This window comes from Actinomycetota bacterium, assembly GCA_040754375.1.
GTDB lineage: Bacteria > Actinomycetota > Acidimicrobiia > Acidimicrobiales > AC-14 > JBFMCT01.
Window position 1 is genome coordinate 1 of the sequence record JBFMCT010000021.1, and the last position, 54,201, is coordinate 54,201.

51 protein-coding genes and 1 pseudogene are annotated in these 54,201 nt (G+C 73.2%); 21 read left to right on the top strand and 31 right to left on the bottom strand.

The window, feature by feature from the left end:
* From AB1673_10250 to AB1673_10270, 5 genes are all read right to left on the bottom strand, one after another.
* Positions 1–1,425, bottom strand: a 1,425-nt coding sequence (locus AB1673_10250) for a hypothetical protein (protein MEW6154352.1), incomplete at its 3' end; no start/stop codon positions are given.
* Complete coding sequence (locus tag AB1673_10255) at positions 1,422–2,699, bottom strand: tetratricopeptide repeat protein (protein ID MEW6154353.1); 1,278 nt, start codon at positions 2,697–2,699, stop codon at positions 1,422–1,424. The genes AB1673_10255 and AB1673_10250, both read right to left, overlap by 4 nt.
* Before the next feature lie 96 nt (positions 2,700–2,795).
* Positions 2,796–4,184 carry a DUF4331 domain-containing protein gene (locus AB1673_10260; GenBank protein MEW6154354.1) on the bottom strand — a complete coding sequence of 463 codons (1,389 nt, stop codon included), beginning with the start codon at positions 4,182–4,184 and terminating at the stop codon, positions 2,796–2,798.
* Positions 4,185–4,237: 53 nt separating this feature from the next.
* Positions 4,238–5,188: a hypothetical protein gene (locus tag AB1673_10265; protein MEW6154355.1), complete on the bottom strand. Its 951-nt coding sequence runs from the start codon at positions 5,186–5,188 to the stop codon at positions 4,238–4,240.
* Between the two features lie 64 nt (positions 5,189–5,252).
* Entirely contained in the window at positions 5,253–6,992 is a 1,740-nt protein-coding gene (locus AB1673_10270) for a CehA/McbA family metallohydrolase (GenBank protein MEW6154356.1), read from the bottom strand.
* Positions 6,993–7,142: 150 nt separating this feature from the next.
* Here AB1673_10270 and AB1673_10275 point away from each other — a divergent pair, with 150 nt between their 5' ends.
* Both AB1673_10275 and AB1673_10280 read left to right on the top strand, forming a co-directional pair.
* A complete protein-coding gene (locus tag AB1673_10275; protein MEW6154357.1) occupies positions 7,143–7,523 on the top strand; it encodes a ChaB family protein in 381 nt (126 codons plus the stop codon).
* A 164-nt stretch (positions 7,524–7,687) separates the two neighbouring features.
* Positions 7,688–8,686, top strand: coding sequence for an ABC transporter substrate binding protein (locus AB1673_10280; GenBank protein MEW6154358.1), 999 nt, complete (start codon positions 7,688–7,690; stop codon positions 8,684–8,686).
* An 18-nt stretch (positions 8,687–8,704) separates the two neighbouring features.
* Here AB1673_10280 and AB1673_10285 read toward each other — a convergent pair.
* Positions 8,705–10,204, bottom strand: a pseudogene (locus AB1673_10285) (SpoIIE family protein phosphatase).
* A gap of 375 nt (positions 10,205–10,579) precedes the next feature.
* Between AB1673_10285 and AB1673_10290 the strand changes: the two are divergent.
* A complete protein-coding gene (locus AB1673_10290) occupies positions 10,580–11,221 on the top strand; it encodes an ATP-binding protein (protein MEW6154359.1) in 642 nt (213 codons plus the stop codon).
* A gap of 63 nt (positions 11,222–11,284) precedes the next feature.
* On the top strand, positions 11,285–12,238 hold the full coding sequence (locus AB1673_10295) for a TIGR03557 family F420-dependent LLM class oxidoreductase (GenBank protein ID MEW6154360.1): 954 nt from the start codon (positions 11,285–11,287) through the stop codon (positions 12,236–12,238).
* 80 nt (positions 12,239–12,318) lie between these two features.
* On the opposite strand, the gene AB1673_10300 is transcribed toward AB1673_10295, so the two are convergent.
* A complete protein-coding gene (locus tag AB1673_10300) occupies positions 12,319–13,716 on the bottom strand; it encodes a hypothetical protein (protein ID MEW6154361.1) in 1,398 nt (465 codons plus the stop codon).
* Positions 13,717–13,720: 4 nt separating this feature from the next.
* Positions 13,721–14,287 (bottom strand): sigma-70 family RNA polymerase sigma factor, encoded by a 567-nt coding sequence (locus tag AB1673_10305; GenBank protein MEW6154362.1) that lies wholly within the window; start codon positions 14,285–14,287, stop codon positions 13,721–13,723.
* A gap of 94 nt (positions 14,288–14,381) precedes the next feature.
* Here AB1673_10305 and AB1673_10310 point away from each other — a divergent pair, with 94 nt between their 5' ends.
* Both AB1673_10310 and AB1673_10315 read left to right on the top strand, forming a co-directional pair.
* A complete protein-coding gene (locus AB1673_10310; protein MEW6154363.1) occupies positions 14,382–15,836 on the top strand; it encodes an NAD(P)/FAD-dependent oxidoreductase in 1,455 nt (484 codons plus the stop codon).
* Between the two features lie 147 nt (positions 15,837–15,983).
* Positions 15,984–16,142, top strand: coding sequence for a hypothetical protein (locus AB1673_10315; protein ID MEW6154364.1), 159 nt, complete (start codon positions 15,984–15,986; stop codon positions 16,140–16,142).
* 27 nt (positions 16,143–16,169) lie between these two features.
* Here the strand turns inward: AB1673_10315 and AB1673_10320 are convergent, their stop codons facing one another.
* Entirely contained in the window at positions 16,170–16,481 is a 312-nt protein-coding gene (locus tag AB1673_10320) for a hypothetical protein (GenBank protein ID MEW6154365.1), read from the bottom strand.
* A 229-nt stretch (positions 16,482–16,710) separates the two neighbouring features.
* On the opposite strand from AB1673_10320, the gene AB1673_10325 reads away from it, so the two are divergent.
* A complete protein-coding gene (locus AB1673_10325) occupies positions 16,711–17,748 on the top strand; it encodes a hypothetical protein (GenBank protein ID MEW6154366.1) in 1,038 nt (345 codons plus the stop codon).
* On the opposite strand, the gene AB1673_10330 is transcribed toward AB1673_10325, so the two are convergent.
* Complete coding sequence (locus AB1673_10330) at positions 17,676–19,373, bottom strand: hypothetical protein (protein MEW6154367.1); 1,698 nt, start codon at positions 19,371–19,373, stop codon at positions 17,676–17,678. The two genes, AB1673_10325 and AB1673_10330, sit on opposite strands and share 73 nt — an antisense overlap.
* A gap of 12 nt (positions 19,374–19,385) precedes the next feature.
* Entirely contained in the window at positions 19,386–20,267 is an 882-nt protein-coding gene (locus tag AB1673_10335) for a class I SAM-dependent methyltransferase (GenBank protein MEW6154368.1), read from the bottom strand.
* A gap of 64 nt (positions 20,268–20,331) precedes the next feature.
* On the opposite strand from AB1673_10335, the gene AB1673_10340 reads away from it, so the two are divergent.
* Positions 20,332–22,875 (top strand): glycine/betaine/sarcosine/D-proline family reductase selenoprotein B, encoded by a 2,544-nt coding sequence (locus tag AB1673_10340; GenBank protein ID MEW6154369.1) that lies wholly within the window; start codon positions 20,332–20,334, stop codon positions 22,873–22,875.
* A 24-nt stretch (positions 22,876–22,899) separates the two neighbouring features.
* Here AB1673_10340 and AB1673_10345 read toward each other — a convergent pair whose 3' ends face one another.
* The 12 genes from AB1673_10345 to AB1673_10400 form a co-directional block, all read right to left on the bottom strand.
* Positions 22,900–23,409, bottom strand: coding sequence for a hypothetical protein (locus AB1673_10345; protein ID MEW6154370.1), 510 nt, complete (start codon positions 23,407–23,409; stop codon positions 22,900–22,902).
* Positions 23,410–23,425: 16 nt separating this feature from the next.
* Entirely contained in the window at positions 23,426–23,686 is a 261-nt protein-coding gene (locus AB1673_10350) for a hypothetical protein (protein ID MEW6154371.1), read from the bottom strand.
* A complete protein-coding gene (locus tag AB1673_10355) occupies positions 23,683–24,771 on the bottom strand; it encodes a PD-(D/E)XK nuclease family protein (GenBank protein MEW6154372.1) in 1,089 nt (362 codons plus the stop codon). Before AB1673_10355 ends, AB1673_10350 begins: the two co-directional genes overlap by 4 nt.
* A 28-nt stretch (positions 24,772–24,799) precedes the next feature.
* On the bottom strand, positions 24,800–25,012 hold the full coding sequence (locus AB1673_10360; protein MEW6154373.1) for a hypothetical protein: 213 nt from the start codon (positions 25,010–25,012) through the stop codon (positions 24,800–24,802).
* Entirely contained in the window at positions 25,000–25,335 is a 336-nt protein-coding gene (locus AB1673_10365; protein MEW6154374.1) for a HypC/HybG/HupF family hydrogenase formation chaperone, read from the bottom strand. The genes AB1673_10360 and AB1673_10365 overlap by 13 nt, the downstream gene beginning before the upstream one ends.
* Before the next feature lie 239 nt (positions 25,336–25,574).
* Positions 25,575–26,060, bottom strand: coding sequence for a hydrogenase maturation protease (locus AB1673_10370; protein ID MEW6154375.1), 486 nt, complete (start codon positions 26,058–26,060; stop codon positions 25,575–25,577).
* Positions 26,057–27,496: a hypothetical protein gene (locus tag AB1673_10375; GenBank protein MEW6154376.1), complete on the bottom strand. Its 1,440-nt coding sequence runs from the start codon at positions 27,494–27,496 to the stop codon at positions 26,057–26,059. Before AB1673_10375 ends, AB1673_10370 begins: the two co-directional genes overlap by 4 nt.
* A complete protein-coding gene (locus tag AB1673_10380) occupies positions 27,493–28,128 on the bottom strand; it encodes a DUF6084 family protein (protein ID MEW6154377.1) in 636 nt (211 codons plus the stop codon). The genes AB1673_10375 and AB1673_10380 overlap by 4 nt, the downstream gene beginning before the upstream one ends.
* A complete protein-coding gene (locus AB1673_10385; protein MEW6154378.1) occupies positions 28,125–28,805 on the bottom strand; it encodes a DUF5947 family protein in 681 nt (226 codons plus the stop codon). Before AB1673_10385 ends, AB1673_10380 begins: the two co-directional genes overlap by 4 nt.
* A complete protein-coding gene (locus tag AB1673_10390; protein ID MEW6154379.1) occupies positions 28,802–29,359 on the bottom strand; it encodes a NifU family protein in 558 nt (185 codons plus the stop codon). The genes AB1673_10385 and AB1673_10390 overlap by 4 nt, the downstream gene beginning before the upstream one ends.
* Complete coding sequence (locus AB1673_10395) at positions 29,356–31,089, bottom strand: nickel-dependent hydrogenase large subunit (protein MEW6154380.1); 1,734 nt, start codon at positions 31,087–31,089, stop codon at positions 29,356–29,358. Before AB1673_10395 ends, AB1673_10390 begins: the two co-directional genes overlap by 4 nt.
* 127 nt (positions 31,090–31,216) lie before the next feature.
* The gene (locus AB1673_10400; protein MEW6154381.1) at positions 31,217–32,269 is read right to left on the bottom strand and encodes a hydrogenase expression protein HypE; all 1,053 of its coding nucleotides are present in this window, start codon (positions 32,267–32,269) and stop codon (positions 31,217–31,219) included.
* Between the two features lie 272 nt (positions 32,270–32,541).
* Here AB1673_10400 and AB1673_10405 point away from each other — a divergent pair, with 272 nt between their 5' ends.
* Genes AB1673_10405 through AB1673_10415 form a run of 3 tightly spaced genes read left to right on the top strand, consistent with a single transcriptional unit; the run spans position 32,542 to position 33,344 of the window.
* Positions 32,542–32,793, top strand: a complete 252-nt coding sequence (locus AB1673_10405) for a hypothetical protein (GenBank protein ID MEW6154382.1) — start codon at positions 32,542–32,544, stop codon at positions 32,791–32,793.
* Between the two features lie 9 nt (positions 32,794–32,802).
* Complete coding sequence (locus tag AB1673_10410; protein ID MEW6154383.1) at positions 32,803–33,093, top strand: hypothetical protein; 291 nt, start codon at positions 32,803–32,805, stop codon at positions 33,091–33,093.
* A complete protein-coding gene (locus tag AB1673_10415) occupies positions 33,090–33,344 on the top strand; it encodes a hypothetical protein (GenBank protein MEW6154384.1) in 255 nt (84 codons plus the stop codon). The genes AB1673_10410 and AB1673_10415 overlap by 4 nt, the downstream gene beginning before the upstream one ends.
* A gap of 22 nt (positions 33,345–33,366) precedes the next feature.
* On the opposite strand, the gene AB1673_10420 is transcribed toward AB1673_10415, so the two are convergent.
* Positions 33,367–35,787, bottom strand: coding sequence for an HAD-IC family P-type ATPase (locus AB1673_10420; GenBank protein ID MEW6154385.1), 2,421 nt, complete (start codon positions 35,785–35,787; stop codon positions 33,367–33,369).
* A 115-nt stretch (positions 35,788–35,902) separates the two neighbouring features.
* Between AB1673_10420 and AB1673_10425 the strand changes: the two genes are divergently transcribed.
* The gene (locus AB1673_10425) at positions 35,903–36,352 is read left to right on the top strand and encodes a hypothetical protein (GenBank protein ID MEW6154386.1); all 450 of its coding nucleotides are present in this window, start codon (positions 35,903–35,905) and stop codon (positions 36,350–36,352) included.
* The gene (locus AB1673_10430) at positions 36,349–36,549 is read left to right on the top strand and encodes a DUF6186 family protein (protein ID MEW6154387.1); all 201 of its coding nucleotides are present in this window, start codon (positions 36,349–36,351) and stop codon (positions 36,547–36,549) included. Before AB1673_10425 ends, AB1673_10430 begins: the two co-directional genes overlap by 4 nt.
* Positions 36,550–36,582: 33 nt before the next feature.
* On the opposite strand, the gene AB1673_10435 is transcribed toward AB1673_10430, so the two are convergent.
* Positions 36,583–37,053: a hypothetical protein gene (locus AB1673_10435; protein MEW6154388.1), complete on the bottom strand. Its 471-nt coding sequence runs from the start codon at positions 37,051–37,053 to the stop codon at positions 36,583–36,585.
* Between the two features lie 128 nt (positions 37,054–37,181).
* On the opposite strand from AB1673_10435, the gene grdC reads away from it, so the two are divergent.
* Genes grdC through grdA form a run of 3 tightly spaced genes read left to right on the top strand, consistent with a single transcriptional unit; the run spans position 37,182 to position 39,439 of the window.
* Positions 37,182–38,624 carry a glycine/sarcosine/betaine reductase complex component C subunit beta gene (grdC, locus tag AB1673_10440; GenBank protein ID MEW6154389.1) on the top strand — a complete coding sequence of 481 codons (1,443 nt, stop codon included), beginning with the start codon at positions 37,182–37,184 and terminating at the stop codon, positions 38,622–38,624.
* A gap of 2 nt (positions 38,625–38,626) precedes the next feature.
* On the top strand, positions 38,627–38,974 hold the full coding sequence (locus AB1673_10445) for a thioredoxin family protein (GenBank protein ID MEW6154390.1): 348 nt from the start codon (positions 38,627–38,629) through the stop codon (positions 38,972–38,974).
* 6 nt (positions 38,975–38,980) lie between these two features.
* Complete coding sequence (grdA, locus tag AB1673_10450; GenBank protein ID MEW6154391.1) at positions 38,981–39,439, top strand: glycine/sarcosine/betaine reductase complex selenoprotein A; 459 nt, start codon at positions 38,981–38,983, stop codon at positions 39,437–39,439.
* Positions 39,440–39,463: 24 nt separating this feature from the next.
* Here grdA and AB1673_10455 read toward each other — a convergent pair whose 3' ends face one another.
* Complete coding sequence (locus AB1673_10455; protein MEW6154392.1) at positions 39,464–39,967, bottom strand: hemerythrin domain-containing protein; 504 nt, start codon at positions 39,965–39,967, stop codon at positions 39,464–39,466.
* Positions 39,968–40,137: 170 nt separating this feature from the next.
* Here AB1673_10455 and AB1673_10460 point away from each other — a divergent pair, with 170 nt between their 5' ends.
* From AB1673_10460 to AB1673_10470, 3 genes are all read left to right on the top strand, one after another.
* Complete coding sequence (locus AB1673_10460) at positions 40,138–40,545, top strand: CHRD domain-containing protein (protein MEW6154393.1); 408 nt, start codon at positions 40,138–40,140, stop codon at positions 40,543–40,545.
* Between the two features lie 107 nt (positions 40,546–40,652).
* Positions 40,653–41,948, top strand: coding sequence for a trypsin-like peptidase domain-containing protein (locus tag AB1673_10465; protein MEW6154394.1), 1,296 nt, complete (start codon positions 40,653–40,655; stop codon positions 41,946–41,948).
* Between the two features lie 179 nt (positions 41,949–42,127).
* Entirely contained in the window at positions 42,128–42,373 is a 246-nt protein-coding gene (locus AB1673_10470) for a hypothetical protein (protein MEW6154395.1), read from the top strand.
* A 69-nt stretch (positions 42,374–42,442) separates the two neighbouring features.
* Here AB1673_10470 and ftsH read toward each other — a convergent pair whose 3' ends face one another.
* Complete coding sequence (ftsH, locus tag AB1673_10475) at positions 42,443–44,353, bottom strand: ATP-dependent zinc metalloprotease FtsH (GenBank protein MEW6154396.1); 1,911 nt, start codon at positions 44,351–44,353, stop codon at positions 42,443–42,445.
* Between the two features lie 146 nt (positions 44,354–44,499).
* A complete protein-coding gene (locus AB1673_10480; protein MEW6154397.1) occupies positions 44,500–45,630 on the bottom strand; it encodes a galactokinase family protein in 1,131 nt (376 codons plus the stop codon).
* A gap of 141 nt (positions 45,631–45,771) precedes the next feature.
* Between AB1673_10480 and AB1673_10485 the strand changes: the two genes are divergently transcribed.
* Complete coding sequence (locus AB1673_10485; protein MEW6154398.1) at positions 45,772–51,534, top strand: hypothetical protein; 5,763 nt, start codon at positions 45,772–45,774, stop codon at positions 51,532–51,534.
* Positions 51,535–51,556: 22 nt separating this feature from the next.
* Here AB1673_10485 and AB1673_10490 read toward each other — a convergent pair whose 3' ends face one another.
* Positions 51,557–52,282: a hypothetical protein gene (locus AB1673_10490; GenBank protein ID MEW6154399.1), complete on the bottom strand. Its 726-nt coding sequence runs from the start codon at positions 52,280–52,282 to the stop codon at positions 51,557–51,559.
* Positions 52,283–52,331: 49 nt separating this feature from the next.
* On the opposite strand from AB1673_10490, the gene AB1673_10495 reads away from it, so the two are divergent.
* The gene (locus tag AB1673_10495) at positions 52,332–53,018 is read left to right on the top strand and encodes a hypothetical protein (GenBank protein ID MEW6154400.1); all 687 of its coding nucleotides are present in this window, start codon (positions 52,332–52,334) and stop codon (positions 53,016–53,018) included.
* Positions 53,019–53,317: 299 nt separating this feature from the next.
* Here the strand turns inward: AB1673_10495 and AB1673_10500 are convergent, their stop codons facing one another.
* The gene (locus tag AB1673_10500; GenBank protein MEW6154401.1) at positions 53,318–53,812 is read right to left on the bottom strand and encodes a hypothetical protein; all 495 of its coding nucleotides are present in this window, start codon (positions 53,810–53,812) and stop codon (positions 53,318–53,320) included.
* A gap of 32 nt (positions 53,813–53,844) precedes the next feature.
* On the bottom strand, positions 53,845–54,201 hold a 357-nt coding region (locus AB1673_10505), incomplete at its 5' end, for a hypothetical protein (GenBank protein MEW6154402.1).

Below are 54,201 nucleotides of genomic sequence, written 5' to 3' on the forward strand. Positions count from 1 at the left end.
CGGGTGGTCGTGGGCCGGGTGGTCGTGGTCGTGGTCGCGGGCCGGGTAGTCGTGGGCCGGGCCGGCGTGAGCGGGGACGGGGCCGTGGCCGCCCCCGCGCTCATGCGGGCGCCGGCCGCGCTCGCCCTGCACTGGCAGGGCCCCGAGCCCATCACACTCCCGGTGGCCACCTCCCACCGGGCCGCGGGCCGGGTGGTCGTGGGCCGGGTGGTCGCGGGCCGGGTGGTCGTGGGCCGGGCCGGCGTGAGCGGGGACGAGGCCGTGGGCGGGGTGGTCGTGGGCCGGGTGGTCGTGGGCCGGCGCGAGGGCGGGGCCGTGGGCCGCGTGAGTGGCATGGGCGTGGACCGTGTGGGCAATGTCGTGGGCGTGCTCTGCGTGGTCGTGGGAGTGGGCGGGGTGGGCACGGTGGCGGGTGCGCAGCAGGTTGAGGCCGATGGCGGCCAGTAGGAGGCCGCTGGCGGCCGTGACCCAGGGGTAGACCCGTTCGGGGACGATGGAGCTCGACGCCGAAACGGCCAGGGCCAGGACCAGTACGCCGGCGGTGTGGGTGACGGTGACGCTGATCCCCATATAGGCGGCCTGGCGCCAGCTGCCCCGCCGGCCGACCACGTAGGCGGCCATCACCGTCTTGCCATGACCGGGAGCGAGGGCGTGGAGCGCACCCAGCACGACCGCCGCGCCCAGGGCCAGCAGGCCGAACCCGAGGGTGAGGTCGCGACTGCCGACGAGGCTCGTGAACGACCACAGCCCACCGGGGCCCAACCCGTTGCGCCCCTCGCCGGCACCGAGGGCACCGGCCCCCGGCCCACCCGCCTTGACCCGCAGTGCCGCACCCCGCTGGTCCAGCGGCGACTGCAGCAGGTCGTCGGGATAGTCGACCAGCGCGCCGCTGATGCTGGTCCGGCCGACATCGGAGGACACGATCGTGGCCCCGTCGCCCACGGCGGTCACCTCCCGCCACCCCACCCGGTCGGCGTGGAGCCCGTTGGTGAACACCAGTGCCTGCTCTCCCACCAGGCCCCCGGTCGGGGCCACCAGCGAGCAGACCAGGCGAAGGGTGGGCAGGCCGCCCTCACCGGGCGGGAAAGACACCGCGGTACCGGTGACCGCGACGGCGAGGTCACGGCCCTCCAGGACCAGCGCCACCCGGCCCGCGCTCTCGGCGCACGTCCGGTCGGCCCAGGCCCGGGGGTCGGCGGTCACCGTCCGCCCGAGCTGGAACGTCGGGATCTCGGCCATGTCAACGACGAGCTCCACGTCCACCCGGTCGGGGGACACCCGCAGCCCGCTGTGGACGTTCACCGTGAAGTTGCCCAGGGGGTGAGCGGCGACCGGGGCGGCGGTCCCCAGTACCAGTACCACCACCAGTGCCAGCCCCGGCCCCAGGACCAGCCCCAGCCGGCCGGTCGCCCCCCGCCGGTTCATGGCCAGCCCAGTCGCCCGGCCAAGGCGGTGGCCTCCGGCAGGTCCAAGACCGTGAGATAGGGGCTCACCTCGAAGGCGCGGGCCACGTGCTGGCGGGCGTCGTCGACCAGGCCGAGGTCGGCTTCGATGGCCGCCAGGTGGTACCAGAGGACACCGTCGACGGTCCCCAGGCGGACGGCGTCGCGGGCGTGGGCCAGGGCCTCGGCGGGACGCCCGGCCTGGCGCAGCGCCCACGCCAGCGCGTCGGAGGCGTAGACCGTGGGCCGCTTGGCCAGGGCCGACCGGGCCAGGACCACGGCCTTCTCCGCGTCCCCCCGGTCAGCTTCGAATCGGGCCAGCTCGAGGTCGACGTCCATCCCCGACAACCGGTTGAGCTCTTCGATCCGCCGCACCAGCTCGTACTGGGCGCGGGCCTCCTGGGACCGGCCGGCGGCGCCATGTAGGTCGCCCAGCAGCGCGGCCCAGGCCGAACCAGGAAGGCGGGTGACCAGGCGGTCCAGCCGGTCGACGGCGGCCGCGACATCGCCCCGGGCCGCCTCGATCCGGGCCAGGCCGACCTCGGACGGGCCGTTCCCGGGGACCAGCTCGAGAGCGCGCTGGTAGGCGGCCTCGGCCGTGACCAGGTCACCGCCCCCCAGGTGGAGGTCGCCGAGGAGAACCTCGGTCCCGGCCATGTCGGCCCCCACGCCCGAGCCCGCGGCCACCGCCTGGGCCATGGCGGCCACCGCCCCCGGGCGGTCCCCGTGCAGCTCGCGCAGATAGGAGACGCGGGCCAGGCTGGCCAGCGAGGGCCGCAGGTTGACCATGCGCTGGGCGGCGTCCACGGCCTCCTCGTAGCGTCCCAGTTCGACGAGGGCGTCGACCACCACGGCCATGGGGTCGGCCGATGCCGGGCGGGCGGCCGATGCGGCCAACCCCAACTCCAAGGCGGCGCCGAAGTCATGGCGGGTGAGGGCCAAGAGCCCGGCCACCGTTGTCGTCTCAGGTGAGGCCGGGTCGATCGCGCGGCTGCGGTCGACGGCCTCGGCCGCCTTGGCCGTCCAGGACGGTTCCCCCGTCTCGCGGCCCCGGGCCAGGTAAGCCGAAGCCAGGCGGGTGAGGGCTACGGGATCGTCGGGGAAGGTGCGCAACCACGCCTGAAGGCTGTTGACCTCGGCCTCGGTGCCCCGGGCCACCGGAGCGGGGGCCCCGGTGCCCTCGACCCCCGAGCGCCCGGTGAAGGCGAACCGGCCGAGCAAGAGCCCGACCACCGCGGCCATGACGGCCGTCGCCACCAGGGAGCGACGCCGGGACGGCCGGGCAGGTACCGGAGGAGGCCCCGGCGACGGGACCGGGGCCTCCTCCAGACCGATGGTGCTGCTACCTGCCAACTACTTCTGCTCGTAACCCTGGTGGGGCGAGGGCAGGTAGGGGAAGTTGGGCAGGAGCGGCTTGTCGTTGGCCGTCACGCCGTCGGATAGCACGTTGTTGGGCGAGACGTTGAACGACGGGGTGAACGGGGTGGCACCGGCGAGTGCCCGCAGGGAGATGTCGACGGTGTCGTCCTCCAGACGGCGCCCGTTGGGGAAGCCGGCGTTGTCGCCCGCGAGGATCCCCAGGCGGTTGCCCTGGCCCACCGGGGCGGTGGGGGCGATGTCGGTGTTGAGCCTGATCATCTCGGCCGGCTTGACGTTGGGCGGTTGGTTCAGCCCGGGGATGCCGGTGAGGAAGATGGCGGCCAGGTCGTTGCGAGGGGCCGGCGGCACCTGCACGCCCGGGTAGAGGACGGGGATCAGCCGGGCCAGCTCAGGGTCGAGCACGTACTGGCCGAACTGGGCGTCGTTGCGGGGATCGGAGTTGTTGAACCGGTCCTTCATGCCCAGCGGGATCACGACCTCGTTGACCAGCGGCATGCCCAGCCGGGACACGTTCACCCAGCGGCCCTGCTGGCGGGGAGGCGTACCCGGTAGGCCGGCCTCCAGCACCCGCACCTGGAAGCGCTTGGTCTGCGCCCAGACCCCGATGATGGGGTTGGCCCCGTTGTTGGTGAGCGACGCCTTGGGCACCTGGATGGCGATGGTGTGGGTGTTGAACCCAGCCACCCCGTCCACCCCGGCCTCAGCCGGCCTCGGGATCACGTGGGCGGCGTTGAACGGGCGCAGGCCGCCGAGGTCGAACACCGAACCCAGGTCGACGTAGAAGGCGTCGTCGCGCTGGCCCGCGAACAGCTTGGTGTCGCCCACCGTGCGGATGGCGGCGTTGGCCAGGGCGTCGTAGTTGGGCGTGGAGCGGGGGCCGATGTTCACCGGCGGGGTCGGCACCCCGGTGGCGATGACCGACCTGGCCCCGTTCTTCACCATCGACACCGTGTAGGTCTGGCGGACGTTGAAGTTGGGGTCGGTGAGCGACGAGATGGGCCCGGTGTTGTAGAGGAACGTGTCGCTGTTCTGGACCTGGGTCGTGAACCGCCACTCGTAGGTGATGTCGGGCTCGGCGTCGCCGTTGTTGTCCACGTGGACCTGGTAGAGCACGTCGTCGCCGAACTTGTGGAAGTTGGGCCCGGCGGCCGGTTGCTGGAGCGGCACCCAGTTGGCGATGAGCGTCACCTTGTCGGGAGCGTCGGGGCTCACGAAGGCATAGGTGTCGGTGTTGTCGGCTACCGGGTCCTCGCTGATCAGCGGGGCCTCCCGGTGGCTGGATGCGTTCGTCGGCAGGACGGTGGCCAGCATGATGGCCGCCCCCAGTACCGGGACGAACCTCAAGGTTCGTTTCAGCTGCAAGTACGTGCTCCCTCTGTGGTCGTGTCGGATGTCGGGTGGAGAACTGAGGTGCGTCACGGCCGCCCACCGGCGACGCCGATGACCTGCCAGCGGTCGCCCACGGGGGCCAGGACCACGAAGAAACCCGGTGCGGGCCCCGTGGCCGGCACCGCCCGCGCCCACAGGGCAGCGTCGGGACCGAAGGCGGCCACGAACGGGCCGGCGTCGGCCACCTGGTCGAGGCCCACGGGGCTACCGGCGACCCACGGCCCCGGTGCCTGGCACGGCCGGGCCGCGAGGTCGGCGGGGCCGAGGAGAAGGTCGAGGACCTCGTCGGAACGAGCCTGGTCGGGGGCGCAGGCGGCCGAGGCCACCAGCCAACGGGCCGCGGCGGGGGCCGCGCCCTCGGCCGATGGGTGGAGGGGCAAAGCCAGGGGCTCGGCCGACACCCGCCACCGGCCGCCTTCGGGCGTGGCCCGCCACGTCTGGCGGCTCCGGGCCGGGACCAGCCCGGCGAAGAAGTCGAGCGAGGGTTCGTGGAACGCGAGGACTTCCACGTCGACGGCCCCGATGGCCTCGCCCTCGGCCGGCCGGGAGCCGACGAGCTCGAAGGCCGACGGCCGTACCTGGAGGGGACGCGAAGTGGACCAGGCGGCCACGGTCGGGAAGCGGCGCCGGCTGGCCTCGTCGAGCAGGGCGTAAGCGTCGTCAGGTCGCTCGTCGACCTGGGCGGCCAGGAAGGCCGATACCGCCGCGGGCCCGTCGACCGGCTCGGCGGCCGGAACCGGTCCGCCGCCAGGCCCGGTGTCGAGGACCAGGGCTGGTGCCTCGGCGGCTCCTGCGGGCAGGAAGCCGAAGTGCTCGACCGAGGGAGTAGCGGGTACGGCCTGGTCCGGCGCCCCGGCCGGCCCGGTCAGCAGGTATGCACCACCGAACCCAGCGGCAAGGCCACAAGCAGCCAGGGCGGCGACGAGCAGGGCGCGTCTACGCCGCCGGCTCGTTGTCTCTACCCGCGCACCGCCCATCGCCCGGTCTCCGTAGCCGGCCCCTGTCCCGGATGAGCCCGACGGCCGCAGCGGGTCAAGCGGTTTACGGCGGCGGTGCCTGGAGGAAGACGGGGTTGGCGATGGTCGTCGGTCCTTGGCCGTCGAAGGTCTCGACTCGCCACCACGTGCCCAGCGGGCCCTCGGTCGGCACCCGGCCGGCCGCGAACACGTGGTCGAACGGGTCCGAGGTGACCGACACCGTGGCCGTCTCCCGCCCGTTGCGCACGATCCGCAGGCCCTGGCCCTGGCCGCCCCGGACGGTGACCCGTACCTCGGCCTGCTGGCCCCCGTCGAGGTAGAGCACCGATCCGAACGTGCCTGTGGCCTGACCGGGCGCGCCCGCCTCCAGCTCGAGGGCGGGGCTGGCGGCCACCCCCCGGGTGCGGACGTAGGCCCGGCCCTGGCCGATGGCCTCGATGAGGGCTGGCCTCGACAGCTCGGTGGCGTACACCGCGGTGGCGCACGTGCCCAGCTTCGGGCCCAGCTTGTCGTCCGAACCCGAGACGGCGCAGATGCGGTGGCCCCGGTTGAGCAGGCTCTCCCACAAGGCCACGGCCGAGCCCGAGAACGGGTTGGGCACCCGTACGCCCACGTCGGGCAACTGGTACTCGCGGGGGTCGACCAGGGCCTCACCAGTCAGGACCTCGAGGGTGTCGACCTCGTCCCAGTCGATATCGTCCCCCAGCTCGAACTCGCACCCCCGGCACAGGTTGCGGAACAGCGGCCCGGGAAAGGTGGTGGGGTGGTTGACCCCGAACAGGGCGCCGGCCGACTTCACCGCCCGCTGGATGTCGCGGATGTGGACGTCCTCGAAGCCGTGGCGGAACTCGACGAACCCGGGCGTCTCCCCCAGGGACTGGACGTGGCCCCGGTAGGTCACGATCTCCCGGCCCGGCCAGATGACCAGGTCGGGGTGTTCGCGCTGGACCTGGCCGTACTGGTCCCAGTGGTGGCCGACCACGTACTCGGTGACCGGCAGGAAGTCGAGGCCCGCGGCCCGGGCGAAAGCCACGAACTGCTCGGGGGCGGGGCCGGCCCGGTGGGAATGCCAGGCGTGCATGTGGAAGTCGCCGTGGTACCAGCCGGGCCGGGCGCGGGCCACGTGCGCCCGGTCGACCGGGCCGGTGGGGACCGGCCCGGCCGGCACGGCTGCCACCTTGGGGTGGGCCAGGGCCCGCACGGTCACCGTCCACTCGGCCCCCGTGGGCCCCACGGCCGCGATGCCCAGGTCGACGTGCCACACGCCAGGGCCCAGGGGACCGGGGCGGTAGGCCCGTTCGGCGGCCGACTCCTCGACGTAGACCTCCTTGTGGCGGCTGCCCGACCAGCCCCGGAAGCCGTCGGCCGAGCGGTAGCCGTGCTCGTCCCACAGGCCCAGGTCGAACACGGTCTGGGTCAGGGGGTTGTCGGGCACGGCCGGGGGCAGCGGGGCCCAGTCGTAGGACACCTCCAGGCGTCTCGTGCCGGGCCGTAGCTCGAAGGCGAGCATGAGGTACTGGCGCTCGTCGCCCGGGAAGGCGGTACCCGTGATCACCACCGGTGCGCCGCCGGGCTCGCACACCGGGGGTGGGCCGTGACCCGCCCGGCGCCGGAGCGCCACCAGCGCGGCCTGGGCCCACTCGCCCAACGAGACGAGGACCGAGAGCGACCAGCGCACGGGCGCGGCCACGGCCCGTTCGCGGTAGGCCTGGGGGGGCCGGGCCACGGCCTCGGCCCGGGCCCGGGCCGCCGCCGAGCTCAGCGCGCCGGCCACCCGGGAGCGGCGTTCGGGAGCGGTGCCCACCAGCCCGGCAGCGTACCCAACGCAAACCTGCGCGGGAATCGTGGGCGAAACGCCCACGATTCCCGCGCAGGTTTCGCGGGGGTTGGCGGTTAGCCGGTCGGCGGCGACGGGAACGTAGGGAGGAGCGACAACTGACCGGAGGTGGTCGTTATGCCCGCGGACAAAGAGCTCCCCTCCACGCTGAAGCGCAGCCCGGCCAAGGCCCGCCGTACGTGGTCCAAGACCCACGACAGCGCCGTCGAGTCCTATGGCGAGGGGGAGCGGGCCCACCGCACGGCCTACGCCTCGCTCAAGCACTCGTTCGAGAAGGTGGGCGACCACTGGGAGCCCAAGGACGAGAAGGGCCCCTCCGACCCCGAGCCGCGAGACGCGAGCACGGCCGCCCGGCGAAACAGAAAGACCTACGGCGGGGTCGACGTCGAAGGCAACTCCCGCGACGAGCTCTACCAACGGGCCCGCCGCCTGGGGGTCAAGGGGGCCTCGCGGATGAAGAAGACCGAGCTGGCCGAAGCCATCGCCCGTCGGCAGTAAGGCCCTTACGACGCAAACGGGGAGCCACCCACCCCGCCCCCCTCCGGCACGCCTTCGCCCGAGGAGGTTGAGGGGCCTTCAACCCGGGGCCGGGGCCCGGACAGGCACCGCGGGCCGGCTGAGCCGGACCAGCGGCCCCCGGCCCGCTGCCGTAGCGTGTCGCCATGGGACGGGGGGGTAGGCGGCAGACGGCGTGGGCCGCCGTCGCCGTTCTGGCCCTGCTCGCGCCCGTGGCCTGCGGAGGGGGTTCTTCGAGCCCCCAGTCCCAGGCCCAGGTGACGATCGGCATCCTGCGGGCCGTGCGGTCGATGGAGCCCCAGAACGTCGAGACGTTCCTGGCTGAGCTGGCGTCCGGCGGCTACGCCCAGGGCCGCAACCTCCGCGTGCATGGTGCCGACCCCGGGGAGGTCCACCCCGATCCGCAGGACGCCGAGGCCGTCGTGCGAACGTGGGCCGAGGGTGGGCTCGACCTGGTGCTGGCCCTCTCCAGTTCGGGAGCCATGGCCGCCGCCCGGGCCGCCCCGGGAGTGAAGGTCCTGTTCCTCTCCAACGACCCCATGGCCGTTGGCCTGGTGACCGACGAGCGCCGGCCCGAGGCCAACCTGACGGGGGCGACGTTTCGCGTCCCTGCCGACCGGACCGTCGACGTGGCCCGCCGGCTGCTGCCGGGTATCACCAAGGCGGGCCTGGTCTACCCGACCTCGGACCCGGCGGCTGCGCCGGTGCGCGACGCCACCGTGCGGGCCGGGGCCGCCCTCAACCTCCAGATGGCGACGGCCGGATTCGCCACCGCCGACGAGGTAGGAGCGGCCATCGAGAAGCTACGGGCCGAGGGAGCCGAGGTCCTCCTGTTGGCCAACGCCCCCACGACCGTGCGCAACTACCCGGCCATCACCGCCGCCTTGGCCGGCACCCCCATGCCCGTGATCGCCAACACCACGACGGACTTCGCCCTCGCCATCTTGGAGCCGGACACCACCGAGCTCTACCGCCAAATGGGGCGCCAGGCCGTGCGCCTGCTCCAGGGCAGCCCGGTGTCAGATGTGCCTGTCGAGGACCCCGCTCGCTTCCGCCTCACCGTCAACCTCAAGGTGGCTGCCGCCCTGGGGATCGAGGTGCCCGCCGACGTCGTCCGTACCGCCGACCACGTCGTCCGGCCTTGATCCACGCCCAACGACCACGAGGGTTATGTCGTCGCGCCGCTGACCACCGCTGAGGCCGTTCACCTCGGCGAAGCACAGGTCGGCGAGCACGTCGGGGTCGCAGCCGTCGCGGCCGTGGGGCATACCCCCCAGCAGATCCGTCAGCCGTTCGACCCCGAACTCGGAACCGTCGGGGCCCTTGGCCTCCACCAACCCGTCGCTGTAGATGGCCAGCGTGGCCGCCGGGGCCAGCTCGGCCTCGGCGTCTGACCAGTCGGCCTCCAAGGGCCCGAGCAAGGGCCCGGTGGGGCCCAAGGTGGTGACCACGCCTCGGTCGCAAACCAGCATAGGAGGGTGGCCGGCACTGGCGTAGCGGAGCCGGCCCGAGCACGGGCTGATCTCGACTACGACCCCGGTAAGGAAGCTCTCGCCCGTGTCGCCCAGCTGGCCGGACAGCCAGCGCAGGGACGCGGCCGGGCTGAGCCCGTTGCGCAGGGCGCCGATCAGCAGGTACTTCGTCTTGAGGGCGAACACGCCCGCGCCCGCCCCATGGCCGGAGATATCGATCAGGGCCACTGCGAAGCGCCCCTCGCCCAGGTCCACGACGTCGAACCAGTCCCCGGCGACCACGCCCTCGGCCGGTTGGAACCGTGACGCGATGCGCAGCCGCTGGTCGACGTCGAGGGGCCCGGGCGCCAGCTCGTCGCGAAGGGCCAGCACCACCATGCCCCGCTGGGTGAGGGCCGCCCGAGCGGCATGGGCCTCCTCGATCTCGGTTACCAGTCGCTGGCGCATGGCCTCGACGTCCCGGCCGAGCTCGGCGAAATCGGGGGGACCGGTGGCCGGGATCGGGGTGGCCAGGTGACCGCCGGCCACCTTGCGCACCGCCATCCCGAGCCCCGTCACGGGCCGGGTCACCCAACGCGACAGGAGCCACCCGGCCAGCCAGAGGAGGGCGAGGCCGGCGAAGGCGCTGGCCACCCGTACCTCGGTCAGCCGGTCGCCCAGATCGTCGAGCTGAGCCTCGTTGGCCGACAGCTCAAGGTCGACGGCCGTCTGCAGGTCGGCGATCTCTTGGCGGGCACGACCCAAGAGCTCGGTGCCCGTCCCGGTGGCCACCAGGGCGGCCGCCTCGGAGCCCCGTCCCGCCCGTTTGGCCTCGATCTCGAACTCGGCCCCCAACCTTCGCCAGGCACTGACCCTGCCCGCCACCCGCTCGACAGCCGCCATAAGGTCAGGGTCGTGCGCCAGCAGGTCCCGCAACTGAAGAACGCGGGAGTCGACCCGGGCCTCGCCGTCCCGGTAGGGCTGCAGGAACCGGTCCTCCCCGGTGATCAGGTAGCCACGGCCGCCCGTCTCCTGGTCGACCAGACCGGCCTGGAGGTCGACGAGCGCCAGGCGGGCCGGCCGGAGCCGCTCGTCGGCCTCGGCACGCACGATGTCCCGGCGGTGAGCCACGTAGCTGTCGAGGGCGACGTGCACGACGAGGAGCACGAGCAGGGGGACGAACAGGAGCTGCAACCGGCGGCGGGCACGCACCGGCTACACCCTCGGTCCGGCGTCAACCGGGCCGGAGCCTCGACGGCAAGGCGCGATCGGCCCTGCGACGGTGGCTATCCTCTGATCAGGAAGGCGGGATCGACCCACAACCAGGCGGATTACGGCCCAACCTGGGGGACCCACGGTGACCGGTGCGAAGCGGTTGAAACGGCAGCGAGAACACGAGGCGGCGTTGCCCACCGTTAGCCGTGCCCTCGGAGCCGGCGGCCCGGTAACGGCGCCGGTCAGGACGTGCCTGCGACGATGGGAGGCTCCTAACACCAGGTCCTTTACTCGCCCTCCCCTGCTCCGGTCCTTCGCCCGGGAGTCTACCTGCCGGCCCTCAGCGGCACGGGGCGCCCCGGCGAGAGCCAAGTGACCACGGCCGGCCACCCTGCTGTGTCCGTCCGGCTGACGGCCGAACCGGCCAGCGCCCGAGCGGCACGCCGGTTCGTGGCCGGGACGCTCGAAGAATGGGGCTGCGAGGGTCTGTCCGACGTGGCCACGCTGCTGGTCAGCGAGCTGGTGAGCAATGTCGTGCTCCACGCCCGCACCGAACTGGCGGTGACTGTCCGGAGGCTGCCCACAGCAGTCAGGGTCGAGGTGCACGATGGCGCCAGCGCGCCGCCCGCCCGCCGGCACTACGCGCCGGATGCGGCCACCGGCCGGGGCCTGGGGATGGTCGAGGACCTGGCCGGCCGCTGGGGAACGGTCCCCTCGGGGAGCGGCAAGACCGTCTGGTTCGAGCTCGACGAGGACTCCGCGGCGCGCTTCGACACGCCGGCCACGGTCGAGTGGGCGCCCGCCGGCGATCGCACACCGCGCGAGGGCGAGCCGGAGGCTGCGGCCGGGCAGGACGACAAACGGGGCTCGGGCCCTGGCCATGGGCTCCGGGCCTCGGCCAACCCGCCGGTGAACGCTGCTCCGGACTTCATGGCACTCCCCGCCCACCGCCCGGGGCGCCACCGGTGGTCAGGGCGCGGCGGTCGCGGGGTTACGACAGCTCCCGCCCGCTGACCGGCCGCCCTCGGGCCGCCGGCACCGGGGTTCGCGGCGGGCGCGCCCGGGAAGGAACCGGGCATGTACGAGCTCGGTTACGCACTGTCCAGTGAGGAGCACCGGCCCGCGGACCTGGTGGCCAACGCCCACCGGGCCGAGGAGGCAGGCTTCGGTTTCGCCGTCATCTCCGACCATTTCCACCCGTGGACCGACCAGCAGGGCCAGAGCCCCTTCGTATGGGGGGTCCTGGGCGCCATCGCCCACGCCACCGAGCGGATAGAGGTCGGGACGGGCGTGACGTGCCCCACGGTCCGCCTTCATCCCGCCATCGTGGCTCAGGCGGCGGCCACCACGGCCGACATGTTCGGCGGCCGCTTCTTTCTGGGGGTCGGCTCGGGGGAGAACCTCAACGAACACGTAACGGGCGCCCGGTGGCCATCGGTCGACGTGCGCCTGGAGATGCTGGAGGAAGCCGTCGAGGTCATGCGGGCGCTGTGGGAGGGCGGGCTGACCAGCCACCACGGGCGCTACTACACCGTCGAGAATGCCCGCATCTACACCCTCCCCGAGCGCCCACCGCCCGTCCACGTGGCCGCCAGCGGGCCCAAGGCGGCCCAGCTGGCGGCCCGCATCGGCGACGGGATGGTAGGCACCTCGCCCGACCGCTCGACGCTGGCCGCCTTCGAGAGCGGGGGCGGAGCGGGCAAGCCCCGCTTCGGCCAGTTGGGCGTGTGCTGGGCCGCCGACGAGGAGACGGCCCGGCGGACCGCCCTGCAGTGGTGGCCCAACATGGCCGTGCCCGGCCAGCTCAGCCAGGAGCTGCCCCTGCCCGCCCACTTCGAGCAGGCAGCCAAGCTCGTGCGCCACGAGGACATGGAGGTGATCCCCCTCGGGCCCGACCCCGAACGCCACCTGGAGGGGCTGCGCTCCTACTTCGACGCCGGTTACGACCGGGTGTACGTCCACCAGATCGGCCCCGACCAGGAGGGGTTCTTCCGGTTCTACCAGCGTGAGGTGCTACCCAAGCTCGGTTGACCGCAGGCGCGCCGCCGCCCGCCGGGCCACCCTGTGACGGATGGCCCGGCGGGCGGGCGGGCGGGAGCTGAGACCGGCTCTCAGAAGGGCAGCAAGCCCTGGAGCATGCCCAGCCCGGGGATCGAGGCCAGCGAGCCGAAGGGCACGCAGCTCGACAGGTCGAGGCTGCCGGCGGTGGGCACAGTGCCCGCGCCGAGACCGGGGATGCCACCGGTGCCGACGTTGGGAAGGTTGCCGGCCATGCCCAGCAGAGAGCCCAGGCAGGCGTCGGCGCTGAAGGGCATGCACCCGTCGAGCCCGAGGCCACCCGCTCCCAAACCGGACAGGCCCGGGAGCTGGAAGCCCCCGAACAGGCCACCCAGGAAGCCACCGCCCGAGCCCGTGGCCGGCAGACCCGTGCCCAGGCCGAGGCCGCTGCCGGGCATGAAGTTCTGGAACATGCCCATCACCGAGGACATGCAGGCGGTGACGTCCACGGGCACACACGTGTTCACGTTGAGCGAACCGATGCTCGGGACAGTGCCCGGGCCCACCGAACCCATCATGGCCAGGACCGAGTCGATGCACGTGGTCACGCTGGCCGGGATGGGGGCCCCCGAGGAGGCGATGAGCGTCTTCACGCAGTCCACGACCTGGGGCGACACCGTGCCGAGAGGCACCTTGGGCGCCCCGCTGCCGAGGTCGATCAGGTTCTTCACGCAGTCGGGCACGGGCAGGGCCCCCAGGCCGGGCAGGTTGCCGACGCCCGGGAGGTTGCCGACGCCCGGGAGGTTGCCGACGCCCGGCAGGTTGCCGAGGCCGGGGAGGTTGCCCACACCCGGGAGGGCGGCGGCGGCCGACGCCGCCGCGGTAGTGGGCGGAGCGGGGACGGTCGTGACCTGGGCCGCGGTCACCGGTGGGGCGGTGGCGGCCGGGGCACCAGCCGAGGCAGAGGCCGAGGCCGAGACGCCCCCCACGCCTGCCGTCGGGTTGGTGGAGACGGCCACCGAGGCCGCTCCTCCCCCGTCGGGCAGGTTGAGGGGCGTGACCGTGTTGACCACGTTGGCCACGGCCGTCTGGGCGGGGCCGGGGAGGGCGCCAGCGGCACCGACCGCCGTCACCCCCACGCACCCCGTGACTATGCCGGCCGCGATCTTCGAGGCCAGGCCGGAAAGCAATCCTGCAGGAATCATGCTGTGTCGTTCCCTCCACTTCGGTAGTCCGGATACCTGCGGCGCAGGCCCGCTGACGTTGCTCCCGGCCGTCGCCGGCCGGTCGCCTTTTTCGGTGGAGAAGCCCGTCGACAGCACTGTCGCGAGCGATTGATTGGGTACCGGGACAGGGCAGTCGACGAACGAGCGCAGGCCCCCCACGAGGTCGGCCACCGGTCCGAGCCCGTCACCCGCGGCCGGACGGCCCCGGAGAACGGCCTCGATGGCCTCGTCGTCGAAAGCGTCACGCTCGGGCATCTCGTCCTGTCCATCGCACCAGACGGTCATGGGGTTACGCCCCCTGCCCCGAGGACACGGCCACCTCGGGCGCCAGCATCTGGCGCAGGGCGAGCAGGCCCCGGCGCTGGAGCTGCTTGACCGCTCCTGGTGTCCGTCCCAGGGTGTCGGCCACCTGCTCGACGGTCATGTCGGCCACCACCCGCAGCAGCAGCACGTCGCGCTGGGCAGCCACCAGCCGGTCGCACAGCTCACGGGCGCGGGCCGTCCCCAGGCCGGCCAGCGCGTCGTCCTCGACATCGCCGCCCCGCCGCTCGGGCACGTCGCCCCAGGCCGAGCACCGAGGCCGGGCGCTGGCCCGGCGGCGCTCGTCGGTGATGCGCCGGTGGGCGATCGTGAACAGCCAGGCCCTGAACCGGTCCTCGTCGCCACTGAACCCGCCCAGGCCCCGGAACGCACCCAGGAAGACCTCCGACGTCAGGTCGTCGGGGTCGAAGGCCCCCTGGAGGCGGAGGTAGGAGCACACCGCGGGCGAGAAGGCCCGCCACAGGCGGTCGTAGGCCCAGGGGGCATCAGCCCGGGCCGCGGCCAGCACCGCATCGAAGCCCGGCCCCAATCTCATCTGGATCCCGACCGGGCCACGAAGCCTCCATCGGCACGGCGACCGCCCACCTTGAGGGGATGGGGCCGCAAGCGCCTCCATGTAGCCTCCGGCCATGGCCGATGCCACCGCAGGGCGCGAGTTCGACGTGATCGTTATCGGGGGCGGTCCGGCCGGCGAGAACGTGGCCGGCCGCTGTGCCGAGGGAGGACTGAAGACGGCCCTGGTCGAGCGCGACCTGGTCGGGGGCGAATGCTCCTACTGGGCGTGCATGCCGTCCAAGGCCCTGCTGCGCCCGGGGGAGGCGCGGGCCGCCGCCCGCCGCGTACCCGGGGCCCGAGAGGCGGTCACCGGCGAGGTCGACGCCCGCGCCGCCTTGGCGTGGCGTGACTCGGTGGTCACCGAGTGGGACGACCACTACCAGGTCAGGTGGCTGGACGAAGCCAAGGTCAAGCTGCTGCGGGGCCACGCCCGGCTCTTCGGCCCCCGCCAGGTCGAGGTCGAGACCGAGGAGGGCCGGGAGAGGCTCACGGCCCGCCGGGCGGTCGTGGTGGCCACCGGTTCGAGCGCCGCCCCCCCGGCCGTACGGGGCCTGGCCGAGACGCGTGTGTGGGACAACCGCGATGCCATGGAGGCCCAGTCGGTCCCCGAACGGCTGATCGTGCTCGGCGGGGGGCCCGTAGGGTGCGAGCTGGCCCAGGCCTTCGCCCGCCTGGGCACCCGCCGGATCGTTCTCGTGGAGGCAGCCCAGCGCCTGCTCCCCAAAGAGGAGCCCTTCGCCGGCGAACAGGTCCGAGCCGCTCTGGCGGCCGAGGGCGTGCTGGTCTACACCGGCGCGAGCGCCGTCCGGGTCTTCCGTGAAGGCCGCGGCACCAGCACCGGCGATGGGGGCGAGGCCGACGAGGGAGACGGGTTGGTGACAGCCGTGCTGGTCGACGGGCGCAGCGTGACGGCCGACGAGCTGCTGGTCGCCGTCGGCCGCAGCCCCAACACCTGGGACCTGGGAATGGAGACGGTCGGCCTGCGCCCGGGCACCTGGGTCGAGGTCGACGACTCCTTACGGGCCACGGGCGCCGACGGGGACTGGCTCTACGCCGTGGGCGATGTCAACGGCCGCTCGCTCCTGACCCATATGGGCAAGTACCAGGCCCGCCTGGCGGCCGACACCATCCTGGGCCGCCCGGCCGAGGCCTGGGCCGACCACCGGGCCGTGCCCCGGGTCGTGTACACCGACCCCCAGGTGGCGGCCGTGGGCCTGACCGAGCACGAGGCCGAGCAGGCCGGCATCGAGGCCGCGGTGGTGGCCTGCCCGACCGAGTCGGTCGCCGGTGCGACGGTGCGGGGAGAAGGCACGGCCGGCACCTGCCAGCTGATCGTCGACCGCCATCGCGGGGTCCTCATAGGCGCCACCTTCACAGGGCCGGAGGTAGCCGAACTGTTGCACGCAGCCACGATCGCCATCGTCGGCGAGGTGCCGCTGGAGCGGCTGCGCCACGCCGTCCCCGCCTTCCCGACGGTCAGCGAGGTGTGGCTCAAGCTCGTCGAGGGGTTCCTCTCGGCCTCACGGTGAGCGGCCCCGGCCCGCCGCCGGCCGGTGACCGCGACCTGCCCAATACCTGTGGACGACGCCTCGACGGGGCGTTAGCATGCGGTCGACCACGACGGCAAGTTCCAGCCCAGCCAAGCGACATCTGACGCCGCAGCCTGGAGGGCACCCATGAGCGTACCCACCTTCACACCTCTCCCCCGAGAAGACAGCGAAGAGCTCCGGCGCGTGCTCGGGCGGCCTATGGACCTGGTGCGGGTGGACCCCATACCCGTGCCCACCGACGAGCAGTTCTTCGTCGAGTGGGAGGTCGCCGACAACCAGCAGTAACGGGCGGCGGCCTCGTCCTCGACAGGTTCAGGACGAGCGGGGCGTGCCCCCGGCCGGGGGCCGTCGGCGGCTGGGAGCCGTCTTCTTGGCCGTCGGCCGCGAAGGAGCCGGGCCTTCGGCCGGGGGCTGAGCGCCCCGGCCCGACAGGGCCCCACCGGCGGGGGGCCGGCGGGGTGCCCGCCGGGGAGCGAAATCAGGGGCGTCGGGCATGGGCAGGACCCACGTGCGCTCGGCCTCCGAGGGCGGCTGGGCGCGCGACATGGCCGAGTCGAGCTCCTGCTGGGCCTCCCTTTCGATCTCGGCTCGGGTCGTCTTGGGACTGAACAGCGAGAATCTCATAGCGGGTTCCCTTCAGGACGAGGGTGGGCGGCACGCCCCCCTGAGCAGCGACGCAGTCACGGGTGGCGGCTACCGGCGGGCCCTCCAGCCCACCGCCTTGCTCTGTGGTCGGCATAGCCGTTGACCGCACGGGCCGTCTCTACGGCCGAGCCTCATCCTACCCGCGGGGGGTGCCCGCCGGCCGGTTTCTGACGCTTCCTGGCGCGCCGGGCGCGCGAGGATGCGCAGCGTGCACCCTGAAGAGCCCCCGCCCGCGGCCGCCGCTCCCGCGGCCCAGGTGGCCGAACCACCGGGCCCGGTCGGCACCGGGGCCACGACATGGGGCGCCGGTGACTGCACCCTGGCCGACATGGCGGCCGGGGAGGTGGGCGGCGGGGCCTACCTCTCGTCCACCGCCGGCCAGCCCGAGCTCGTGCTGGCCCCGACGGTGGCCGCCGAGCTGACCGGTGCGGCCCTGGCCAACGACTGGTTCACCGAGCCGTGGAAGGAGGGGGGGACGGTCGAGTTCGGCGAGGGCGGCGCCACCCTCGACGGGGCCACCTTGGGCAATTGGGGCCTCTACGGCTCGGAGCGCTCGCTGGAGTTCGTGGCCACCTTCGCCAAGCGGCCCCACCAGCACGTGGGCTTCGGCACCGACTTCCGCAGCGTGCCGTGGGTCACCTTCAGCACCAAGTTCGGCCACGGCCTCTACGCCCGCAGCAACTTCCTCATCCCCGAGGACGTCAGGCTGCCGACCTCGTTACTTGGCCACCCCCACCGGTTCCGCATCGACTGGAACGTGCTCGACGTCGACTTCTGGGTCGACGACCGCCTCGTGGCCCACCAGCTCGTGCCCATGGTCGGGTACATGCGGCCGCTGGCCGGCAACGGCAGCCTCGGGGGTACGCCTCTGCGAGTGGAGTGGATGCGTATGTCGCCCTACGCCCGGCTGGGCACGTTCACCTCCCGCGTGCTCGACGCCGGCCGCCCGGTCACATGGACCAGTTGTGAGATCGAGGCCGACCTGCCATCGCCGACGGCGGTCACGGCCGAGGTGCGGGCCGGGGAGTCCCCGGCGCCCGACCAGGCCTCGACGTGGTCGGCGTGGGCCCCGGTCACGGGGCCGTCGCCCGAGGGCCGTTACGCCCAGTACCGGCTGACGCTCACCACCACCAACCCGTCTCGCACACCGGTGGTGAGGTCCGTGTCGCTCCGCTATTCGTCGTCGTCGTCCTCGTCGTCGTCCTCGTCGGGCCCCAGGGTGGGCGGGGGCTCCAGCGGCACGTAGGCCGAGCGCTCGACCCGCTTCCAGTTGAAGGGCGTGAGATCGGGGCCGGCGGCCGGGCCGCCCTCGCCCGTGCCGGGCACGTGGGCTGCGTACCAGACGACGACGTCCTCCCGCTCGACGAGCTCGGAGGTCACGAACCGGTCGAGCTGGGCCCGGGCCCGGTGGGGGTCGGTGGTCGCCCCCTGGCCGTCGTCGAGCTCGTCGGCGTGGTGGGCCAGCACCCAGAAGTCCCCGGCCCCGAACTCGTCGGCCACCCCGTCGTGAGGGCCGGGCACGATCGTGTAGCCGTGGGGGGAGCGCACGGAGCGGACCCTCCATTCCCGTCCGTGGCCGGGGTCGCGCGGCCGGCTGACCTCCCACCGCACCGTGTGCCAGGGGGCCAGCTGGCCGGGCAGGGTGGGCTGGTTGTGCTCTTGGACCTGGTTCACCTCGGGCGAGATGATGTCGAAGTCGAGCCGCCAGTAGGCGTGGTGGGTGTGGGGGTCGCCGGTCTGGGGGTTGCGCATGGCGGCGAACAGCAGCCGGGGCTTGATCGTGCCGTCGGCGTGCAGGCTCCACTGCGAGACATAGCGGTGCCAACCGGCCTGGAGCTCGCTGGCGATGACCACCTCGTCGCCCTCGACCCACAGGGCCACGCCCCGGAAGGCGCCGCCCCCGTGGCCGCGGTCGAGGGCCGTGCGGGCCGGGGCCGGGCACACCCGGAAGCCGGCCACGGCGTCGCTCTCTCCCTCTCCGGCGTCGGCCTCGAAGGGGGCCTCCTCGTTCAGCCAGTTCCGCGACGCCCGGCCGTCGGCGTAGGCCACGTTCACGATCGGCACATGACCCCGCTGCAGCGCCCTGACGCCCAGGTAGTCGACCTCACGTAGCTCGACGCCCGAGCCGTTGGCCCCCGAGGAAGCCGCCGGCCGCACGACGACCAGGTCCCACAGCAGTTCCTCGTCCCGGTACACCCTGACCCGGGCTTGGCCTCCGCCCGGGCCCACCGCGTGGGCATCGGCGACCGAATCGCCCGCCGCGACCGCGGCGGGACCAGCGGGCGCCAGCCCGGCCTCCCCGGCGGCGGGGGGCGAGATCGCGATGATGTCACCGTCGACGGTGCGTACCGCGACGGTGCGGTGGGTGGCCGGGCCGCCGTCCCCAGGGACCTCTCGGATGCCGACCGTGACGGCCCGCTCAAGGGTGCCCGCCGGGTCCTGGACGTTGGCCAGGGCCGGTACCGGCCGGTACAGCTCGGCCCGTCCCTCCTCCACCCGGGCGGCCAGGTCGGCGTCGCGGAGCACGAGCTCGGCAGCCCAGGCGTGCTCCTCGTCGTTGGGCAGGCGCGACCGCGAGGTGGGCCATGCGTCCACCGCGTCCAGTTCCCACAGGCGGCCTTCGGCCTCGATCACCGCGTCCCCCGCCATGTCAGCCAGGACGGCCCGGAACGGCAGGTTCTGGTCGTCGCCCTCGGCCCGGCCCTTGTCCGGGAAGTCGAGCGACACCAGCCACAGGTCGGCCCCCGGGAAGTGCGAGCGCACGACCGGGTGCGACAGCAGGGCCGAACGCAGTTCGGGGCCCACCTCGGCAGGAAGGGGCTCGGCCTCGATCTCGACACGCAGCGGAGTGGGTTCGGGAGAAGTGGGCATCGCCGCCGTAGGTTAGGGGACGCTCAGCCGGCCGGGGGCCCAGGAGATGATGGCCGCCGGCTGGGTGCGCAACGGTGCGGCCAAGCCGCCGTCGCGCCGCTGGAGCCATGGCTCGAGGAGGGCGGCCACCGCCCGGCGGGACTCCGCTGTGGGCGCCAGCACGAGCGTGTCGAGGTAGGTCTCGACGGCGTCGGCCAGGGTCTCGTGGCGGGACCACGCCCTGACCTCGACCACGGAGACCTCCGCCTGAGCCCCCATCTCGTCGAGCACGGCCAGGGCGTCGACGTAGGTGGGGCCGGGCCGGCGGGGCGAACCGTGGAAATGGCGCCAGAACGGGTCGAGCAGAGCATCGACCGAGTAGGCCCCGACGTAGAGCAGCACCCGGTGGCGGGCGTGGGCGTCGAGCTTGGCCAGAAAGGCCGGGGCGTCGGCCACCAGCGTGAGGACGTGGGAGCACAACACGACGTCGGCCACGGCCACGTCGACCTCCTGCCAGCGCCCCGTGACCGTGCGTACGTTGGCCACCCCCAGCTCCCGGGCCCGGCGGCGCAGGATGGCCAGCATCTTCTTGGACGGGTCGACGGCCGTCACCCGCTGGGCCCGGGGGGCGATGGCCAGGCTGAACCTCCCCGGCCCCGAGCCGACGTCGAGCACGGTCGTCCCCCCGGCCCGGCCCCGGCCGCCGTCCGAGCCCCGACCAGCAGCCTTCACGGCCCGGCGCAGGTGGCCGAGCATGGGGTCTCGCTCGGCACTGGACATGGGCCCGCGTGAGAACCGCCGGGCCCGCTGGTCCCAGAACTCCCCACCCAGGGTGCCCCGGCCCGCCTGGAGGGCCTCCATCTCGGCCAGGCGGCCCTCGACCAGGTCCCGCCATCGCTCTGCCGCCCCTCCCATGGCGCCAGTCTGCCTGCCCCGGGCCCGTGCCTGCCGGAAGGGCGGATAACGTCCGGACCAGCCCATGGTTACTACGCGGCTCGTCCATCTGGTCCGTTCGGTGGGTTTCGGCGCCGAGACCCGCCTCGACGGCGACGTCCTGAGCGTCGCCGTCGACGACCTCGTCCCCCTGTTCGCCTCCCCGGCGCTCGCCGGCGTGCGCCTGAGCTGGGCCTCGCCCGGGGGCTCGGTGCGCATCGTCAAGGTGCTCGACGCCGTCGAACCCCGGTCCGGGGGCCATGTGCTGCGGCCCGTGGCGCTGGTGGCCGCCGGTCACCTGCCCAGGGCCCAGGAGGCGCTGGTCGACATGTCGGGGCCGGGCGCCCCCCTGTCGCCCCTGGGGGCCACCCACAACCTGGTCGTGGAGTTCGACCCGGCCGAAGGGGCCGACTGGGTCGAGGTCGACAAGGCGGTGCGGGCGGGCGTGCTGGCCGCCGCCTCCCGGCTCGGCCAGGCGGCCGCCGCGGCCGGGGCGGAGGCGGCCCAGGCCGAGCCGTGGCCGTCGGCTCGGGCCGGCGCCCCCGGGGGGCCGCTACCCCGGGTGGGGGCCATCACCAACCTGCAGACCCAGGGCAACTTCAAAGACGTGTTCGTCTACGGCCGCAGCTTCAGCGGGGGGCTGCCCACGGCCATCGACCCCGGCGAGGTCGACGCCGGGGCCATCGTCAGCGGCCAGTTCGGCCACCCGGCCCTCAAGAACCCGACCATCGTCCACCAGAACCACCCGGTGGTGGCCGCCCTGGGCGAGCGCGACGGCACCGACCTGACTTTCGCCGGCCTGGTGATCTCGCCCGAGCCGGTGGAGGCCGGGCACAAAGAGCAGGTCTCGGCCCACGCCGCCCGGCTGTGCGCCGCCCTGGGCTGGGACGCGGCCATCGTCACCAAGGAGGGCGGGGGCAACGCCGACGGCGACATGGCCCTCAAGATGGACGCCCTCGACGAGTTGGGCATCGCCTCGGTGGGCATCTACGCCGAGATGTCGGGCCCGGACGGCACGGGCCCGCCCGTGGTCGTCCCCCCCACCAAAGCGACAGCCATGGTCAGCTCCGGCAACTACGACGAGCGCCTCCTGCTGCCCGCCGTGGAACGGGCATTGGGGGGCGAGCGCCTGGCCCTGCTCGACGTGGAGGCCACCGCCGAGATGACCTTGCCGGTGGCGGTCATCTACGCCTCGTGCAGCCCGCTGGGCTGGGGCCGGCTCCAGGCCGTGCCCACCGAGGCCCCGGCCGCGGGCGCCGACGGGGGTACCACGGTGGCCTCAGCCGCCGCCGGCCGCCCCGTTCGGGTGGTGCACTACATCAACCAGTTCTTCGCCGGCCAGGGCGGGGAGGACAGCGCGGGCGTCGGCCCCACGGCCCAGCCCGGCCCCGTAGGCCCCGGCCGCAAGCTGGCCACCCTGCTCGGGGACGGGTTCGAGGTGGTGGCCACGGTCTCGTGCGGCGACGACTACGCAGCCGCCGGTCCCCAGGCGGCCGCCGAGGTGCTGGCCCTGGTCCAGGCGGCCGAGCCCGACCTGGTGGTGGCCGGCCCGGCCTTCACCAGCGGGCGCTACGGGTTGGCGTGCGCCCGGGTGGCGGCCGCCGCCCAGGCCGCCGGCACCGCGGCCGTGGCTTCGCTCCACCCCGACAACCCCGGCCTCGACGAAGCCGGGGCGGCCGTGGTGGTGGCCGCCGGCGAGGCGGCCCGCACCATGGCGGCCACCATGGCGACACTGGCCGCCGCGGTCCGCAAGGTGGCGGCCGGCGAGGCCCTGGGGCCCGACGACGGCCGCATCGGCAAGGTCCCCCGCCGCAACCAGATGAGCGAGCGGACCGCGGCCCAGCGGGCCGTCGACCTGGTGCTGGCCAGGCTGGCCGGGGACCGGGAGGCGACCGAGATCCCCCTGCCCCGCTTCGACCACGTGACCCCGGCCGCCCCCGTGGCCGACCTGTCGACGGTCACCGTGGCCCTCGTCACCGAAGGTGCCCTCGTGCCCGACGGCAACCCCGACGGCCTGGAGTCGGCCCGGGCCACCAAGTGGCTCCGCTACCGGCTGGAGGGCCAGGAGGCGCTGCCCGCCGGCACGTGGATGTCGGTGCACGGCGGTTTCTCCACCCAGTGGGCCAACGCCGACCCCCACCGCATCCTGCCCCTGGACGTGGCCCGTGACCTCGAGCGAGAAGGGCGCATAGGTGCGCTGGCGGGTGCCTACCTGGTGACGGCCGGCAACGGCACTTCTGTGGGCAACGCCCGCCGCTTCGGGGTGGAGTGGGCCGCCGACCTCCACCACAGCGAGGCCCGGGCCGCCATCCTCACCGCCACCTGAGGGACAGGGACGCGTTGCGGGGCAACGCTGGCCAAGGAACTGGAGCGGGCGGGCATCCCCACCGCTCTCCTGTGCAACCTCACGTCGATAGCCCAGCGGGTCGGCGCGCCGCGCATCGTCCCCACCCGGGGCATCCCCTACCCCACCGGCGACCCGTCCCTCGGCCCCGAAGGCGAACGGGCCTGGCGCCGCCGCCTCCTCGACACCGCCCTGACGGCCCTACAAACCCCCGTCCACGGGCCCACCATCTTCGAGGTGCCCTAGCCCTACTCCCTCTTGGGTCGGGACCTAGCGGCCGAGGCGGGCGCGGGCGGCGGCAACGGCCGCGCCCATGGAGCTGGGGGCCGTCGAGGCGCTCACGGTGACGGGCTCGTCGTCGTCCTCGTACTCCTCGTACTCGCCTTCCTCGTCGTACTCGTCCTCCTCGTCGTACTCGTCCTGCTCGACGACGGGGGTGGGGGCGGCGCTGCGGGGGAGGCGGGGCTCGGCCCGGCGGGCGCTGGCCACCGCCTCCTTCATGGACGGGGAGGTCTGGGCGGGCGGCGCGCCGAGGGCCTGGCCCACGGCCGCCAGCACGCCTTGGAGGTCGCTCTCGATGCCACTGACATCGGTGAGGATGCCGGTCAGGACCGGGTTGACGGGCGTGGTCTGGGCCTTGATGGCCCGCAGCCCGACGAGGATGGTGCCCAGGGTGAAGCTCAGGCGCTTCAATCCCAGGGCGATCATGAACACGTAGAGCGCCAGCGCCAGCACGATGACGGCCGTGACGACCAGGGTTGCGACAGTTTCAGGGCCCATTGGATCCTCCTGTTACCTATGAACCGGACTTGACCATGGACAGCACACCCGCGCCGTAACGGCCGACCAGGCCCCGGGCGGCGGTGGTGAGCTGCTGGGTGCGCAGCAGCTTGGGCAGGCCGTCGAGCTGGCCCGACAGGGCCACGCCGTGCTCGAGCGTGCTGTCGGCCAGCCGGTTGAGCCTCGTCACCTGCTTGAGCAGGCCCGTGAGCAGGGCGACGCACACCGGGGCCACCACCAGCAGCAGGACGGCATTGCCGATCCACCACAGGGTCATCTGTCTTCCTCCTTCTTGTCATTTCGGAACTTCGGGGGGGCCGCACCCCGGCCCATGGCCCACGTGGCTCCGCCCAGCCGGCCCTCCTCCAGGACTGGTCCCGGGCGCCGCCGGTAGGACGCGGCCAGCACGGGTTCGACGGGCTCGGCCCGGCTGGTGGCCACACACGGTTCCCGGTAGTCACACCGGCCGCAGTTGGCGGGCGTGGGGTTGGGGTAGACCCGCACGCCGTCGTCGACCATCTCCCGGGCCTCGGCCGCCAACTGGGCGTGGGACCGGGCCAGCTCGTCGGGGGCCCGCGGCACCCGCGTGCGCCTGAACAGGTCCCCGGCGTCGCGGGAGACGCCGGCCGGGGGCCGGCCCCCGGCCACGTACATGCGCCGGTGGCGGCCGGCGTCAGGGCCCGTCGGCTCCCGCGCCGCCCGCTCACCGGTCCCCCCCGCCTGGTCCGGAGGGGGACCGGGCCCGGCCCACAGTTCGTTGTACACGACGCCCGCCACCCGCATCCCCATGAAGAACAGCTCCCAGGCCCAGCACGCCGAGGTCGCCCGTTCCTCCAGGAGCAGCTCGTCGAGCTCGGCCCAGCGGTCGGTCACGACCCGGTGGTCGACGACCCAGTAGTTGTCGTCGCGGTCGACGGCCAGCAGGTCGACCCGGTCCTGGTAGTGGACGGGCTCGCCCGCGGCCGTGGCCAGGGCCCGCCCCGGCTCCCCGGGGTCGGCGATGTTCACGTCGAAGTCGGTCTCGACCCTCACCGGGGTGAAAGCGTCGACCAGCGGGGCCCAGTCGAAGTAGCGGGTGAGCACGTCGTGGCCCCGGTCGGCCAACGCCTCCTCGTCGGGCGCGCCCCGGCCCCGCACCGAGCGATCCAGGCGGTCGTGGGCCAGGGGCCGCACGATGGCCCGGTCCCACTCCCACATACCGGGGAAGTAGTACACGGCCAAGGCGTCGCGCACGGCCCGCCCCAGGTCGGGGGGCGGCCCAGGCCGCACCGGTTCGAGGCCGCAGCGCCGCAGGGAACCGAAGTCCCACTCCCGGCGGCACCGCTTGAAGGCGGCCCGGTCGGCGGGCCCGACGGCGTACATCGTCCCCGGTGGGCCGCGGTCCCGCCCGTCAGGCGACCTGGCGGAGCTGCCCGCCAGCCCCGATGGCCTTGGTCCCCGACTTGAGGACCTCCTGGAATATCCCCATACCGCCGGCCACGAGGTCCTTGAACTCGCCCGAACCGACGATCTGGGTGACCGTCGTCTTCAGCTCCTCGAACGCGTTCTCGCCCGCCCGGGTACCCATCACGTACCCGACCACGAACCCGATCATGACGCCCATCTCCCGGTTCCCTCCTTCTCCTGTTGCTCTGTCTGTGCTCTGCTTGCTTCCCGCTGGGCCAGTTCGGCCTCCAGGGTCGAGGCGGACGCCTCGTCCGGCCCGGCCCCCAGCAGGTCGAGCGAGGCCCGGGCCATGGCCAGCCCGTGCTCGTCGAGCTTTTCGAGGGCAAACCCGACGTGGAGGAGGACCCAGTCGCCCACCTCCACGCCGTCGTCGATCAAGCCGACGTTGATGGAGCGCCGGGCCCCGAACACGTCGGCAATGGCGAGGTGCGGGTTGTCGTCGCGCAACTCGACGATCTGGCCCGGTATGCCGAGGCACATCCCCGGTCACATCCTCCTCAGCCGCAGGTACCGCGCCAGGTCGGGGATGGAGCGAAGCAGGAGCGCGAGGAAGAGAAGGACGAAGAGCACGAACAGGACCGAGGCCGCGATACCGACGCTCCTCACGGCCGGCTCACATCTCCCGCATCTTGAGGTACCGGGCGAGGTCCGGTAACGACTTGACTACGACCCCCGCCACTGCGGCGAGCATCAACGACGTGACAAGACGGCGGATCAATTCAACGCTCCTTTCCGGCATATGCCGCTATCTCTTCTCGGACCAGGTCTTCGACCACCCGCACGGCCTCGGGCACGGCCGCATCGACCGGCCCGGACAAGCCGATGCCCTCCTCGACCGTGGCTGCCTCGCAGCCCACGACCAGCACCCGGTCGAGGCGGCCGCCGAAGTCGGCCAGCAGGTCGAGGACGTTCTGGGGGCCCATGTCGTGGGCGTCGGGGATGCCGCCGCCTTCGGACGCGGCCTCGACCTCGAGCACGGTGATGGTCCCCGGCGGGTCACCGCGTTCGACGGTGTCGACCAGGACCAGCGTGGCGTAGCCCTCGAGCAGCTCGAAGGCGAGGTGCAGGCCGCGGATGCCGAAGTCCACCACCTTGGCCCCCGGGGGCGGGGAGGCCGCCAGCCGGCGGGCCACCTCGCAGCCGAAGCCGTCGTCGCCTAGGAAGATGTTGCCCACGCCCGCCACCAGTACCCCGGGCCCGCTCACGGCCGGGCCTCGGTGGGCTCGATCTCGTCGGGGAAGAAGAACAGGTAGCGGCCGTGACCGAGCTGCACCTCGGTGCCGTCGTCGTCGAGCACGCTGACGGCCACCTGGGTGTTGCCGTCGACGTCCTGGAAGACGGCCTGCACGGTGGCCGCCATCCCGCTCAGGAACAGGTCATGGGCATCGGCCCGGCGCGACGGGCGCAACACCACCGGCGTGCCCCGGCCCACGGCCACCCCGTCGACCCACACCCGGTCGCCGAAGGGGTCGACCTCGGCCTCGGCCTCGGGCGTCCACCACGACACTCCTGCCCCCGCCCCCTCCGGCGCGGCCGCCTCCGGCACCGGGTCGTAGGGGGCGGCTTCGAACGGGCCGCCGCTCCTCAAGGAGCGGACGGCGCCGTGCAGGCTCTCGAACACCTCCGGGCCCATGGCGTCGACCCGGTCGATGATGGCCGCCGCCCGGGGGTCGGTGCTACGGGCCTCCCGCTTCTCCTGGTCAGTCAAGGTGAGGACGCGCAGGGCGAGGATCTCGTCGATCTCGGTGGCGTCGAACATGTCACCGGGGCTCTCGGGGGCGATCTCGGGGTAGTCCGAGAGGATGACCGGCGATGACAGCACCACGGCCCGCTGGCCCTCGGCGCCGATAAGGACGGGCCAGGTGTGCCGGTTGGTGCAGGCGGCGGCCGCCGGCCCGGCCCACTCGGGCGGGTCGGCCAGGGAGACGAAGGCGCCGCCCCGGACGGCCAAGAGGGTGTGGACGGCGGCCATCGACTGCCGGCACACGTCGTCCCGGCTTACCGGCGTGGCCCGTGGCTCCCAGGGGGTGTGGTTCTCGACCCGGGCCTGGAGGCGTACGACGGGGTGGTCGCCGGGCACGGCCTGGGCCGACAGCCGCAGCACGGCCGACAGCGGCCGGCGGCGGCGTACGACTCGTCCCGCCAGCTCGCCGGCATCGTCGCGCAGGTCCTCGGTCTCCTCTCCCCCGTCCCGGTCTATGGCCAGCTCCCGCTCGCCCATCAGCAGGGAGGCCAGATCGACCTGGACGAGGTTGACCTCGTCCTCGACGGCCTCGTCCCACGCCGTGTACAGCCGCCCTCCGACTTCGAGCTCGGCCACGGGCCGGCCTTCAGCGTCGGTCACCTCGCGCTGGCAGACTCCCAGGAAGCGCACGCGCACGTCGAGCCGTGCGTCGGTACCGGCTTCGACCAGGGTCTCGGTCTGGCTCACCCAGTCCTCGCCCGGGTCGGTCTCGGCGTAGGCCCGGGGGGCCACCACGCCGAACTGCCAGCGCACCTGGTTCTTGCGCGACGAGGCCCGGTAGGGGTAGAGCACGTAACCCTCGTAGAGCACGGCGTCGGCCACTTTCCGGGCATCGGCGAAGGGATCGGCGAAGGGATCGGCGAAGGGATCGGCGAGGGCATCGGCCCGACTACTCACGCCCCGGCCTCCTTGAGCAGCCGTTCGATGGTCTGCTCCCACGTGGGCAGGCCCTCGACCGTGCGGTAGCGCTCGAGGGCATCGAGGGTTTGGCGGGGCACCCGCAGCCATCCCTGGTTGGGGAAGTAGAGGTCCATCGTGTCGCGCCAGGTGGCCACCGGGAGGCGGAAGTCGCACTCCGCGTGCCACGGCACGGGGCTCACCTGCAGGCCCCCCTCGTCGGCCTGGGAGAAGACCGTGCCGCTGAACAGCAGCACCAGGGGGATCTCTCCCCCTTCGAGCGAGTGCATGTACTTGGCCCCGGCCACCTCGAAGTCGTAGCTGCAGGCGATCGGAAGCTCGATCTCGGTCTCGCCCGTGAAGCCGGCCACCATGGCGCTGGCGTGGGCCCACAGGAAGGGGCGCAGGGTGTCACCCCAGCGCGGGGTCTCACCGAACAGAGCGAGCAGGCGCTCCTCCTCGGCGGCCGTGTAACGCCGCTTCTGGGGCTCGATGCGCAACTGGCAGCGCAGAGCCATGGTGTGCACGGGGGTGGCCGTGGGCTCGGTGACCCTCAGCCGCAGCACGAGCAGCGGTGAGGCCGCGTAGCGGTCGGGTTCCGCCCCCAGCACCTCGAACCCCAGCTCGGTCACAGACTGCCGTTCGGGGGGGCCCATGGGGGGGCGCCGTGGCGTACCGGCGAGGATGCCTTGGCGACCACCCCGGCGAAGAAGTCATCGATGGCCTGGTGAGCTTCGCCGCCGCCGTCGAAGCCCTTCCAGTACATGCGCAGGTAACCGACGAGCTCGTAGCAGGCGTCGATGGGCACGATGTAACTGGCCGGGTCGCCCTCGCGCTCGGCCCGCACGAGCAGGGCCTCGACGTCGGCCTCGATGGAGGCCACCAGGGGCTCGGCCGCCCTCAGCCGCTCCCACATGTCGAGGGGCAGCAGCGACTCGGTGGCCCCGGCGGGGCCGGGGTAGAAGCAGTGGACCTCCCCGGTGGTCGACGAGAAGAAGAAGAAGGCGATGCCCACCGGCACCTGCAGGCTCTCCCAGTCGCCCCGGGTGAGGGTCGCCTCTGGTAGCTCGACGCACCGGTCGGGCACCGACTTGTACCGTCCCCCGGCCGCACCCCCGGGCAGGAACAGGAGGTAGCAGGGCCGGCAGGCGCACATGAGGCCGCGTGACTCGAGGTTGACGACGTGGCTGTGCTCGGTGCCGATCTCGGTGGCGCACATCTCGCACTGCTCCCCGGGCCGGGGACGCGGCTTGCGGAACCGCTCGAGTATGTCGAGCGGGCCCGGTCCGGAGGAGCCCGGGGGGCTCATGTGACTGCGACGGGCTTGCGCCCGATGGCCACCGGCTGGTCGGGCACGGGCGGCGGCTCCGGTTCCTCCAGGCCCTCGACCTCGATGGTCACGATCTCGGGGGCGGCCTCGGCCACCGCCTGCTCGACCGAGTGGCGCAGCGTGGCCGTCGACCCGGGGCACCCGTCACAACTGCCGAGCAGGCGAAGGCGCAGCACGCCCGCGTCCTCGTCGAGCTCGATCACCTCCACGTCGCCGCCGTGGGAGCCCAGATAGGGGCGCACGCTCAGCAACGCCCCCTCCACCCGCTCGGACAGGTCGCGCGGGTGAAGGCCATGGAGCACGAGCAGGCTGGCCACCAGTTCGTCCTCGACCAGCCGGTCGAGCAGGACCGGGCCGGCCACCCCGTCGCTCTTGAGGGTGCGCACGGCGGCCGCCAGCCCGGCCCCGTAGAGATCGGTGACCAGGGCGAGCGCCTCTTCCACGAGGCGCCAGGTGACCGGGTCGAGGGTGCCACGGAGCTGAGATACGAGCTCCTCGATCCGGTCACCGGTGGCGCGTAGGTTGGAGCTCACTCCCCGGTGTTGACCTGGGTCGGGCTGTGGAGCTTGCGCAGCACCTTGCCCTTGCCCAGGTACATGTGCACCCCGCAGGGCAGGCACGGGTCGAAGCTACGGACGGCCCGCATGATGTCGATGCCCTTGAAGTTCTCCCGGTCGTTCTCCTCGAAGATGGGAGTGTTCTGGACGGCGTCCTCGTAGGGACCGGGGGTGCCGTAGACGTCCCGGGGGTTGGCGTTCCAGGGCGTGGGCGGGTAGGGGTGGTAGTTGGCGATCTTGCCGCCCCGGATGACCATGTGGTGGCTGAGCACCCCCCGCACAGCCTCGGTGAACCCGCAGCCGATGGCCTCGTCGGGCACGGTGAACGGCTCCCACGTCTTGGTGCGGCCCGCCTTGACCTCCTTGAGGGCGTCCTCGATGAAGTCCAGGGCGGCGGCCGCCGCGTAGGCCTGGAAGTAGGTCCGGGCCCGGTCGCGCTCGATGGCGTTGGACCACTTGGGCGTCTTCCACTCGAAGTTGGCCTCGGGCTTGAGGGCGGTGCGGGGCAGGTGGATCTGCACGCTCTTGCCCGTCGCCTTGAGGTGTTCGGTGTTGACCAGGCCCGACAGGGCGGTGGACCACAGGCGGGCGATGGGGCCGCCGCCGGTGTCGAGGGCGAGGTGGTCCTTGCCGTCGAACCAGCGGGGCGACATGACCCACGAGTAGTTGCCGTCGAAGTCGCGCTTTTGGGGCTGGGGGATGGTGTGCTGGTTCCACGGGTGGCGGCGGTCGACCGGGTTGCCCAGGGGGTCGCGGTCGACGAACATCGGCTGGTCCTCCCAGTCCTCGTAGAACGAGTGGCCGAGCAGGATGCGGATGCCGAGGTTGATCTGCACGAGGTCGTTGGTGACCAGCTTGCCGTCGACGACGATGCCCGGGGTGACGCCCATGGCTCGGCCCCACTCGGTCATGTCGCGGTAGTTGAAGTTGCACACCTCGGGGTCCTGGAAGGCGCCCCAGCAGTTGAGCAGGATGCGCCGGCGGCCGACCTCCTCGTAGCCGGGCATGGCCTCGTAGATGAAGTCGAAGAGGTCGTCGTGGAGGGGCACGACCTTCTTCATGAACTCCACGTAGCGCATGAGCCGGGCGTAGTAGTCGGTGAAGAGCTGGATGGTGGCCGTCGTGCCCACCCCGCCCGGGTACAGCGTGGAGGGGTGGACGTGGCGCCCCTCCATCAGGCAGAACATCTCCCGGGTGTAACGGCTGACCTGGAGGGCCTCGCGGTAGAACTCGCCCGAGAACGGGTTTAGCGACCGCATGATGTCGGCGATGGTGGCGTAGCCGTGGTCGGCCGCGTGGGGGGCCTCGGTCTGCTCGGCCAGGTCGAGCACCCCGGGGTTGGTCTCGGCGATCATCTTCTCGCAGAAGTCGACCCCCACCAGGTTCTCCTGGAAGATGTTGTGGTCGAACATGTACTCGGCCGCCTCACCGAGGTTGACGATCTGCTCGCCCAGGTGGGGCGGGCGCACGCCGTAGGCCATCTGCTGGGCGTAGACCGAGCACGTGCAGTGGTTGTCCCCGCAGATGCCGCAGATCCGGCTGGTGATGAAGTGGGCGTCGCGCGGGTCCTTGCCCTTCATGAAGATGCTGTAGCCCCGGAAGATCGAAGAAGTGGAGTGGCACTCCTCGACCCGGCCGGTGCCGAAGTTGATCTTGGTGTAGATGCCCAGGCTGCCCACGATCCGGGTGATCGGGTCCCACGCCATCTCCACGACGTCGCTGTTGGTCCCGGTCCGGCTCGACCTCGCTGTCCTCGTTGCCACGAAACTGCTCCCCCTTCGAATTGGTGCGTGCTGGATGAGTTGGTGCGGCGGCTAGCAGTGAGCCGGCGGACTAGCGCCAGTCGGCCTTGTAGCCGGTGAGGAGGCGCTGGCCCTTGGTGCGCCACTTGGGCTCGGTGTCGACCGTCTTGGCCGTGATCTCCCGCAAGCCGCGGATGACCGACCCGTACAGCCCGGAGGCGGCCGTCGAGACCTTGCCGCCCGGGGGCTCGTCCATGAACGGCATGAACTTGTCGGGGAAGCCGGGCATGGTGCAGCCGATGCAGATGCCGCCCACGTTGGGGCAGCCACCCACGCCGTTGATCCACCCTCGTTTGGGCACGTTGCACTTGACCACCGGGCCCCAGCAGCCCAGCTTGACTATGCACTTGGGCGAGCCGTACTCGGTGGCGAAGTCGCCCTGCTCGTAATAACCGGCCCGGTCGCAACCCTCGTGCACCGTCTGGCCGAACAGCCAGGTGGGCCGCAGGGCGTCGTCGAGGGGGATCATGGGGGCCTGGCCGGTGGCCATGTAAAGCAGGTAGAGGATCGTCTCGGACAGGTTGTCGGGGTGGATCGGGCAGCCGGGGACGTTGACGATGGGGATGCCCGCCTTGGACTTCCAGTTCCAGCCCAGGTAGTCGGCCAGGCCCATGGCCCCGGTGGGGTTGCCGGCCATGGCGTGGATGCCGCCGTAGGTCGCGCACGTGCCCACGGCCAGCATGGCGGTGGCCTTGGGGGCCAAGCGGTCGAGCCACTCCGAGAGGGTCATGGGCTGGTCGGTGGCCGGGTTGTTGCCGAACCCCGTCCAGTAGCCCTCGCTCTTGATGGACTCGTTCGCGATCGAGCCTTCGACCACCAGGACGAAGGGCTCCAGCTCGCCACGCTCGGCCTTGAAGAACCACTCGATGAAGTCGTCGGCCCCGCCGACCGGGCCGCATTCGTAGTCGATGAGCGGCCAGTGCACGGCTATCTTCGGTAGGCCGGGGAGCGCCTGGAGCGCGATCTCCTCGATGCTCGGCTGGGTGGCGGCGGTGAGGGCGACGGAATCACCGTCACAACTCAGCCCCGCATTGATCCAGAGGATGTGGATGACTGGTTCCGCTGCTGCCTTCGCTGGAGCCACGAGCCGGGTCCCCCCTTGAGCGTGCGTGAGCCGAGGCCGCGCCGACGACGCGGACAACCCCCGCTCTTTTCGCTGGTAGGTCCCACTCTGACCGGTTTCGCGGGCCGTGTCAGTAGCGATCCTCTGCAAGTAGCTGAGGGGTTCAACCTAGGCACCCATCACTCTATGACGGGCGCATTTAGAGAAAATCCGGCGAACTGTGGCGCGCCAGTAGCGGGGAGAGCGATGCTGTCGACCGAGCCGTCTTCGCACCATAGGGGGGTCGAACGACCGTGAACCTCAACGGCTGGTACGCCGGCTATGCGGTTGCTTCAGTCGTCATCGTGCTGGTCGTGGTCCTGGTCGGGTGGATCCTCTCGCTCGCTTCCCGGATCAACAGCCAGGTGTCCGACATCGTCACCGAGATCGCCGAGATCAAGGGAACCACGGCGGCCGTTCCCGCCGTCGGCAAGGTCAACGAGTCCCTCGGCGGCATCGTCAACCACGCCGTCGCGGCCCGCAAGGCCCTGGTCGGAGAGGAATAGGAGGCCGTCTTGCTCGCTGACGTTTCGTCCGACCACCAGACCATGTGGTGGATAACGCTGGGGCTGGGGGTCGTGGTCGTGTCGGCCGTGATCCTGCTGCTCGGGTTCCTCTCGGTGGTCGTCAAGGACATCGAGGAGGGGGTCGAGGAGGCGTGGGCCGAGGCCGGGGCGCTGGCCACCCAGACGGCCACCACGTGGATGCTCAACGACACCCTGGCCCTGGCCGGCGAGCTCAAGGCCGAGACCCAGCGCCACGCCGACGTGCTGTCGTCGGCCGCCGCCGGGGTGGGCCGGCCATGACGCTGCGGGTCGTGCTGACGGTGGTCGAGATCGCCCTGCTGGTGGCCGTGCTCGCCTACTTCCTGCGCCGCCTGACCGCCCAGTTGCGGCGCACGGGCGACACCCTGGCCAAGATCGCCGACGGCGTGAAGGCCATCGAGGGCCACTGCACGATCATCGGCCCCGGGGCCGACGCCCTCAACGGCCTGCTGGCCGAGTCGGCCGGCAACCTGGAACGGGCCGCCGAGGCCGCCGAGGCCCTCAGCCGCTGACCCCCCCCAAGCCCACCGGGGGTCAGCCGGATGCGGCGGTTCGCTGGCCGGCGGCTGACCGGGCACGCCACCACTCGACCACCTGCCAGCTGATCTCCATCAGGGCCACGGCCACGGCCGCGATCCCGATGGCCGCGAAGGTGACGACCGGGGGCGGGAGGCGGAGGTCGAAGAACTCCCTGACGCCGGGGACGGCCAGGGTGACGACGAAGGCGGCTGCCATGGCGCCCACGAGCGCCCGCCGGCCGGCGTTCAGGGGCCGGGCCAGGATGGCCAGGACCCACATGGCCACCAGGAACAGGACGATCACCGCCGTCGTGCGCTCCTCGACCAGGGTGATGCCCGGCTCCTGGCCGGCGATGGCGTAGCCCACGAAGGTGGCCGCGGCCGCCACCGTGCCCGCGGGGACGGCGAAGCGGGCCACCCGGCCCACGAACCCGGGCCGGGCGCGGCGGGCGTTGGGGGCCAGGGCCAGGAAGAAGGCGGGGATGCCGATCGTGAGGCTGGAGATGATCGTGAGGTGGCGGGGGAAGAACGGGAAGGGCAACTGGGTGAACCCGACGGCCACGGCCAGCAGGGCGGCGTAGACCGACTTGGTGACGAACAGGCTGGCCACCCGTTCGATGTTGGCCAGCACGCGCCGCCCTTCGGCCACCACCGAGGGCAGCGACGCGAAGCGGTCGTCGAGCAGCACGAGCTGGGCCACACCCCGAGAGGCGTCGCTCCCCGAGCCCATGGCCACGCCCATGTCGGCGTCCTTGAGGGCCAGCACGTCGTTCACGCCGTCACCGGTCATGGCCACCACATGGCCCCGCCGCTGCAGGGCGCGCACCATGGCCCGCTTCTGGTGGGGCTGGACGCGGCCGAACACCGACGACGCCTCCATGACCTCGGCCAGCTCGTCGACGTCCTCGGGCAGCGACCGCCCGTCGACCGGGGCGGTCGCCCCCGGGAGGCCCAGGTGGCGGGCCACGGCCCCCACGGCCGAGGGATGGTCCCCGGAGATGACCTTCACGGCCACCCCCTGCTGCTGGAAGTAGGCCAGGGTGGCGGCCGCGTCGGCCCGGACCATCTCCTCCAGGCATACGAATGCGGCCGGGGCCACCATCGGCGGCAACTTGTCCTGGAGGCGCTCGGAGGTCCGGCCCAAGAGCACGACCCGGGCGCCGCCGGCGGCCAGTTCCTCGACCCGGGGATAGAGGGGATGGTCCCCGGCCAGCAGCACGTCGGGAGCACCCAGCACCCACGAGCCTCGCCCCGCGAAGGTGACGCCGCTCCACTTGCGGGCCGACGAGAAGGCCACGGTGTGCGAGACCGTCCAGTGGGGGTCGCGGCCCACGTCGGCGATGGCCCGCAGGGTCGGGTTGGGGCGCTCCTCGGCAGCCGCCAGCGCGCCCAGGGCGCCCAGTACCTCGGCCTCGACGGCCGCCCGGGGCGGACCACCGTCGGCCTCGGCCCGCACCCCCACGACCTCGACCGACTTGACCCGCAGGCTGCGCTCGGTGAGCGTGCCCGTCTTGTCGACGCACACCACGTCGACCCGGGCCAGCACCTCGACGGCCGCCAGTTCCTGCACGAGGGCCTGGCGCCGGCCCAGGCGGACGACACCCACGGCGAAGGCCACGCTGGTCAGCAGGACCAGCCCCTCGGGGATGATGGCGCCCACGCCCGCCACCGATCCCCTCAGCGCCTCGCCGACCGAGTTGGCGCTGCGGAGCTGGCTGACCACCAGCAGGGCGCCCACAGGCACGATCACCTTGGTGGCGGCCCGCAGGATGAGGTCGGTCCCCTCCCGCAGCTCGCTGCGAACGGTGGCGAAGCGCTTGGCCTCGCGGGCCAGCTGGCGGGCGAAGGCGGCGTCGCCCACCGCGGTGGCGACGAACCGGGCCGTGCCCGCCACCACGAAGCTGCCCGACAGCACCCGGTCGCCCGGCCGCTTGCGCACGGGGTCGCTCTCGCCCGTGAGCAGGGACTCGTCGACCTCCAGGTTGCTCGAGGCCAGCACCTGACCGTCGACCACGACCACGTCTCCCGTCGAGACCTCGACCACGTCGTCGAGAACGACGTCCTCCACGGCCGTCTCGGTCACCCGGCCCTCGCGCACGACCCGGGCCCGGGGGGCGCTGACCACGGCCAGGCGGTCGAGGGTGACCTTGGCCCTCGTCTCCTGCACGATGCCGACCAGGGCGTTGATGACCAGGACGATGCCGAACAGGGCGTCGCGGTACTCACCGGTGGCCAGCACGATCAGCAGCAGGGTGCCCAAGATGGCGTTGAACCGGGTGAGCACGTTGGCCCGGACGATGTCGGCGAACGTGCGGCGGGTGTCGTCGGTGACGACGTTGGCCAGGCCCTGGGCCTTGCGCTCAGCCACCTCGTGGGCCGACAGGCCCCAGTCGTGACCGGGCCCGGCCCGCCCAGCCGCTGCGGTTTCGCTCGCCACGCCCTGAGCCTGGCACCTGGGCGCCCCGGGCGCAGGTCTGGCTCCGCGGGCCGACTACTGTCGGGCCCCGAGCCCCAGGACCGAAGGCACCCCCCACGATGGAGGCCCCTGCCCGATGGACCAGCCCAACCCAGCTTCGGTGTCAGCCGCCCGGGCCCGGGCGATCGTCTCGTCAGGCCTGGCGGTGACGGCCGTGCTGTTCGCCATCGCCCTGAGCTCCACCGAGAGCCTTACCGCCCCCGCCGCCCTGCTCGTGACCGGCGCCGGTGTGGCCTTGGGGGCGTCGTGGTTCCTCCCGGCCAGGGGCGACCCGTGCCCGCCCGCTGCCACCGGCGCCCAGATGGCGCTGTGGGCCGGGCTGGCGGCCGCCTTCTGCGGGTGGGAGGTGGCGGCCCTGCGGCTGGGCGACAACTACGAGTTCCCCACCTTCAGCAAGCTGGCCGACCCGGTGCTGGCCCATCCTGGGCCCCGGGCCGTGGCCGCCCTGGCCTGGGTGGCGTGGGGCTGGCGCCTCAGCCTGATCGCCCGGGAGGCGACCGAAGCCGAGAACCGGGCACGGGCGTGAGCACCCGCTGGCTGTTCGTCGCCGGCTACTGCTCGGTGCTCGTGGCCGGGCTGGCCCTCGAACTGGCAGCCCGGCGAGGCCGGGCCGGGCTGGCCACGTCGGACGCCGTGTTCACCCGCATCCAACGCCACCGGGCCGGCCGGGCCGCGGCCTTCGCCCTCTGGTTCTGGACGGGCTTCCACTTCCTGGCCCGCTGAGCCGCGCGCCGGGGTGCCGCCGTGGGTGGGGCGTCAGCCGCCCTGGTCGCCCGTGAACGTGTTGGGCATCTGGGGGTCGGCCTTGGGACGGGGGTCGACACCGGTCGAGTCCCGCTCGTCGGACGTGCCGTGGGGGCGCTGGCTCTGGCCTTTGGTGCCCTCGTCGGTGCGCCCGGGCTCGCTGCCTTCCTGCTTCTTCACGTCCTCGCCCCTACGGGTCATGCTCTGGCCCACGCCCTGGGCGGAGGTGGCGTAGGGGTCGGTGGCGGTGGCCTGGCCCGCCCCCCGGGAACCATGGGAGACCTCGCCGGCCCCCACCGGGCGCTCGTCGGCTGGCGAGGAGGTGGCCCCGGGCCGGCCCGGGCCATCGGTCTCGGCCAGCTGGCGCTCGACCGTCTCCCTGAGGTCACGGCTGCTCTGGCTGCTGCCCGTGCCTCGGCTGCGGTCGTCGTAGGGAGGGATGAGGCGGTCGGGGTCGTTCGGAGGTGCTGTGTCTGGTGCCATGAGGTGCTCCTTGTGTGGGTTCCACCGTCAGACGCGGTCCCTACCCCCCTGATCGGGACCAAAACAGATGTGTTTCACATCTATATGCATCCAGTGACTAGTGGCGGCTGGGCCCATACTTGGGGGCGATGAACCAACTGACCTCGCCCGCTGCGGTGGTCACTGCCGCCGGCCAGGTCCTGGCCCACGTGCCGTCCATGGCCCGCCACGGGTCGAAGCCGTCCCGGGAGCTGCCCAAGAACAAGGCCGTGGAGGAGAAGTTCCTGGCCTCCCTGCGCTCGTTCGACGAGGCCGTGGCCTACCCGGCTCACCGGGCCTACCTGGGGGCCGTCCATCCTCGTGACCTGCCCGAGCGCCCGTGGACCGGAGCGACCGGAGGCCAACGCCTGGCCCCCTACGGCGAGATCGTGCCCGAGGTGGAGTTCCTGGGGCTGCTGGCCGCGGCCGACGAGTTCGAGCTGGTCACCCTGGGGCCGGAGCTGGCCGGGCGGGCGGCGGCCGCCCTGGCGGCCCACCCCCTGGCCAAGCACCTTTCGCTGGAACGCATCGACAAGGCCACCGGCGACGTCGGGGCGGCGGTGGCCGAGCCCGGGGCGCTGCCTCTCTATGTCAACGGGACCGAGATGGGGGGCGCGATCCGCTGCGGGCAGGCCGACGACCAGTCCCTGGCCGCCCACGTCCTGCTGGAGAACCTCTCGTCCAAGGTCACGGCCAGCCTGGCCCTGCTCCACCTGCTCGACCGCCAGGGCATCGACCCGGCGTCGATCGACTACGTCATCGGCTGTGGCGAGGAGGCCATCGGCGACCGCTACCAGCGGGGCGGGGGCAACTTCGCCAAGGCGGTGGCCGGTTACTGCGGGCTCAGCGAGGCCTCGGGCGCCGACATCAAGAACTTCTGCGCGGCCGCCATCCCCGCCCTGGTCACGGCCTCGAGCCTGGTGACGGCCGGGGTGTTCGACCGGGTGGCGGTGGTCGCCGGCGGTTCGCTGGCCAAGCTGGGCATGAAGTTCCAGGGCCACCTCAGCCACGACATGCCCGTCCTGGAGGACGTGCTGGGCGGGGCGGCCGCCATCGTCCAGCGCGACGACGGGCGCTCCCCGCTCGTGCGCCTCGACTCGGTGGGCCGCCACCGGGTGGGGGCCGGCGGCTCCGCCCCCCAGATCATGGAGGCCCTGGCCCTCGAACCCCTGTCCCGGCTGGGCATGTCGACCACCGATGTCGACGACTTCGCCACCGAGTTGCACAACCCCGAGGTGACCGAGCCCCAGGGGTCGGGCAACGTCCCCGAACGCAACTACAAGACCATCGCCGCCCTGGCCGCCCGCCGGGGTGACATCGGCCGTGACGGCATCGCCGAGTTCGTGGCCACCCGGGGTATGCCTGGCTACGCCCCGACCCAGGGCCACCTGGCATCGGCCCTCTGTTACCTGCCCCACGCCGTAGAGCGGCTTACCTCCGGCGACGCCGGTAGGGTGATGCTGCTGGCCAAGGGGAGCCTGTTCCTGGGGCGCCTGTGCCAGCTCTCCGACGGCATGAGCGTCCTGCTCGAGCGCAACCCCCGGAGGGTGTGAAGGTGCTGGAAGTGACGAAGGAGAACTTCGACGAGGTCGTGGCCGAGGGCGTGACCCTCGTCGACGTCTGGGGCCCCCAGTGCATGCCCTGCCTGGCCATGATGCCCGACGTCGAGCGCCTGGCCGAGGACCGGGCTGCAGACCTCAAGGTCGTCAAGCTGGAGGCCCCCAAGAACCGGCGCCTGTGCATGCAGTACAAGGTGATGGGGCTGCCCGCGTTCTTGATGTTCCGAGACGGCGAGGAGGTCGGCCGCCTCGACGGGGCCGACGTCACCGCCGCCGAACTGCGCGACTGGGTCGACCGTACGCTGGAAGACCTGGCCGGCACCGCCACCGCAGGGGGGAGGTGATTCCCATTGTTCGCCGGTAAGAAGGTGATCGCCCTGGGCGAGCGGGACGGGATCTCCGGTCCCGCCATCGCCGCCTGCGTGGCTGCCGCCGGGGGCGAGGTGGCGTTCGTCGCCACCGAGTGCTTCGTCTGAACGGCGTCAGGCGCCATGGACCTGCAGAGCCAGGAGGCGATCTCCCGGCTGGCCAAGTCCCACGGCCCCGCTGAGCTCTTGGTGCTGCTCGGTGCCCCCGACCCGGAGGCCGCCGAGATCGCAGCCGAGACAGTGGTGGTCGGGGACCCGGCCTACGCAGGTGCCCTGACGGAGGCCCAGTTGGGCCTCGACGTGTACCACGTTCTGGAAGAGGCAGTGCGGGCGACCGTGCCCGACGACGTCTGGGAGGAGCAGGTCGGCGTCATGGCCGACATCCTCGACGCCGACGCCCTCGGGGCGGCCGTGGCCGCCATGCGGGCCCAGCGCCCGTAGGCCGGGAGGCCTCTCGGCGCTGGTTCAGCGCGCCGTGAAGGCGTCGGCGCCCGCCTTGGCGGCCACCACCGTCGACGGCATGCCGGTCTCGCGGGCCTGGGCCACCTGGTCGCGCAGGACCTGGCGACGCTGGACGACCTCCTCGCCCATCTGCTCGACGATGCCGGGGACGGCGTCGTTCATCTTGGGGAACAGCTCGCTCTCTTCCTCCTCGACGTGGTGGCGGACCGACTCCTCGAGCTGGTGGACCAGGTCGCTCACGTCTTTGCCACCGGTCACGCCCGACTCGATCTGGGCCACGAGCCCCTTGGCCTCGTCGTGTTCCTCACGGGCCTCTTGGACCAGGCCCTGGTAGCCGCCCTTGGCCGAGGCCACGGGGTATACGAGCTCCTCTTCGATCATGGCGTGCACGGTCAGCTCGTCACAGATCTCCAGGGCCACGGCCGCGTCCCCCGAGGCTCGGAACTGCTCGAACAACCGCTCCACCTGGCGGTGGTCGCCGGTCAGGATCTCAATCACGTCGGGCATGGTGTGACCTCCTGGAAGTCTCTGACCCCCCGGACCTACCCCGGAGCAATCCCTCCGAACCGGTTGCCCCGTAGACTTCTCACCGGCCGGGCGCGGGGCCCGGTTCCCGGGTTCCCAACTTGGAGGTACCTACCTTGCGCCGTCTAGCCATGTTCGCTCTCGTGGGTCTCGTGTCCGTATTCGGAAGTGCCCTGCCCGCCCACGCCGACACCGGCACCGTCTCGGTGTCCTACGCCACCCTCACCGGGGCCGCCGAGGTACCCGGACCAGGTGACCCCGACGGCTCGGGCTGGGCCGAGGTCGTCACCGTGCCCGACCTGGGCCTCGTCTGCTACGTGATCGTGGTCTCGGGGATCGAGACGGCGACCGCAGCCCACATCCACGTCGGCGGCCCGACGGTGGCCGGCCCGGTCGTCGTCCACCTCAAGGCCCCCAACCGGGCCGGGGTCTCGGCCGGCTGCGTCCGCGACGTCGACCCCGAGCTGGCGGCCAACATCGCCCACAACCCGGGCGCCTACTACGTGAACGTGCACAACACGCCGTTCCCGGGCGGGGCTGTGCGCGGCCAGCTCGCCTGACACCGATCTAGTGGGGGAGGCCCCTGCGGGGGCCTCCCCCGTCACTTCACAGCTAGCCTGGGAAGGGCTCACAGCAAGCTCTCAGGGGGCCGGCGTTGACTGAGGACATGCAGACCGAAGTCACAGATCTTGGTTCGCCGGCCTCGCCGGCCGGCCCCGCCGGAGACCCGACGCGACCGATCTTCCTCGATCCCCTCCCAGGCCAGACCAGCCTTCCCCCGGGGCCGCCCCAGTGGGGCACCGCGACGTCCACTCAGCTCCCGCCGCCTCCCCCGGCCCCGGCCCCGTCCCGCCGGGCCGGTCGCGGCACCGCTCTGATGGTGGCCGCTGCCCTCGTCGGGGGGGCCATCTCGGGGGGCATCGTCTCCGCGGTCCGCTCCGACAGCGGCTCGGACGGCACTTCGGCCCGTACGACCAACACGGCGGCTGTGGGCGGGGCCAACTCCAGCGTCATCGCCACGCCCCAGGACATCCAGGGGATCCTGGCCAAGGTCGAGCCCGGTGTGGTGTCCATCCGCACCCAGGCCGTGCGCCAGGGCCGGTTCTTCCCGACCCAGGGTGCGGGGACGGGCGTGGTCCTGACCCCTGACGGCGAGGTGCTCACCAACGCCCACGTCGTCCAGGGCGCCACCACCATCGAAGTGCGCCTGGCCGGCGAGCAGAACTTCCGCCCCGCCGACCTCGTGGGCGCCAACAGCGGGGAGGACCTCGCCCTGCTCAAGATCCGCAACGCCAGCGGGCTGGAGACAGTCGAGCTGGGCAGTTCGTCGGCCCTCAAGGTGGGCGACGGCGTCATCGCCATCGGCAACGCCCTCGACCTCCAGGGCGGCCTGACCGTCACCCAGGGGATCGTCTCGGCCCTGAACCGTTCGATCTCGGACTCCAGCGACCGCCTGACGGGCCTGATCCAGACCGACGCGGCCATCAACCCCGGCAACTCGGGCGGGCCCCTGGTGAACGCCGCCGGCCAGGTCGTGGGCATCAACACGGCGGTGGCCGGCGACGCCCAGAACATCGGGTTCGCCATCGCCATCGACACGGCCAAGCCCATCCTCGAACGGCTGCGGGGCGGGCCGGGCGCGACCGGCCCGCAGGGCCAGGCGTCGTCGTCGCAGGCCTACCTAGGCATCTCCAGCCAGACGATCGACGCGGCGTCAGCCGCCGCCTTGGGCCTGACCCAGACCTCGGGGGCCTACATCGCCCAGGTCTTCCCGGGGACGGCCGCCGAGGCTGCTGGCTTGCGGGTGGGCGACGTGATCACCTCGATCGGCGGGACGACCGTCACGGCCGCCGAGGACGTGTCGGCCGCCCTGACAAGCCGCAGCCCGGGGGACACGGTCGACATCTCGTGGGTACGGGGCCGACAGCGCCTCTCCGCCCAGGTCACCCTCGGCTCGCGGTAAGGGCCGCACCGGGGCCCGGACCCCGCGAAACCTGCGCGGGAAACGTGGGCGTTTCGCCCACGTTTCCCGCGCGGGTTTCGCTAGGGCTGTGCCGGGACGGGGTGGCCGGGGGTAGACCGGGGTAGGGGCGCGGCCCTTTGGGGTAGGAGGTCAGCGAGCCTTACAGCCAAGGAGGCACGATGACCGACGAGCAGACCCCTGAGCACAAGGGCGTGGTGCCCAAGAGCGGCGAGTACGTGAGCGGGCCCGGTGGCCCGACCATGACCCAGGGCGGGATCATGCCGGGCGGCCCGGAGATGGAGGGCTGGAAGCGGCCCGTGAAAGACAGCCTGACGACCGAACCCGAGGGGACGATCGAGGAGCAGGCTGAGAACGTCCGCCGCCTGGCCGACGAGAGCCGCAGGCGCGACGACGGCGTGTCCTGACCCCACGACGGACGCGGAACGTGCCGGCCCCGGAGCCCCGGGGCCGGCACGTTCTCGCGTAGAGCCTGATCAGGCGTGGGCGACGGCGGTGTCCATCTCTCCCGCCTCGGTCACGGTCATCAGCAGTTGGTCGAGGGCGTCGTCTTCGAGGGTCTCGGCCTCGATGAGCGTCTGGGCCAGCCGTTCGAAGGCGGCCTTGTTGGCCACCAGGGCGGCCATGGCCCGCTCCTCGGCCCGGTGGAGGATGGCCTGGATCTCCTCGTCGATCTCGGCCGCGATGCGCTCGGAGTAGCCCACGCCGATCTGGCCCTGGAAGCCGTCGGTGAACGGCTTGACGATGTAGGGCCCCAGGTTCTGGGACATGCCGAAGTCGGCGATCATCTTGTGGGCCAACTGGACGGCGTGCTCGAGGTCGGCGGTCGCCCCCGAGGAGACCTCGCCGGTGGCCAGCCGTTCGGCCGCCCGGCCGCCCAGCAGGGCGGCGATACGGTCGAGCAACTGGGCCCGGGTCACCGTGACCTGGTCGCCCTCGGGCACCATCCACGTGAAGCCCCCGGCATGGCCCCGAGCCACGATCGACACCTTGCCCACCCGGTCGGTGCCGGGCAGGGCGGTCGAGACGATGGCGTGGCCCGACTCGTGGTAGGCGATGCGGGACCGGTCCTGGGGCGAGAGGATGCGGTTCTTCTTCTCGGGCCCGGCGACGGCCCGCTCGATGGCCTCCATGAGAAGGCGCGAGGTGATCTGGTTCTGGCCCCGGCGGGCGGCCAGCAGGGCGGCTTCGTTGACCACGTTGGCCAGGTCGGCGCCGCTGAAGCCAACCGTGCGCTTGGCCACGGCCGACAGGTCGACGTCCTCGGCCATGGGCTTGCCCCGGGAGTGGATCTTGAGGATGGCCTCACGGCCTCGCACGTCGGCCCGGTCGACGCCCACCCGGCGGTCGAAGCGACCGGGACGCAGGAGGGCCGAGTCCAAGATGTCGGGGCGGTTGGTGGCGGCCAGCACGACGACCCCGCTGCCGGGGTCGAAGCCGTCCATCTCCACCAGGAGCTGGTTCAGGGTGGCCTCGCGCTCGTCCTGGCCACCCACGGCCATGGCCGTGCGGCTGCGGCCCACGGCGTCGAGCTCGTCGATGAACACGATGCAGGGGGACGCTTCTTTGGCCACCGCGAAGAAGTCGCGGATACGGGCGGCGCCGACGCCGACGAAGATCTCGACGAAGTCCGAACCGGAGATGGAGAAGAACGGCACGTTGGCCTCGCCCGCCAGCGCCCGGGCCAGCAGCGTCTTGCCACAGCCCGGGGGGCCGGTCAGCAGGATGCCCTTGGGGACCGAGGCCCCCATGGCCAGGAACTTGTCCGGGCTGCCCAGGTAGTCGCGCACCTCGGCCAGTTCCTCGATGGCCTCGTCGACGCCGGCCACGTCCGAGAACGTGATCTTCGACTCTCCGACGGCCACACGTTTTGCCTTCGATTTACCGAAGCCCATCGTCTGTCCGCCTTGGCCCGGTCTGACTATCAAGAAGACGATGAACAGACCGTTGAGGATGATCAGGGCGGGCAGGATCATCGACGCCGGCATGATGAGGTTCTTGAGGGGCTGCTGCTGGACCTTGTAGGCCACCCCGGCGTCCTCCATGGCCGAGGTCATGCGGCTGAACACGGTCTCCCGGCTCCCGACCGCCAGCCAGTAGTCGCCCCGGTCGTAGGTGCCGATGATGCGGGCGTCGGTCTCCAAGATGGTGGCCGTGGCGATGCGGCCCTGGCGCAGGAGGGTGATGAACTGGTCGATCCGCAGCTGGGTGCCGTCGGTACGCGGGTTGGACCAGTAGAGCAGCGTGCCGTAGAACAGGCCCAGCACCGGCAGAGCAGCGATGGCCAGGATCAGGGCCCGGCGCCGGGTCTTGGCCCGGTCGTCGATGTCGGGGGCCGGCGTGGGCTTCGGTCCGCCGGCCTTGCCACTCTTGTCTTTGCGGGCCATCACGTCTCCTTGGGAGTGTTCATGCCGGCCGGGGGCACACTGCCCCAGCCATCAACCATCGTCGGTGCCAGCTGCCCGGCTGGGCAATCGGGGATCACCCTGAGCGACCCTGAGACGGCCCTGACACCTAATAGAGCTACGACCGCCTACGGGGACGGCATCACGGTAGCGGTCGCGGCTCCTCCAGGGACGTACCGCCGGCCCCGGACGGGCGAACCCGGGGCGGCCAGGGCCACCGCGCAGCCTCCGAAGCCGGCGCCCGTGAGCCGGGCCCCGTAGACGCCGGGGGTGCTCGCCAGCTCGCGCACCAGCGCGTCGAGGGCGGGGGTGGACACCTCGAAGTCGTCGCGCAGGCTGGCGTGGCTCTCGTTCATCAACCGGCCGGCGGCGACCAGGTCCCCAGCAGCCAGGGCCTCGGCGAAACGGGCCACCCGCTCGTTCTCGGTGATCACGTGGCGGGCCCGGCGCCCTGTGGTCGCCCACTCGTCCTGGCCCGCGGCCGGTCCCGCGAGCCCGGTCAGCGCGGCCAGGTCGTCGACCGAAGCCTGGCGCAGGGGCCCGATCACGGCCTCGGCGGCCTCGCACTGGCGGCGGCGCTCGGCATAGGCCGAGCCCGCCAGGCTGCGCTGGCCGGCCGGGCCAGCGACCACCACGACGGCTCCGTCGGGCAGGGCCACGGGGCGCACCTCGCCGCGGGCGCAGTCGATCACCAACACGTGGCCTTCGACGGCGGCCACGGCCGTCAACTGGTCGAGCAGACCGCACGGCACACCCGTGGCCCACTGCTCGGCCCGTTGGCAGGCGCGAGCCAACTCGACGCCCTCCAACACCTCGGGACGGTCGTTTGATGGAGCGCCGGTGGCACGAACGAGAGCGAGGGCGAGGGCGACCTCGAACGCCGCGCTGGAGGCAAGACCGGCCCCCACGGGTAGCTCGGTGCGGACCGAGCCGGCCCCGCCCACGGTGGCCCCGACCGCCACGGCCACGGCCGCCACCAGCCGGGACCAGGGAGGCTCGAGGGCGGCCAGGCCGGGCCCCGCCCAGGAGCGCGGCAGTTCGATGCCGGGCCCGGGGCGGACGTGGGAGAGGTCGACGGTGGCCGGCCGGGGGTCGACGTCCGAGGACAGTCGGAGCACGTGGCCCCCGGGGCGGAGCTCGACGCTCGTGCCCACGGGCAGAGCCATCGGGCAGGCGAGGCCGCCCGTGTAGTCGGTGTGGTCGCCGATCAGGTTGACCCGCCCCGGGGCCCACGCCACCACCGTCACCGGGCCGTCCACGGGGCGAGGCTGCCACACCGCCGCCAAGGAATTCTCGGGCACTATCCGCCCAACGCTTTTCCAACACCGCCTTGACCTGCACCAACGCGCCGAGGCCCCCATCTCGACGGCCCTCGAAATCCTTGCCGAGGGCTGGTTGCGGTGGTAAACCAGAGCGAGTTCAGCCACCTGGCCGCCACTGTGGGCGGGCCGGGCCTGGCGTTCCCTCCGCAAATGACCCTCGATCAGGCGACCGCGAAGGATTCGTGCCCCCGCCGGGCGGGGTTCGCCGCGCTCGTGCTCCTGGCGCTGGCCGCCTTGGTGGTGCTGTTCGGGGGCCAGGCCGGGGCCGACACGGCCGCCCCCCTGACCGCCCCGGCACCCGTCGCCACCAGCACCGACACCGCCGTCCTGGCGCCTCCGGCCACGGTCGCTCCCAGCCCTGCACCGGCCCCGCCCACGCTGGCCTCCGAGCCGGCCCCGGTCGCCGCTCCGGCGGCCGCCGAGCCCTCGCCCGTCACCGCTCCGGCGGCCGAGGCCGCTCCCGCCCTGGTCGCGCCCGCCCCGACGGCGGAAGCGGCACCGGCGCCCGCACCGGCCGCCCTCGCCGCTACGGCCCTGGTGGCCCCCGACGCCGCCGCCGCTCCCACGCTCTCGGCCCCCGCACCTCCGGCCCTGCTGGCCGCGCCCGGCCCCGCCGGCGGCCCGCTCGCCGGCCCGGCTCTGCCGGGTGCGGTCGCCGGCCCCGCGCCCGAAGCTGGTCCCCCGGCCCCTGACGCCGGCCCGGCTGGCTCGTCCGCTCCGGGCACCCGTCCGGTCTCCATGGCCGGGCCCACACCCGCCGCCCAGACCGCTTCCAACGCCTCGACCGGAGCCACCATCTCGGGCGGTGACGGCCAGGCGGCCGGTGACGCCGAGGCCGGTAACACGTCGGGCATCACGTTCACGCGGACGAAGAACTGCCGGGTGGTCGAAGGCTCCAACAGCGTCTACACGCACCTCGTGATCGCCATCGGCAAGGGCTGCGCGGCCAACGGCCAGTCCGGCCCTGTGCCCGGTGGCGCGACCTCCAACCTCGCCATCGCCATCGGCGGCGCGGCCATCGGCGTGGCCCGCAGCGCGGCCGACCGCAAGGCCACCAATCTCACCGTCGCCATCCGTGGCGATGCCTACGGCGAGGCCCACGCCGGGCCTGGCGGCGACGCTCAGAACGAGACGATCGGGATCCGGGGCCGAGAGGCCAACGGGATAGCCATCGGTGGTGAAGGTCGAGCAGGCAATGGAGGCAGTGCCGAGAACCTCACCATCGGGATCGGCCCGGGTGTGGTCACCGGCACTGCCATCGGCGGTTCCACCACCAACGGCGTGACCACTTCCGAAGGCACCATCGAGCCCGGCCCGGCCGGCGGCCAGACCGCCAACCTGACCGGCTCCCCGGCTGCCACCCAGGCGCCGGGCACCAACCACACCGCCGGCGGCGGTCCTTCTTCGAGCGGCGGCTCGGCCAGCGGCGGCGACGGTGGGGCGAGCAACGTGCTCGTCGCCCCCACGGCGTCCAGCGGCTCCAGCGGCGGCACAGGCGGCTCCTCAGCTTCTTCTGGCGGCACCAACTCGGGCGACACCGGCTCGGCCACCTCGGCCGCGGGTACGGCCCCCACCGCTTCTTCGGGTAGCTCGGGCGGAACCGGCAGCACCGGCCCGGTCCTCACCGCCCCCTCGGCGACCAACACCTCGATCGGCGGGAACTCTTCTACCGGCACCGGCCCGGCCGTCTCGGGCAGCTCGGGCAACTCGGGCAGCACCGGCCCGGCGACCGCCGTGGGCAACGCCACCAGCGAAGCCAACACCGGGGCCAGCGCCACGTCGGTGGCCACGACCGGCAGCGGGGGTTCGGCCACCAACACCGTGAACGTGGTCGCCACCGGAGGCAACGGCGGGGCCGGTGGGACGGCCGTGGCCACGACCGGAGCGGGTGGCAACGCCTCCAACTCGGTGATCGCCGTCGGCAGTTCGTCGGTCACGGCCAACGCCACCGGGGGCTCCTCGGTGGCTACCGCCGACGCCTCGGGCGGCAAGGGGGGCGACGCCACCGTGGTCATCACGCCCACGGCCGGTTCGGGCGTAGGTGGGGGTGGCAGCGGCACCGCGTCCAACTCGACCGACGTCGTAGCCGCCGGAGGCACCGGGGGCTCAGGGGGCCTAGCCGCGGCCCAGGCCGGGCCGGGCGGTTCGGCCTCCAACAACGTGGTGGCCGTCGGCACCGGGCCTGTGAACGCCACTTCCCAAGGCGGGGCGTCGCTGGCCACAGCCGACGCCTCCGGCGGCGACGGTGGCAACGTGTCGGTCACCGTGTCGCCCACCGCCAGTTCGGGCGGGGGCTCCCCGGCCCCGGCCTCGGCCCAGTCGTCGGCCACCAACACGGGCAACACGGGCGACGCCTCATCGTCGGCTTCCGCGCACCCAGTGGCCACCACCGGGAGCTCGGGCAACACGGGGGCCACCGGGCCGGCCACCTCCTCCCCCACCGCCACCAACTCGGGCATCGGCGGGTCGGCGAACGTCGGCGGAGGCGGAGGCGTGGGCACGGGTGGTTCGGGCAACTCGGGTGACACGGGGGCGGCGGCGGCCGTGGGCAACTCGACGTCGGTGGCCAACACCGGGGCCAGCGCCATCGCCGACGCCCGCACCGGTTCCAGCGGTGACGCCGTCAACCAGACCCAGATCGTCGCCAGCGGGGGGGCGGGCGGGGCGGGCGGCGAGGCCTCGGCCACGTCCGCGCCGGGCGGGGCGGCGGCCAACAACGTGACGGCCGTCGGCTCCGGGCCGGTGACGGCCACCACCCAGGGCGGCGCATCGGTCGCGACCGTCGACACCTCGGGCGGCACCGGCGGGTCGTCGAGCGTGCAGGTGGCGCCCACGGCCACCACCGGGGGCACGGGGGCCGCTTCAGCCCAGGCATCGTCCACCAACTCGGGCGACACCGGCAATGCCACCTCGAGCTCGTCCTCGTCACCCCAGGCCACCTCGGGGATGTCCGGGGGCACCGGGGCCACAGGGCCGGCCACCCTGACCCTCACGGCCGGCAACTCCGGCCTGTTCGGTTCGGCCTCGGTGGCCGGACCGGGCGGGGACGGCGGGGCCGGGGCGGCGTCGGGGGCGTCGGGCTCGACCGGGGACACGGGCGACGCCACCGCCGTGGGCCAGGCCCCGTCGGTGGCCAACACCGGTGCCCACGCCGGGGCCGACGCCCGTTCGGGCGACACCGGTGACGCCGTGAACGAGACGCTGGTCGTGTCCGGGGGCGGGGCCGGCGGGGCGGGCGGGGCGGGCTCGTCGTCGGCCGCCGGCGGCGGCTCGGCCGTGGCCGCCACCAATGCCGTGGGCACCGGTCCCGTCACCTCCACGGTGGCCGGCGGGGCCTCGGTGGCCACCGTCGGGACCAGCGGAGGCCACGGCGGGGCGTCGTCGGTGGAGGTCACCCCCACGGCCACCACGGGCTCGTCGGGCGACGCCTCGGCCCAGGCCTCGGCCACCAACTCGGGTGACACGGGCGACGCCTGGTCGTCCTCCTCGTCCGACCCCACGGCCACCTCCGGCAACAGCGGCGACAGCGGCTCGACGGGGGCGGCGACTCTCGGGGTCAACGTCACCAACTCGGCCATCTTCGGTTCGGCCACCGTGGGCGGGGCGGGTGGGGCGGGTGGGGCCGGGGCCACGTCGGGGACCTCAGGCCCGACCGGGGACACGGGCGACGCCACCGCCGTGAGCGAGGCCCCGTCGGTGGCCAACACCGGTGCCCACGCCGGGGCCGACGCCCGTTCGGGCGACACCGGTGACGCCGTGAACGAGACGCTGGTCGTGTCCGGGGGCGGGGCGGGCGGGGCGGGCGGGGCGGGTGGGGCGACCAGCGGTCCGGGCGGGGCGGCGGCCGGCGCCTTGGCCGTCGTGGGTTCACCGGCCGTCACCTCCACGGTGGCCGGCGGGGCCTCGGTGGCCACCGTCGGGACCAGCGGAGGCCACGGCGGGGCGTCGTCGGTGGAGGTCACCCCCACGGCCACCACGGGCTCGTCGGGCGACGCCTCGGCCCAGGCCTCGGCCACCAACTCGGGTGACACGGGCGACGCCTGGTCGTCCTCCTCGTCCGACCCCACGGCCACCTCCGGCAACAGCGGCGGCAGCGGCTCGACGGGGGCGGCGACTCTCGGGGTCAACGTCAACAACTCGGGCCTGTTCGGTTCGGCCTCGGCCGGCGGGGCCGGCGGGGCGACCTCGGGTGCCTCGGGGGCGACCGGGCGCACGGGCGACGCCACCGCTGAGGGCGAGGCGTCCTCGACGGCCTCCACCGGGGCCACGGCCGATGCCGACGCCCGTTCGGGGGCGACCGGCGACGCCGTCAACGACACCGTCGTCGCCTCGGCGGGCGGCACCGGAGGGGCGGGCGGGCCCGGCCAGGTCGTTTCCGGGGCAGGCGGGCCGGTGGCCAGCGGCCTGGTGGCCGTGAACGCCGGGCCCGTCGCCAATGCCGTCTCGGGAGGCCCGTCGGTGGCCACGTCCTCGGCCTTCGGAGGCAACGGCGGCCCTTCGGGCGTGACCGTCACGCCCTCGGCCGAGACGGGCACCTCGGGCGCCACCTCGGCCCAGGCGTCGGCCACCAACTCGGGGGACACGGGCGACGCCCAGTCGTCGGCCACGGCCGGAGGCCAGGCCCGTTCCGGTGACAGCGGCCAGAGTGGGACCACGGGCCGAGCCACTTCGACCGTGACGGCCGAGAACTCCGGGATCGGCGGGAGCGCCGTGGCCGGGAGCGTGGCCGGGCCCGGTGGCTCGGCCGCCTCGGGCCCGTCGGGGCGCACGGGCCGGACCGGGGACGCCGAGGCCGAGGCCGAGGCCGGTTCGGTGGCCAACTCGGGGGCCGCCGGACTGGGCCAGGCCCGTTCGGGGGCGAGCGGGGACGCCGTGAACGGCGCCACCGGCGTCTCGGCCGGTGGCGCGGGAGGGCCCGGCGGGCCGGCGACGGCAACGTCAGGTGACGGTGGGCCGGCTGTCGGCCTGTTCGTGGCCGTCGCCGCCGTGCCCGCCCCGGTCTCGTCGGCCCTCGCCGGCGGGGCCAGCGTGGCCACGGCCACCGGTACGGGTGGCGACGGCGGGGGGTCGACGGTGAACGTCGCGCCGACGGCCTCGACCGGGGGCACGGGCTCGTCCACGGCCCAGGCCTCGTCCACCAACAGCGGGGCCACGGGAGACGCCCGCTCGTCGGCTGGATCGGCCCCCACAGCCACCTCTGGTGCCTCCGGTCCATCGGGAGCCACCGGGGATGCCCGGTCGACCACCAAAGCCACCAACACCGCCATCTTGGGAGTGGCTGTGGCCCTGGGCGGCGCCGGGACGGTCGAGGCCACCAATACCGCTGTGCTCGGTACGGCCGAGGCTGCCGGCCTGGCCGGTCCAGCCACCACCGGGCCCTCGGGGGCGACCGGTCGCACGGGAGCGACCGACGCCCAGGCCACGGCCGGTTCGTTCGCCAACAGCGGGGGCGACGCCCTGGCGGGCTCCCGTTCGGGCGCCACCGGGGCCGCTGGCAACGACACCACGGCCGTCTCCGGAGGCGGGACGGGCGGGAGCGGGGGTGGGGCCCAGTCCGAGGCGGGAATGGGCGGCGTGGCCGTCCTCGTGGCCGGCAGTGGCCCTACGGCGGCCCAGCCTGGGCCCAGCGTCTCCACCGGCGACGCCGGGGGCGGGGACGGTGGCGCCAGCGGGACCACGGCCTCGCCCGAGGCCACCACGGGCTCGTCGGGGGCCAGCATGGCCCAGTCGTCCTCGACCAACTCGGGGGCCACCGGGACGGCCGAGTCCGAGGCCACCACCCACCCGGTGTCCTCGTCGGGACCTTCGGGGGCCACGGGCCCCACCGGCACGTCCGCCTGACCGGCGGCCCGGGCGGGCGTGGCTACTGAGCCTCGTCGGCCGCCCGCTCGGCCCGCTGCTCGATGAAGAAGGCCCCGATGGCGGCGGCCAGCGAGGCGAAGACGACCACCGAGTAGGCGCTCAGGAGGAGGGCCACCACTCGGCCGAGGGCCCGCCCCGGCTCGAACAGGTAGTTGCCGCTGACCACCAGGTTGGCCGACCACCACAACGTCTCGCCCAGGCTGGCCCCCGCTTCGCGCCCACCGGCTTCGAGCAGGAAGAGCAGCTGGGCCCCGGCGATCAGGACCGCCGCCGTCGTCACGCCCAGGAACGTCAGTCGCCCGCCGAGCAGTGTGCGGGCCGTCCCGATGGTCCGGTACGACGACCCCACGACCCGGGCCGCGGGCAGCACCCGGACGGCACGGAGGGCACGGACGACCCGGACGGTACGCAGGGCTGGCAAGGCCAGGAAGAGCAGCGACGGCCACCGCCGTCGCAGGAAGCGCAGCGGGCGTCCGGAGACGGCCAGCTTGACCAGGAACTCGGCCAGGAAGACGGCCCACAGTACGTTGCCGATCAGCCGCAGCTCGTCCAGTTGGGCGGTCGGGGCCAGGAGCTCGTAGGTCACGAGGCCGGCCCATGCCACCGCCAGTACTGCCATGGGGATGTCGAGGCGTTCCTCGATGACGGCCGAGAGCCGTTCTCGGGGCGTGAGGTCCCCGTCGGGCCCGGCGTCGAGGGCGGGCGAGGTCTGCTCGGGTGCCGTCATGGACCAGTTCCTTCCCCGGAAGGGCCATGGACCGCGCCACGATGGACAGGTGGGCGAGAATGGCGAGGAGGGCGAGGAGGCGACCAAGGGACCGGGACAGGTTGGGCCCCGCCCCGCCCTCGACCGGGTAGAGCAGGTGCCCCCGGCCCTGCTGATCGTCCCCCTCGTGATCCTGGCCGTGAGCGCTCTCGTCGGGAACGCGGCGGCACCCGCGCTGGCGGCCAATCATCCGCTGCTCCTGCTCGTGCTCAACTCCACCACCCGTCATCTCGTGCTCACATCGACGACGGTCGACTTCGTCCCGTACCTGGTGGTGGGCCTCGTCCGTCGCTCACTCGAGAACCCGTTCCTCTACCTGCTCGGCCTGCGGTACGGGGACTCGGCCGTCGACTGGGTGGCCCGGCACATCGGTGGCGGTACTGCCATCGGCTGGTTGCGCCGGAACTTCCGGCGTTACGGGTGGCCCCTGGTGGCGCTGTTCCCGGGGGGCGTCGTGTGCGTCTTGGCAGGAGCGAGCGGCATGTCCCTGGTGGTCTTCGCCCTGCTGAGCGTCGTCGGCACGGTGGCCGCCATCGTCGCCATCCGCCTCTCGGGCACGGCGCTGGCCGGCCCCGTGGATGCCGTGATGGCCGTGGTCGTCGACAACTGGGTGTGGCTGACGGCCCTGTCGGTGATCGCCACCGTGGGTTGGGCCAGCGGTCGCCGCCGCCGCCGGAGCGGACGCTCGCCGGCCTGAACGGGCGGGAGGGAGGCCGGGGGGGCTTGACCGTGAGGCGCCCGCAGAGGGCGGCCGCACCGGGCGCCGCACGTTGCCGGGAGGTCTCGGTACCCGTGATCGCCGGACCTGGCCTGCGCGTGCAGCCACCGGGGCCTCGCCTAATGCACGCCCTTCGCTCCAGCCTCGGTGTCGCCCCGTCTCACCCCCCGGGACCGGCCCGCGGCGGTGGCTCCCTCCGGTCGTCCCAGGGGCGCGACAGAGCCCGCCATGGCCCAGGGGCCGGCGGGCTCTGTTCGTTCAGACGGTGTCGGCGGTGCTCAGCCTTCGATCGGGCGCCGCCGGCCCCGGCCCACGAGCTGCAGGGCCGAACCGAGGGCGACCGACAGGCCGGCCATGGCCGCCAGCGGGGCCGTCCACGTGCCCGTCAGGGCCAGGCGGGCGGGCGTGGCCGCCGCCGGGCGCACGGTCGTGGGGGTCACGTGGGGCGGCTGGTGGGGCGGCTGGTGGGGCGGCGGGACGTGCCTGGGGCAGTCCGCGCCCGAAGCCGTCGAGCCGTCCTCGGCCCGTGAGCAGCCCGACGCCGTCGAGCCGTCGTGGGCGTGCGCCTGGCCCGAGGCGGTCGACCAGTTCTCGGCGTGGGATGCACCCGAGGCCGTCGAGCCGTTCTCGGCGTGGGCCGTGCCCGAGGCCACCGAGCCGTGCTCGGCCGTGGCCCCTCCGCTCGTCTGGGCCCCAGCAGGGCCGGCCACGAGCATCATCAGGAGGACGACGATCCCCCCCAGCATCAGGCCCGCCGTCCGTTGTGACTTCATTGTGCTACCTCCGTTGTGTTGACAGTCATTGCTCAGACGTCCTCCCCCACCGGCTCGGCTGCGAACCGGCGCCGGCCGAGGCCGAGCAGGACGGCCCCCAGGGCGGTGGCCGCAGCCGCGGCCTGGGCCATGGTGTCCACACCGCCGGTGCGGGCCAGGGCACCGCCGCCGCCGGGGCCCCCGGGGCCGCCCGGGCCACCGGGCCCGGCCGGGTGGGTGGGGGGCTTGGGGGCGGGGGCGCACTCGCCCGAGGTGGTGGAGATGTCGGTGGCGTCCGAGCAGCCCGAGGCCACCGAGCCGTTGCGGGCCGTGGACCGCCCCGAGGCGGTGGAGCCCTCCGACGCCCGGGCCTGGCCCGAGGCCGTGGAGCCCTCGGTGGCCCGGGCCGT

Coding starts and splice junctions, on each gene's coding strand:
- AB1673_10265 (MEW6154355.1), bottom strand. CDS start 5,188: ATGGGCGGTGCGCGGGTAGAGACAACGAGCCGGCGGCGTAGACGCGCC.
- AB1673_10275 (MEW6154357.1), top strand. CDS start 7,143: ATGCCCGCGGACAAAGAGCTCCCCTCCACGCTGAAGCGCAGCCCGGCC.
- AB1673_10280 (MEW6154358.1), top strand. CDS start 7,688: ATGGGACGGGGGGGTAGGCGGCAGACGGCGTGGGCCGCCGTCGCCGTT.
- AB1673_10295 (MEW6154360.1), top strand. CDS start 11,285: ATGTACGAGCTCGGTTACGCACTGTCCAGTGAGGAGCACCGGCCCGCG.
- AB1673_10300 (MEW6154361.1), bottom strand. CDS start 13,716: ATGACCGTCTGGTGCGATGGACAGGACGAGATGCCCGAGCGTGACGCT.
- AB1673_10305 (MEW6154362.1), bottom strand. CDS start 14,287: ATGAGATTGGGGCCGGGCTTCGATGCGGTGCTGGCCGCGGCCCGGGCT.
- AB1673_10310 (MEW6154363.1), top strand. CDS start 14,382: ATGGCCGATGCCACCGCAGGGCGCGAGTTCGACGTGATCGTTATCGGG.
- AB1673_10315 (MEW6154364.1), top strand. CDS start 15,984: ATGAGCGTACCCACCTTCACACCTCTCCCCCGAGAAGACAGCGAAGAG.
- AB1673_10320 (MEW6154365.1), bottom strand. CDS start 16,481: ATGAGATTCTCGCTGTTCAGTCCCAAGACGACCCGAGCCGAGATCGAA.
- AB1673_10330 (MEW6154367.1), bottom strand. CDS start 19,373: ATGCCCACTTCTCCCGAACCCACTCCGCTGCGTGTCGAGATCGAGGCC.
- AB1673_10335 (MEW6154368.1), bottom strand. CDS start 20,267: ATGGGAGGGGCGGCAGAGCGATGGCGGGACCTGGTCGAGGGCCGCCTG.
- AB1673_10345 (MEW6154370.1), bottom strand. CDS start 23,409: ATGGGCCCTGAAACTGTCGCAACCCTGGTCGTCACGGCCGTCATCGTG.
- AB1673_10350 (MEW6154371.1), bottom strand. CDS start 23,686: ATGACCCTGTGGTGGATCGGCAATGCCGTCCTGCTGCTGGTGGTGGCC.
- AB1673_10355 (MEW6154372.1), bottom strand. CDS start 24,771: ATGTACGCCGTCGGGCCCGCCGACCGGGCCGCCTTCAAGCGGTGCCGC.
- AB1673_10360 (MEW6154373.1), bottom strand. CDS start 25,012: ATGGGCGTCATGATCGGGTTCGTGGTCGGGTACGTGATGGGTACCCGG.
- AB1673_10365 (MEW6154374.1), bottom strand. CDS start 25,335: ATGTGCCTCGGCATACCGGGCCAGATCGTCGAGTTGCGCGACGACAAC.
- AB1673_10385 (MEW6154378.1), bottom strand. CDS start 28,805: ATGAGCCCCCCGGGCTCCTCCGGACCGGGCCCGCTCGACATACTCGAG.
- AB1673_10395 (MEW6154380.1), bottom strand. CDS start 31,089: ATGGCGTGGGACCCGATCACCCGGATCGTGGGCAGCCTGGGCATCTAC.
- AB1673_10415 (MEW6154384.1), top strand. CDS start 33,090: ATGACGCTGCGGGTCGTGCTGACGGTGGTCGAGATCGCCCTGCTGGTG.
- AB1673_10425 (MEW6154386.1), top strand. CDS start 35,903: ATGGACCAGCCCAACCCAGCTTCGGTGTCAGCCGCCCGGGCCCGGGCG.
- AB1673_10435 (MEW6154388.1), bottom strand. CDS start 37,053: ATGGCACCAGACACAGCACCTCCGAACGACCCCGACCGCCTCATCCCT.
- grdC (MEW6154389.1), top strand. CDS start 37,182: ATGAACCAACTGACCTCGCCCGCTGCGGTGGTCACTGCCGCCGGCCAG.
- AB1673_10455 (MEW6154392.1), bottom strand. CDS start 39,967: ATGCCCGACGTGATTGAGATCCTGACCGGCGACCACCGCCAGGTGGAG.
- AB1673_10465 (MEW6154394.1), top strand. CDS start 40,653: ATGCAGACCGAAGTCACAGATCTTGGTTCGCCGGCCTCGCCGGCCGGC.
- AB1673_10470 (MEW6154395.1), top strand. CDS start 42,128: ATGACCGACGAGCAGACCCCTGAGCACAAGGGCGTGGTGCCCAAGAGC.
- ftsH (MEW6154396.1), bottom strand. CDS start 44,353: ATGGCCCGCAAAGACAAGAGTGGCAAGGCCGGCGGACCGAAGCCCACG.
- AB1673_10490 (MEW6154399.1), bottom strand. CDS start 52,282: ATGACGGCACCCGAGCAGACCTCGCCCGCCCTCGACGCCGGGCCCGAC.
- AB1673_10500 (MEW6154401.1), bottom strand. CDS start 53,812: ATGAAGTCACAACGGACGGCGGGCCTGATGCTGGGGGGGATCGTCGTC.